The 57,329-nt window shown below is 53.0% G+C and carries 56 protein-coding genes, 1 tRNA gene and 1 other RNA gene (2 of these 58 running past the window's edge); 38 read left to right on the top strand and 20 right to left on the bottom strand.

From position 1 onward, the window contains the following. The 5 genes from KDC22_RS11095 to KDC22_RS11115 all read right to left on the bottom strand — a co-directional run. Positions 1-461: the 5' portion of a M42 family metallopeptidase gene (locus KDC22_RS11095; protein WP_211723056.1), read on the bottom strand. 583 nt of this gene lie to the left of the window's left edge; 461 of the gene's 1,044 nt are visible here — the first part of the coding sequence; its start codon is at positions 459-461; its stop codon lies off the left edge, out of view. A gap of 28 nt (positions 462-489) precedes the next feature. After that, entirely contained in the window at positions 490-810 is a 321-nt protein-coding gene (locus KDC22_RS11100; protein ID WP_173137803.1) for a LapA family protein, read from the bottom strand. An 85-nt stretch (positions 811-895) separates the two neighbouring features. Further along, positions 896-2,686 (bottom strand): oligoendopeptidase F, encoded by a 1,791-nt coding sequence (pepF, locus tag KDC22_RS11105; protein WP_211723057.1) that lies wholly within the window; start codon positions 2,684-2,686, stop codon positions 896-898. A 212-nt stretch (positions 2,687-2,898) separates the two neighbouring features. Beyond that, positions 2,899-3,069, bottom strand: coding sequence for a hypothetical protein (locus KDC22_RS11110; RefSeq protein ID WP_173137798.1), 171 nt, complete (start codon positions 3,067-3,069; stop codon positions 2,899-2,901). A gap of 6 nt (positions 3,070-3,075) precedes the next feature. Further along, a complete protein-coding gene (locus KDC22_RS11115) occupies positions 3,076-3,309 on the bottom strand; it encodes a hypothetical protein (protein ID WP_036702226.1) in 234 nt (77 codons plus the stop codon). A 172-nt stretch (positions 3,310-3,481) separates the two neighbouring features. Between KDC22_RS11115 and KDC22_RS11120 the strand changes: the two genes are divergently transcribed. Continuing rightward, the gene (locus KDC22_RS11120; protein ID WP_036725228.1) at positions 3,482-3,679 is read left to right on the top strand and encodes a cold shock domain-containing protein; all 198 of its coding nucleotides are present in this window, start codon (positions 3,482-3,484) and stop codon (positions 3,677-3,679) included. A 201-nt stretch (positions 3,680-3,880) separates the two neighbouring features. On the opposite strand, the gene KDC22_RS11125 is transcribed toward KDC22_RS11120, so the two are convergent. Next, complete coding sequence (locus KDC22_RS11125; RefSeq protein ID WP_211723058.1) at positions 3,881-5,125, bottom strand: MFS transporter; 1,245 nt, start codon at positions 5,123-5,125, stop codon at positions 3,881-3,883. Between the two features lie 225 nt (positions 5,126-5,350). Here KDC22_RS11125 and KDC22_RS11130 point away from each other — a divergent pair, with 225 nt between their 5' ends. The 4 genes from KDC22_RS11130 (at position 5,351) to KDC22_RS11145 (ending at position 10,455) form a co-directional block, all read left to right on the top strand. Further along, the gene (locus tag KDC22_RS11130; RefSeq protein WP_211723059.1) at positions 5,351-6,433 is read left to right on the top strand and encodes a tetraprenyl-beta-curcumene synthase family protein; all 1,083 of its coding nucleotides are present in this window, start codon (positions 5,351-5,353) and stop codon (positions 6,431-6,433) included. 69 nt (positions 6,434-6,502) lie between these two features. Continuing rightward, the gene (pfkA, locus tag KDC22_RS11135) at positions 6,503-7,474 is read left to right on the top strand and encodes a 6-phosphofructokinase (protein ID WP_173137795.1); all 972 of its coding nucleotides are present in this window, start codon (positions 6,503-6,505) and stop codon (positions 7,472-7,474) included. Between the two features lie 226 nt (positions 7,475-7,700). Next, entirely contained in the window at positions 7,701-10,178 is a 2,478-nt protein-coding gene (locus tag KDC22_RS11140) for a CoA-disulfide reductase (RefSeq protein WP_211723060.1), read from the top strand. Positions 10,179-10,194: 16 nt separating this feature from the next. Continuing rightward, positions 10,195-10,455: a metal-sensitive transcriptional regulator gene (locus KDC22_RS11145; protein ID WP_173137790.1), complete on the top strand. Its 261-nt coding sequence runs from the start codon at positions 10,195-10,197 to the stop codon at positions 10,453-10,455. A 276-nt stretch (positions 10,456-10,731) separates the two neighbouring features. On the opposite strand, the gene KDC22_RS11150 is transcribed toward KDC22_RS11145, so the two are convergent. From KDC22_RS11150 to KDC22_RS11165, 4 genes are all read right to left on the bottom strand, one after another. Then, on the bottom strand, positions 10,732-12,087 hold the full coding sequence (locus KDC22_RS11150; RefSeq protein WP_173137788.1) for an MATE family efflux transporter: 1,356 nt from the start codon (positions 12,085-12,087) through the stop codon (positions 10,732-10,734). Between the two features lie 144 nt (positions 12,088-12,231). Beyond that, positions 12,232-13,461 (bottom strand): putative glycoside hydrolase, encoded by a 1,230-nt coding sequence (locus tag KDC22_RS11155; RefSeq protein ID WP_173137786.1) that lies wholly within the window; start codon positions 13,459-13,461, stop codon positions 12,232-12,234. Between the two features lie 244 nt (positions 13,462-13,705). Beyond that, on the bottom strand, positions 13,706-13,894 hold the full coding sequence (locus tag KDC22_RS11160; protein WP_171718441.1) for a hypothetical protein: 189 nt from the start codon (positions 13,892-13,894) through the stop codon (positions 13,706-13,708). 176 nt (positions 13,895-14,070) lie between these two features. Next, on the bottom strand, positions 14,071-14,898 hold the full coding sequence (locus KDC22_RS11165) for a YitT family protein (RefSeq protein ID WP_301953208.1): 828 nt from the start codon (positions 14,896-14,898) through the stop codon (positions 14,071-14,073). 316 nt (positions 14,899-15,214) lie between these two features. Between KDC22_RS11165 and cshA the strand changes: the two genes are divergently transcribed. Then, positions 15,215-16,879: a degradosome RNA helicase CshA gene (gene cshA, locus KDC22_RS11170; RefSeq protein ID WP_173137784.1), complete on the top strand. Its 1,665-nt coding sequence runs from the start codon at positions 15,215-15,217 to the stop codon at positions 16,877-16,879. A gap of 71 nt (positions 16,880-16,950) precedes the next feature. Here cshA and KDC22_RS11175 read toward each other — a convergent pair whose 3' ends face one another. Continuing rightward, entirely contained in the window at positions 16,951-17,046 is a 96-nt protein-coding gene (locus tag KDC22_RS11175) for a dihydroorotate dehydrogenase (protein WP_173137782.1), read from the bottom strand. Positions 17,047-17,225: 179 nt separating this feature from the next. On the opposite strand from KDC22_RS11175, the gene KDC22_RS11180 reads away from it, so the two are divergent. The 3 genes from KDC22_RS11180 (at position 17,226) to KDC22_RS11190 (ending at position 18,975) form a co-directional block, all read left to right on the top strand. Continuing rightward, the gene (locus tag KDC22_RS11180) at positions 17,226-18,068 is read left to right on the top strand and encodes a YesL family protein (RefSeq protein WP_211723061.1); all 843 of its coding nucleotides are present in this window, start codon (positions 17,226-17,228) and stop codon (positions 18,066-18,068) included. 103 nt (positions 18,069-18,171) lie between these two features. Continuing rightward, positions 18,172-18,363, top strand: a non-coding RNA gene (gene ssrS, locus KDC22_RS11185) — 6S RNA. A 222-nt stretch (positions 18,364-18,585) separates the two neighbouring features. Further along, on the top strand, positions 18,586-18,975 hold the full coding sequence (locus tag KDC22_RS11190; protein WP_173137778.1) for a DUF1499 domain-containing protein: 390 nt from the start codon (positions 18,586-18,588) through the stop codon (positions 18,973-18,975). A gap of 115 nt (positions 18,976-19,090) precedes the next feature. On the opposite strand, the gene tpx is transcribed toward KDC22_RS11190, so the two are convergent. Next, positions 19,091-19,609 (bottom strand): thiol peroxidase, encoded by a 519-nt coding sequence (gene tpx, locus KDC22_RS11195; RefSeq protein ID WP_173137776.1) that lies wholly within the window; start codon positions 19,607-19,609, stop codon positions 19,091-19,093. Between the two features lie 112 nt (positions 19,610-19,721). Here tpx and KDC22_RS11200 point away from each other — a divergent pair, with 112 nt between their 5' ends. Both KDC22_RS11200 and gltC read left to right on the top strand, forming a co-directional pair. Then, positions 19,722-20,348, top strand: coding sequence for a rhomboid family intramembrane serine protease (locus KDC22_RS11200; protein ID WP_173137774.1), 627 nt, complete (start codon positions 19,722-19,724; stop codon positions 20,346-20,348). 12 nt (positions 20,349-20,360) lie between these two features. Then, positions 20,361-21,278, top strand: a complete 918-nt coding sequence (gltC, locus tag KDC22_RS11205) for a glutamate biosynthesis transcriptional regulator GltC (RefSeq protein WP_173137772.1) — start codon at positions 20,361-20,363, stop codon at positions 21,276-21,278. 37 nt (positions 21,279-21,315) lie between these two features. Here gltC and KDC22_RS11210 read toward each other — a convergent pair whose 3' ends face one another. Then, positions 21,316-21,993 (bottom strand): zinc metallopeptidase, encoded by a 678-nt coding sequence (locus tag KDC22_RS11210; RefSeq protein WP_425517025.1) that lies wholly within the window; start codon positions 21,991-21,993, stop codon positions 21,316-21,318. Positions 21,994-22,026: 33 nt separating this feature from the next. Next, positions 22,027-22,458: a MerR family transcriptional regulator gene (locus KDC22_RS11215; protein WP_211723062.1), complete on the bottom strand. Its 432-nt coding sequence runs from the start codon at positions 22,456-22,458 to the stop codon at positions 22,027-22,029. Positions 22,459-22,914: 456 nt separating this feature from the next. On the opposite strand from KDC22_RS11215, the gene KDC22_RS11220 reads away from it, so the two are divergent. The 5 genes from KDC22_RS11220 (at position 22,915) to KDC22_RS11240 (ending at position 27,606) form a co-directional block, all read left to right on the top strand. Next, the gene (locus KDC22_RS11220; RefSeq protein WP_173137768.1) at positions 22,915-24,309 is read left to right on the top strand and encodes an ammonium transporter; all 1,395 of its coding nucleotides are present in this window, start codon (positions 22,915-22,917) and stop codon (positions 24,307-24,309) included. 40 nt (positions 24,310-24,349) lie between these two features. Then, the gene (locus KDC22_RS11225) at positions 24,350-25,423 is read left to right on the top strand and encodes a DUF294 nucleotidyltransferase-like domain-containing protein (protein WP_246553704.1); all 1,074 of its coding nucleotides are present in this window, start codon (positions 24,350-24,352) and stop codon (positions 25,421-25,423) included. Further along, entirely contained in the window at positions 25,420-26,169 is a 750-nt protein-coding gene (locus tag KDC22_RS11230; RefSeq protein WP_173137764.1) for an exonuclease domain-containing protein, read from the top strand. The genes KDC22_RS11225 and KDC22_RS11230 overlap by 4 nt, the downstream gene beginning before the upstream one ends. Positions 26,170-26,211: 42 nt before the next feature. Next, positions 26,212-26,619 (top strand): hypothetical protein, encoded by a 408-nt coding sequence (locus KDC22_RS11235; protein WP_211723064.1) that lies wholly within the window; start codon positions 26,212-26,214, stop codon positions 26,617-26,619. A 426-nt stretch (positions 26,620-27,045) separates the two neighbouring features. Beyond that, complete coding sequence (locus KDC22_RS11240; protein WP_173137762.1) at positions 27,046-27,606, top strand: TlpA family protein disulfide reductase; 561 nt, start codon at positions 27,046-27,048, stop codon at positions 27,604-27,606. Positions 27,607-27,704: 98 nt separating this feature from the next. On the opposite strand, the gene cimA is transcribed toward KDC22_RS11240, so the two are convergent. Then, positions 27,705-29,324 (bottom strand): citramalate synthase, encoded by a 1,620-nt coding sequence (gene cimA / locus KDC22_RS11245; protein ID WP_211723065.1) that lies wholly within the window; start codon positions 29,322-29,324, stop codon positions 27,705-27,707. A 252-nt stretch (positions 29,325-29,576) separates the two neighbouring features. On the opposite strand from cimA, the gene KDC22_RS11250 reads away from it, so the two are divergent. From KDC22_RS11250 to KDC22_RS11260, 3 genes are all read left to right on the top strand, one after another. Continuing rightward, on the top strand, positions 29,577-30,812 hold the full coding sequence (locus KDC22_RS11250) for a DNA polymerase IV (protein ID WP_425517055.1): 1,236 nt from the start codon (positions 29,577-29,579) through the stop codon (positions 30,810-30,812). 160 nt (positions 30,813-30,972) lie between these two features. After that, positions 30,973-31,215, top strand: a complete 243-nt coding sequence (locus KDC22_RS11255) for a ferredoxin (RefSeq protein WP_036702186.1) — start codon at positions 30,973-30,975, stop codon at positions 31,213-31,215. A 196-nt stretch (positions 31,216-31,411) separates the two neighbouring features. Continuing rightward, complete coding sequence (locus tag KDC22_RS11260; protein WP_211723067.1) at positions 31,412-32,851, top strand: L,D-transpeptidase family protein; 1,440 nt, start codon at positions 31,412-31,414, stop codon at positions 32,849-32,851. On the opposite strand, the gene KDC22_RS11265 is transcribed toward KDC22_RS11260, so the two are convergent. Then, entirely contained in the window at positions 32,848-32,985 is a 138-nt protein-coding gene (locus KDC22_RS11265) for a hypothetical protein (RefSeq protein ID WP_173137754.1), read from the bottom strand. The two genes, KDC22_RS11260 and KDC22_RS11265, sit on opposite strands and share 4 nt — an antisense overlap. Before the next feature lie 276 nt (positions 32,986-33,261). On the opposite strand from KDC22_RS11265, the gene KDC22_RS11270 reads away from it, so the two are divergent. From KDC22_RS11270 to KDC22_RS11295, 6 genes are all read left to right on the top strand, one after another. Then, a complete protein-coding gene (locus tag KDC22_RS11270; protein ID WP_173137752.1) occupies positions 33,262-34,356 on the top strand; it encodes a quinone-dependent dihydroorotate dehydrogenase in 1,095 nt (364 codons plus the stop codon). 27 nt (positions 34,357-34,383) lie between these two features. Next, positions 34,384-35,196 carry a GTP diphosphokinase gene (yjbM, locus tag KDC22_RS11275; RefSeq protein ID WP_036725183.1) on the top strand — a complete coding sequence of 271 codons (813 nt, stop codon included), beginning with the start codon at positions 34,384-34,386 and terminating at the stop codon, positions 35,194-35,196. Beyond that, positions 35,162-35,635 (top strand): DUF309 domain-containing protein, encoded by a 474-nt coding sequence (locus KDC22_RS11280; protein WP_343221975.1) that lies wholly within the window; start codon positions 35,162-35,164, stop codon positions 35,633-35,635. Before yjbM ends, KDC22_RS11280 begins: the two co-directional genes overlap by 35 nt. A 123-nt stretch (positions 35,636-35,758) precedes the next feature. Next, the gene (locus KDC22_RS11285) at positions 35,759-37,378 is read left to right on the top strand and encodes an RsmB/NOP family class I SAM-dependent RNA methyltransferase (protein WP_211723068.1); all 1,620 of its coding nucleotides are present in this window, start codon (positions 35,759-35,761) and stop codon (positions 37,376-37,378) included. A 3-nt stretch (positions 37,379-37,381) separates the two neighbouring features. After that, entirely contained in the window at positions 37,382-38,146 is a 765-nt protein-coding gene (locus KDC22_RS11290) for a pseudouridine synthase (protein ID WP_211723069.1), read from the top strand. A gap of 34 nt (positions 38,147-38,180) precedes the next feature. Next, entirely contained in the window at positions 38,181-38,984 is an 804-nt protein-coding gene (locus KDC22_RS11295; protein ID WP_211723070.1) for a Cof-type HAD-IIB family hydrolase, read from the top strand. An 87-nt stretch (positions 38,985-39,071) separates the two neighbouring features. On the opposite strand, the gene KDC22_RS33390 is transcribed toward KDC22_RS11295, so the two are convergent. Both KDC22_RS33390 and KDC22_RS11300 read right to left on the bottom strand, forming a co-directional pair. Further along, entirely contained in the window at positions 39,072-39,161 is a 90-nt protein-coding gene (locus KDC22_RS33390) for a sporulation protein YjcZ (RefSeq protein ID WP_173137744.1), read from the bottom strand. A gap of 114 nt (positions 39,162-39,275) precedes the next feature. After that, positions 39,276-40,682, bottom strand: a complete 1,407-nt coding sequence (locus tag KDC22_RS11300; protein WP_211723071.1) for an RsmB/NOP family class I SAM-dependent RNA methyltransferase — start codon at positions 40,680-40,682, stop codon at positions 39,276-39,278. A gap of 196 nt (positions 40,683-40,878) precedes the next feature. On the opposite strand from KDC22_RS11300, the gene KDC22_RS11305 reads away from it, so the two are divergent. Genes KDC22_RS11305 through KDC22_RS11315 form a run of 3 tightly spaced genes read left to right on the top strand, consistent with a single transcriptional unit; the run spans position 40,879 to position 46,773 of the window. Continuing rightward, complete coding sequence (locus KDC22_RS11305) at positions 40,879-42,015, top strand: glycosyltransferase family 4 protein (RefSeq protein WP_173137740.1); 1,137 nt, start codon at positions 40,879-40,881, stop codon at positions 42,013-42,015. Between the two features lie 4 nt (positions 42,016-42,019). Then, positions 42,020-43,615, top strand: coding sequence for a metallophosphoesterase family protein (locus tag KDC22_RS11310; protein WP_246553468.1), 1,596 nt, complete (start codon positions 42,020-42,022; stop codon positions 43,613-43,615). Next, entirely contained in the window at positions 43,612-46,773 is a 3,162-nt protein-coding gene (locus KDC22_RS11315; RefSeq protein ID WP_211723072.1) for an AAA family ATPase, read from the top strand. Before KDC22_RS11310 ends, KDC22_RS11315 begins: the two co-directional genes overlap by 4 nt. Here the strand turns inward: KDC22_RS11315 and KDC22_RS11320 are convergent. Beyond that, positions 46,760-47,893: a YkvI family membrane protein gene (locus tag KDC22_RS11320; RefSeq protein ID WP_211723073.1), complete on the bottom strand. Its 1,134-nt coding sequence runs from the start codon at positions 47,891-47,893 to the stop codon at positions 46,760-46,762. The genes KDC22_RS11315 and KDC22_RS11320 overlap by 14 nt on opposite strands. 283 nt (positions 47,894-48,176) lie before the next feature. Here KDC22_RS11320 and KDC22_RS11325 point away from each other — a divergent pair, with 283 nt between their 5' ends. From KDC22_RS11325 to KDC22_RS11345, 5 genes are all read left to right on the top strand, one after another. After that, positions 48,177-48,752: a xanthine phosphoribosyltransferase gene (locus KDC22_RS11325; protein ID WP_211723074.1), complete on the top strand. Its 576-nt coding sequence runs from the start codon at positions 48,177-48,179 to the stop codon at positions 48,750-48,752. A gap of 102 nt (positions 48,753-48,854) precedes the next feature. Continuing rightward, positions 48,855-49,172, top strand: coding sequence for a hypothetical protein (locus tag KDC22_RS11330; protein ID WP_173137732.1), 318 nt, complete (start codon positions 48,855-48,857; stop codon positions 49,170-49,172). Between the two features lie 128 nt (positions 49,173-49,300). Further along, positions 49,301-49,522, top strand: a complete 222-nt coding sequence (locus KDC22_RS11335) for a hypothetical protein (RefSeq protein WP_211723075.1) — start codon at positions 49,301-49,303, stop codon at positions 49,520-49,522. An 18-nt stretch (positions 49,523-49,540) separates the two neighbouring features. Continuing rightward, positions 49,541-50,332 carry an SDR family oxidoreductase gene (locus KDC22_RS11340; RefSeq protein ID WP_211723076.1) on the top strand — a complete coding sequence of 264 codons (792 nt, stop codon included), beginning with the start codon at positions 49,541-49,543 and terminating at the stop codon, positions 50,330-50,332. After that, complete coding sequence (locus tag KDC22_RS11345) at positions 50,329-51,006, top strand: AlkZ-related protein (protein WP_211723077.1); 678 nt, start codon at positions 50,329-50,331, stop codon at positions 51,004-51,006. The genes KDC22_RS11340 and KDC22_RS11345 overlap by 4 nt, the downstream gene beginning before the upstream one ends. 205 nt (positions 51,007-51,211) lie before the next feature. Here the strand turns inward: KDC22_RS11345 and KDC22_RS11350 are convergent, their stop codons facing one another. Continuing rightward, complete coding sequence (locus KDC22_RS11350; protein ID WP_209990913.1) at positions 51,212-51,670, bottom strand: YhjD family protein; 459 nt, start codon at positions 51,668-51,670, stop codon at positions 51,212-51,214. Between the two features lie 180 nt (positions 51,671-51,850). Here KDC22_RS11350 and KDC22_RS11355 point away from each other — a divergent pair. The 5 genes from KDC22_RS11355 to KDC22_RS11375 all read left to right on the top strand — a co-directional run. Beyond that, positions 51,851-51,934 (top strand) — tRNA-Leu (locus KDC22_RS11355). 473 nt (positions 51,935-52,407) lie between these two features. Next, a complete protein-coding gene (locus tag KDC22_RS11360; protein WP_211723078.1) occupies positions 52,408-53,310 on the top strand; it encodes a ketopantoate reductase family protein in 903 nt (300 codons plus the stop codon). Between the two features lie 326 nt (positions 53,311-53,636). Next, complete coding sequence (locus tag KDC22_RS11365) at positions 53,637-54,044, top strand: hypothetical protein (protein WP_211723079.1); 408 nt, start codon at positions 53,637-53,639, stop codon at positions 54,042-54,044. A gap of 208 nt (positions 54,045-54,252) precedes the next feature. Continuing rightward, the gene (locus tag KDC22_RS11370; protein WP_211723080.1) at positions 54,253-55,599 is read left to right on the top strand and encodes a citrate transporter; all 1,347 of its coding nucleotides are present in this window, start codon (positions 54,253-54,255) and stop codon (positions 55,597-55,599) included. Positions 55,600-55,651: 52 nt separating this feature from the next. Continuing rightward, on the top strand, positions 55,652-57,329 hold the 5' portion of the coding sequence (locus KDC22_RS11375) for a hydantoinase/oxoprolinase family protein (RefSeq protein ID WP_246553470.1). It continues 437 nt past the right edge of the window; the window shows 1,678 of its 2,115 coding nt (coding positions 1-1,678); its start codon is at positions 55,652-55,654; the stop codon falls past the right edge of the window.

Consider the following 57,329-nt stretch of genomic DNA (forward strand, 5'->3'; position numbering starts at 1 on the left):
GTCGAGACGGGCTCATCAATACGGATCTCCATGTTTTCTTCGGAGCGTTTGAAATCACGCGCATCGGCATAGACATGCACGGAAGGATGGCTTGTAAGAATGGTGCCGGTGTAAGTTAACCCGCTGCGTGTATGGATGATACAGTATTCATTCTCAATGCTATTCATGGTGAAGCCGCCAACCGAAGTTAAGCGGAGGGTACCATTAGGTTTAATGGAGCGGACCATGGCGCCGAGCGTATCCACATGGGCACTGATGCCAATGGTGCGGGAAGGGTCCAGGCCGGGCACGGTAAGCATGGCGCCGCCTTTCTCATTCCAGCTGAGCGGGATGTTGAGCGCCGCGGCTTCTTCGGCTACAAGAGCCATTACCTGGGCGGTGAAGCCACTGGGGCTGGGAGTGTCCAGCAGTTTTTTGAGCAGGGTCAGGATATATTCTTCATTGGGCTGGATGTTAAGCAAGGGATGTTCCTCCTATTCGGTAGATGGGTTATAACTGAGAGGTTCCTTCTGTAGGGACAGAATCGTTAGGGATGTTCAGGGAATCCATAGCACTGCCCGCATCACGGAGCTTGGCAAGCTCGGCGTTCAGGTTCTTGATCTGCTTCTGCAGCTTATACTGGCGAAAAATCCCATAAGAACCCACCACAAGACCCCCGATCAGCGCACAGCCAAGGATCACGAGAATAAGCGGGATGCTTACAACGTCAAAGCCGAAATTAACCGGAACCGTATCTACATTCATGACTGCGAATACTGCGGTCAGCAGGGCAAAAAACAAGCCTAATATAAGTGACCATTGAAATTTCATGTTTCTTCCTCCTCGGTTCGGTGTGACAATATAAATCCCCTGCCCGCAGAGGGCAAGGGATTACTGTTATACTAAGCTTTCTGTGTTACTTGGTCAACTGTTCCATCTGCTCGATCACGCTTTCGAATACGCTCATTGCTTCGCGGATCGGCTCAGGGGAGGACATGTCAACCCCGGCCTTGGAGAGAATGTTGATGGAATAATCACTGCCGCCGCTCTTCAGGAAGCCGAGGTAACGGTCTACCGCCGGTTGGCCTTCCTCCAGAATCTGTTTGGCGAAGCTCGTCGCCGCCGAGAAGCCGGTAGCATATTTGTAGACATAGAAGCTGTTGTAGAAATGCGGAATCCGCGCCCATTCCATCTCAATGTCCTGATCAATCACCATATCCTTGCCGTAGTACTTGACATTCAGGTCATAGTAGATGGCCGAGAGATCCTGAGGAGTAAGCGATTCGCCTTCTTCCGCACGCTGGTGAATGATCTTCTCGAATTCAGCGAACATCGTCTGCCGGAATACTGTGGTGCGGAACTGGTCGGCATAATAGGTGAGCAGGTACATTTTTTCCTTAGGGTCCGTGGACTTGTTCAGCAGATAATCCATCAGCAGGGCCTCATTGGTAGTAGAAGCGACTTCAGCCAGGAAAATAGTGTATTGTGCATCCCGGTACTTCAGCGTCGTATCTGAATAGTAGGAATGCAGGGCATGACCCATCTCATGCGCCAGCGTAAACATACTGTTCAGGTTGTCGTTGTGGTTCAGCAGCACATAAGGATGGGTGCCGTAAGCCCCCCAGCTGTATGCGCCGGTGCGTTTGTTCTCGTTCTCGTATACATCAATCCAGCCTTTGTCATAGCCCTCCTGCAGGACACCCAAGTAGTCTTCGCCAAGCGGCTTCAGGCCTTCCTTGGTAATCTTCTTGGCCTCGTCAAAGGTGATATCCAGCTTATATTCGTCCACGAGCGGAGCGAATAGGTCATACATATGTAACTCATCTACTCCAAGCAGCTTCTGGCGCAGCTTCATATAACGGTGCATTAGCGGCAGGCTCTCATGGATAGTGTCGATCAGATTCGTGTAGACTTCCTTCGGAATATTGTCGCCGTACAGGGACATTTCCAGGACAGAAGGATATTTGCGCACACGGGAGTAAAATACATTCTTATTCACATTCGCGCTCAGCGTGGCCGCAATGGTGTTCTTCTGTTTGCCGTAAGTTTCATAGACCGCTTTGAAAGCATTCTTGCGCACTTCACGGTCCGGGCTTTCCAGGAATTGAATGTAGCTGCCATGAGTCAGCTCGACTTCCTTGCCTTCTTCATTCTTAACCTTCGGGAACTTGAGATCCGCATTGTTCAGCATGCCGAATACCGTTTGCGGGGCCTGGGCAAGTGTGCCGACCTGGGCGAGCAGGGCTTCTTCCGCTTTGGACAATACATGGGCTTTCTCACGCTTCATTTCAGTCAAAGTGAAGGTGTAGTCGGACAGCGAAGGGTCAGAGATGAACTGATCGAGGGTTGCGTCGGGCAGAGCCAGAATCTCCGGTGTGACAAAAGAAAGTGCTTCTCCTGCTTCAACGCCAAGCTTCTTGGCCTTGGAGGAGAGGGCCTGATACTTCGGTGCAGCCGTATCCTCATCCTGGCGCATATGCGCATAGACATAGAGGCGTTCGGTCAGCAGGGACAGCTTGTCGTCCAGCTCGAAGCATTTTTTGAGGGAATCTGGAGAATCCAGCTTGCCCTGGAAGGAAGCGGCACTTGCAATCAGCTCCTTCACTTCCTTATATTCGGCATCCCATTGATTCTCTGAAGCAAACATATCTTCAAGCTTCCAGCGGTTCTCAGCGGGCACTTCACTTCTCTTAGGTAATTGTTCCATAGATATCCTCCTCGGTTGATGGGATGCGGCAGAGCCGGTCTTCACTTGCGGGACTGCTGAGGACAGATTTCCCTGCAGCAGGGTGAGCGCAAGCAGGAGCGGGAGTGATTTGGCGGTAACGGACATGACGGCAGCCTCCTGAGTCTCAAAGTCTGCTTAGTATGCCCTGCCAATTCATGTTTATTAAACCAGATGTGTGCTGTAAGATGAAGTTATGTGAGCAGGCTATAAATAATGAAAACAAAAGCCAGCGCAATCATAACGACTGCGGTTAACGCCATCCCGCGCTTGAGGCGCGGGGGCATCTTATCCTTGCTCATGATCAGAACGGCACCGAGACACAGAACGACGATTACATAGATTACAAGACTCTCATTGTTCATGCCGGATTATACCTGCTTGAAGGCAGCGATAATATTCTTGTACTCTTCTTCATTGTCCTTGTAGGATTCTTTATTGAAGCGGTTGTTCACCCACTGCATCATAGCCGGCCGGCTCATGAAGGTGTGGGTTTCTTCCCCCCACTGATCGGATATTTCGCGGAGGATAATATAACGTCCCTGAACCTCCACGGTCATCATGTTCCATTTGTCTGTTTTGTATATTTCATGTTTTTTGATCATTATCATTACCACCCTGGCGATTTTTGGCTTTTGGCTCAATGATAACGCACCGGAGAAGGGAAAAGCAAATTAATTCACGAAATCAGGGAAATGATGGATTGCTTTACAAGTAAAGAAAGAGTATAATGTAAGCATACGCCATATATGGCGGTATTTTTAGGAGGTTGTTCATTTGAAAGGTACAGTTAAGTGGTTTAACGCAGAAAAGGGTTATGGTTTCCTTCAAGTAGAAGGCGGCGAAGATGTATTCGTTCACTTCTCAGCCATTCAAGGCGACGGTTTCAAGACTTTGGACGAAGGTCAAGCGGTTGAATTCGATGTTACTGACGGTAACCGTGGACCACAGGCAGCAAACGTAGTTAAATTATAAAATACGGCCAAGGCAGAGCTTCTGCCAGCCGCAATATATATATTTGATGCAGCACGCACTGGCATGAGTAGCATAAGGCAACTTAAGCAGCACACAGTTCTTTCGGGAACTGTGTTTTTTTGCGCCTCAGGAAGCTGATTTAAGCCGGAAGCGGCAACAAGCCATGCCGATCCCGGACAGGAACGGCATGGCTTGCTCCGCTTAGAGCGGAGTCTTGGAGTTGCTGCGCAGCGGGCGGTCCGTACCGCCTCCGAGGTCCATCAGATGCTTGGACAGGAAGCCGATTAGGGCTAGGATGGAGAAGCCTGTAGCTACCATATAGAATACAATCCGTCCGGCATCCTGGTAGATCAGTCCGCCGAAGGTGCCGCTGAGCAGACCTGCACCGCTGGACCATACGACAGTGAACAGCGCCATCCCGGTTGCCCGGAGATGATCGGGGATAATCCGGGTGATGTAGCGGACGGCCGTTACATAATAGATACCGAATGAGACGCTGTGCATAGCCTGAATGGCTACCACAGTTCCCGGCTCCTGGGCCAGCGCCATGAACAGAAAGCGCAGCGTGAACATCAGGCTGGCAAAGGCCAGCAGCGGCAGCTCCTTGAACCTGTCGCCGTACCTGCTCAGCAGGAAGAAGATCGGGATCTCACTGAGTGCAGAGGCCAGCAGCGCCCAGCCGACAATCTCATCACCTGCATTCATGCTCTTGAGGCTTATGGTCAGGAAGGCCTCGTTCATCCGGTAACCTATGGCAAGCAGGAAGACGGAGCCGAAGAACCACAGCACTTCCTTTTGGAGCAGAATTTCCCGGAGTCCGGCGCCTTTAAGGGGTTTGTCCGGTGATTCTCCGCCTGCCAGTGCGGGAGCGGCTTCGCTGCGCTTCACATCCTTCAGTCCAAATGTAATCAGCAGCGCAGTCACGACAATGACAATACAAATAGCTACGCTGTACTGAGGTCCCATCGCTCTTAATACATATCCGATCGTAAGGGCGAAGAAAGAATACCCGAGGGAGCCGAACACGCGAATGGCGATGAAATTCCGCCCGTGCCGCTGGGCGATTTTGATGGCCATCGTATCTGCAAGCGGAAATACAGGGTAATAGAAGAAATAGAAAAAGGACAAAATAAGCATAACACTTGAAAAATCGGTAGCTCTGGCGAGAATAATGGCGGTGACCAGCTGGCCGCCAAGCAGAAGCGCCATGATCTTCCGTACCGTACCCAGCCTGTCACTCATCATACTCCAGAATAGATTGGAGAGAATCGAAATCAGCGGGCCCACAGAGTACAGCAGGCCCATTTGCGGACTGCTGAACCCTAAGTGTGCATAGAACAAAGGGAAATAAGAAACAACCAGCACACTTGTGCCGTATAACGTAAACATAAAGGATCGCAGCCAGTTCTGATCACTGTATTGGCCGCCGCTCCGTCTCGCATTCATGGTTGTGCACTCCTTCGGATAGGACAAAAACTTAGAATAGTAACCTTTTTTGGCTGAACGGGTAATAGTATAGCATAAAGCGGAGAGGCCGGGGTTACGTAAAATATCGTTTTTCTGAATCTTTCAAGCTTTTGCGAAAGTGATTTTGTTGTTTGTACAAATACGCTCTGCATATTATAATAATGATGATTTGGATAAGGAGACAACAATGTGGAGGCACTGTCATTGAATGAATTTGAGCAAGGCCGTTACCTAAGTCCGCGCGGTCCTATTGGAATGATGAACAGGGTCTATAAGTACGTGCTGCCGGAAGTGCGATCATGTCTCGATTTCTGGCGCCAGGATGCAGAAGGAATTCCCGATCCCGAGCTCCGTAAGCAAGCGCTTGCCAGCATTGAAACGAAGCAGTTTCATTGCCAAGGCGGTGGTATCTATGCCGCCGGTAATTTGTCGATGAGACATATACTGATTCCGCTAATTGTTGCTTATCAGACAATCAGTGATTATTTGGACAACCTATGTGATCGCAGTACTTCGCTTGACCCTGACGATTTTCGGCTGCTGCACCAGTCGATGCTTGATGCGGTTATCCCCGGCGCAGAGCCAGTGAACTATTATGCGCTGCGTACCGAACAGAATGATGGCGGATATTTGAACAGGCTGGTCCGCAAATGCCAGGAGATGACCTCCCGGCTTCCGGGATACGGTGCTGCCGCTGAAGAGATTTATCAGTTGGCCGTATTGTACACCGATCTTCAGGTCTACAAGCACATTCATCCTGATCTCAGGGAAGCTGCCCTGAAGGAGTGGTGGGAGAAGGAGGGGCATCGTGCACCTCATCTCCAGTGGAATGAGTTTGCAGCCGCAACCGGTTCAACTCTGGGTGTGTTTATGCTTTTTCTGGCTTCCTGTGATCCCAAGCTGAGCACCGCTGCATCGGCTTCCATTCGTGCTGCGTACTTTCCGCATGTGTGCGGGCTGCACATTATGCTGGATTATCTGATTGACCAGGACGAAGACCGGGCCGGCGGTGATCTCAATTTCTGCAATTATTATGAGAATACGGATACTATGCTGGATCGGATCGCTTCGATCGTAGAGTGGGCCCGCAGGGATGTCCAGAATCTACCCGAGACCTCCATGCATCGTATGGTCATCGAAGGACTTCTGGCACTTTATTTGTCCGATCCCAAAGTCAGCGAACAGCGGGAGGTTCGCCTGGTATCCAAACGGCTGATGAGAAAAAGTCCGCTGACCCGGCTTTTCTTCTTCGTCAACAGCCGCTGGATACGCAAACGTATGTATTAATGCATCAGATGCTGCCGGGCCTTCGTCCGATTAGGAGATCCGGCGCAATTTTAAGGAGGAACTAACAGAATGTCAAACGTAAAAAAAATCGCAGTATTAACCAGTGGTGGAGACTCCCAGGGCATGAATGCCGCTGTACGTGCGGTCGTCCGCAGCGCAATCTACTTCGGAATTGAGGTATTTGGCATTCAGCGCGGATATCAGGGTCTGCTGAACCGTGACATTTTCCCGATGGATCTGCGGAGTGTAGGCGATATTATCCAGCGCGGAGGTACCGTTCTGCAATCTGCACGCTGCCTGGAGTTCATGAAGCCGGAAGGACAGCAGAAGGGTGCGGACATTCTCAATGAGTTCGGTATCGACGGTCTGGTTGTCATCGGCGGAGACGGCTCCTACCACGGTGCCAACAAACTCAGTAAGCTGGGCATTAAAACCATGGCGTTGCCGGGAACGATTGATAATGATATCTCATTCACGGACTATACCATTGGATTCGATACAGCCGTTGGCGTTGTAGTAGATGCGATCAATAAATTGCGCGACACTATGTCTTCCCATGAACGTTCCTCTATCGTAGAAGTTATGGGACGTCACTGCGGGGACATCGCTCTGCATGCTGGCCTTGCTTCGGGAGCGGAGACTATTCTGGTGCCGGAAATGCCATATGATCTTAATGAAGTAGCTGACCGGATGAAGGATAACTTCGCCCGCGGCAAACGTCATAGTATTGTCATCGTAGCCGAAGGCGTAGGCAAGGGTGAAGATGTTGCCCAGGCGCTCAAAGACCGCCATGCTTCCCTGGATGCCCGTGTAACGGTGCTGGGACATATTCAGCGCGGTGGTACGCCAACCCCGGCAGACCGTAACCTGGCCAGCCGTTTGGCCGATTTCGCCGTCCGCAAGCTGATTGAAGGCGAATCGGACAAGGCCTGCGGACTTATTAAAGGAGAATTGACGCTTACGGATATTGATAAGGTTGTGAACACTAAGAAAGATTTCGATATCGAGCTGTATGAGCTGGCTTCCCGGTTGTCCCAATAAGAGTAACGGGAACGAATTAAGTAGTAATGATCAACATAGCAGCGATTCTGGCGATCCTCCATTGGAGGATCGTTTTTTTTGAAATATGAGAATTTATATGTTGCACACGATAACTTATCCTTCTAGTTCTCGCTGAAACGAATACCGTCTATTTCAGCTTGACATATACCCCCACCCGTATATAATAATACCCATAGGGGTATATAACCCGAAGGAGGAAATACAGATGAGCAGAACTATAGTCATTATTGGCGGAGTTGCCGGAGGGGCATCGGCGGCCGCGCGTTTAAGAAGATTAAATGAAGAAGACCGGATCATTATGATAGAGCGGGGAGAGCATGTCTCTTTTGCCAATTGCGGGCTGCCGTACTATATCGGTGAGACGATTGATTCCAGAGACAAGCTCTTTCTGCAGACACCCGCGGGTATACAGGCCCGCTTCAATATTGAGGTGAAGGTCTTCACCGAGGTGACGGAGATCGACCGCGAACGCAAGGAGGTCCACTGCCGCAATGTCGCGACAGGAGAGGTCTTCCAGATTCCGTATGATATCGTTGTGCTGTCTCCCGGGGCCAAGCCGATAGTTCCGCCTATTCCGGGAATCGCTGATGCCAAGAACCTGTTCACCTTAAGAAATATTCCCGATACGGACCGTATCAAGGATTATGTGGATACCAATTCGCTCAGACATGCCACAGTGATCGGTGCGGGCTTCATCGGACTTGAAATGGCGGAGAACCTGCGGGAGCGCGGTCTTGCAGTCACCGTAATCGACCGGGGACAGCAGATCCTGAACCCGCTCGATCTTGAAATGGTCCGCCCGCTGGAAGCGCATATGCGCCTTCATGGTGTAGAGCTGCGGCTGAACGAGGGAGTGGAAGCTTTTGAAGAGCAGGGCCGGCTGCTTCGCCTCTCTTCTGGTAATCAGCTGAAGACAGATATAGTAATTATGGCCATCGGAGTCAGTCCTGAGAATGATCTGGCACGCAGCAGCGGCCTTGCGCTTGGAGTCCGGGGGGCCGTTAAAGTGAATGCCTCGCTGCAGACCAGTGATCCGGCGATTTATGCAGTCGGGGATGTCATTGAAGTGAAGGACCGGGTGCAGGGGTTCGATACCATGGTCTCCCTGGCCTGGGGGGCGAATCGTCAGGGTCGTCTGGCCGCCGATCATATCAACGGGCGCGAAGCTTCCTATACGGGAGCACTGGGAACTGCAATTATCAAGATTTTTGACTTGACTGCTGCGCTTACCGGCAATAATGAGAAGACGCTCAAGTCACTGGGGGTACCCTACGAGGCTGTGCATATCCATCCCAATTCGCATGCCGGGTACTACCCTGGTGCGGCTCCGATAGCGTTGAAGCTGCTCTTCAATCCGCAGACCGGAGTGATATATGGAGCACAGGCAGTGGGCAGCAGTGGTGCTGACAAAAGAATTGATGTCATTGCGACCGCCATCCGCAGCAAGCTGAGGGCCGATGAGCTGGCCGATCTGGAGCTTGCCTATGCACCGCCGTATTCCTCGGCCAAAGACCCAGTAAATATGGCCGGATATGTTGCCTCTAATGTAATGGAGGGGCTTGTCCGTAATCTGCAGTGGCATGAAGTCGATGAATTCACGCGCGGCGGCGGACTTATTATTGATGTCAGGGACAAGGCCGAGAGATTGGCAGGCTATATTCCCGGTTCTGTTAATATTCCGCTATCCGAGCTGCGGGACAGGCTGACAGAAATTCCGGGGGGGAAGGAAATTGCGGTATCCTGCCAGGTAGGGTTACGCGGCTATATTGCTGCCAGAATGCTCAGTCAATATGGGTATCCGGTGAGGAACGTGGATGGAGGCTATAAAACTTATGCCGCAATGGCAGAAGAGAATTCCGGCGGGAGTGGAGAGCCGGAGGCTCCGGCTTTGGCGGACCTCCCTCCGGACGGTACAGTGAATAGTCAGGAGCAGCTTAATGCCAAGCCGCGCCTTGTGCTGGATGCTTGCGGTTTACAGTGCCCAGGCCCTATACTCAAAGTATATGAGACCGTAAAGTCGATGGAGGAAGGCCAGCAGGTGGAGATCAGCGCAACAGATTTCGGTTTTGCCGCTGATATCAGACAATGGTGCAGCAAGACTCATAACACGCTCGAATCTGTGGATGTGTCCGGAGGCAGAGTGAAAGCATTGGTACGCAAAGGGCAAAGCCCGGCAGACGTAAGCGGGCTTCAGACAGAGCAGGCCCTGCCTTCAGAAGGGACCACTATGATTGTATTCAGCGGCGACCTCGACAAATCCATTGCCTCCTTCATTATTGCCACAGGTGCCGCAGCTATGGGCAAGCAGGTAACCATGTTCTTCACCTTCTGGGGGCTGAATGTACTACGCCGCGGGCAGCCGCCGAAGGTGAGTAAATCCGGTCTTGACCGGATGTTCGGTAAGATGATGCCGCAAGGGACCCGTAAGCTTCCTTTATCCAGAATGAATATGGGCGGGCTGGGCGCTAAGCTGATCCGTTATACCATGGGCCGCAAGAATGTGGATTCCCTGGAGAAGCTGATGCAGGGAGCGCTGGATGCTGGCGTGAAGCTGATGGCCTGCACGATGAGCATGGACATTATGGGCATCAAGCAGGAAGAGTTGATTGAAGGCGTGGACTTTGGCGGTGTTGCCAGTTATCTTGGAGCCGCAGAGGATTCGGGTGTTAATCTGTTCATCTAGAGGAGGTCAAGGAACCGTGGAGTATGATAAAGCCATTACCAACCGGTTGAAGCGCATTGAAGGTCAGGTGCGGGGAGTACTGGGTATGCTGGAGGAAGGCAAGGATTGCCGCGAGATCGTGACGCAGCTGACAGCGATCAGAACCGCCGTAGACCGCACTGTAGGTGCAGTTATCGGAGATAATCTGGAGCACTGCATTCAGGAAGAGCTGGCACAAGGGAATTCTCCCGATCAAGTGATTAAGGAAGCAGTCGGACTGCTTGTGAAGAGCCGGTAGTTGAAAAGGGGCTGTCCCAAAAGCCATAAAATGGCTTGGACAGCCCCTTTGCGTTTTTGAAGAATGTATTCGTATCCCGCTTAAACAGCGGAGAGGACGGAACGAATGTGGAAAAGCGAATGGGGTCGCCTTTGTCCCCGGATTTTCACCGCTAAGGGGAATCCAAAAAATCTGGGGACAAGAGCGATTGGAACATCGGTCCGTTCGCGCAGCGTTCATTCAAATGCGCAAAGTTGATCCTACTCCAATACAAAGGGGCTTGTCCTTGGCTCGTTATCATGCTCCCTTTACGGAGAATCTTCTCTGCACCCGGACAAGCCTGGCTAGCAGCAGAATTGCACCTATAGCCAGACCGGTAATCAGTCCGATCCAGTATCCGTATGCACCGAGGCTGCTGTAAGTGGCAAGCAGATAGCCGACGGGAAGCCCGATTACCCAGTAGGCAATGAAGCAAATAATGAATGCAGGATTCACATCCTTATAGCCTCGCAGTACACCTTGGGTAGGAGTTGCAATGGCATCGGAGATTTGGAAGAAGATCGCATAGATCAGGAAATGCTGGATCAGCGAGATCACTTCAGGTTCATCCGAGTACAGTCCGGCCACATGATTCCCTGCGAACAGCAGGACAAGCGCTGTAAGCAGGGAGAGCACTGCCGCGCTGCCGATACCCATGATGCCATACTGCCGCGCATCCTTAAGCCGGCCGGAGCCGCTCTCGAAGCCGACGAGAATCGTCAGGCTCATACAGATGCTCAGCGGAATCATGTACAGGGTGGAGGCGAAATTGATTGCGGCCTGATGGGCAGCGATAGTTACAGTATCGAAGCGGCTCATCAGCAGGGTTACGGCTGAGAATACCGCAGTCTCAAAAAAGATGGAAAAGCCGATCGGCACGCCAATCTTCAGCAGCTCCTTGAAGCTTGTTAACGACATGGCATAGAATTTGCGGAAGATCCGCAGGTTACGGAAAGTCTCAGCGCGGTAGATGAAGACCAGAGCAATCAGGAAGATGACCCAATAGGTGATGGCAGAAGCGACACCTGCGCCTACTCCGCCAAGACGGGGAAATCCGAAGTTGCCGAAGATCAGCAGATAGTTAAGCCCCACATTGACCGGCAGTGCAATCAGGGTGATGAACATAGAGACCCGGGTCTGCCCGAGTGCGTCAATACAGCTGCGGACAACAGTATAGCCGAACAGCGGGATAATGCCGAAGGAGATAGCGCCCAGGAACCGGAAGGCGATATCACGTACGGCAGGCTCCAGATTCATGAAGTTCAATATCGGCGAAAGGGCAAGGCCGCCCAGAATAAGGACCAGCACTGATATAATCAGTGAGAGCCAAATGCCCTGCATCACCTGGCCTGCGACCTCCTTGTCACGTTTGCTGCCGAGGAGATGAGAGACAATGGGGGTAATCCCCATTAGAATACCGCTGAGGCCGGTCTGGATGGGAATCCACAGGCTCGTGCCAATGGCCACGCCAGCGAGATCATTCGTGCCGAATTTGCCGGACATATTGGTATCGAAGAAGGTGATCGCAGACAGCGCAATCTGAGTAATCAGGATCGGAAGTAAGATGTGCAGGAATTGTCCGGCTTTTTGTTTAATGGAAGTAGTCTGTTTCATAATAATCAATGCTCCGTTATCTTTAAAATATAAGAATGTATACGTATATGTATCTATTCATATTAATGAAATTTTCCAGTAAAAAGCCCGGCGGCTGCCGGGCTAGAGTGTAGCTAATGGATGCACCTTATAATTGCAGAAAGCCTATTGTACGTATTTCACATCAGAGGTATAGCGGTTATTGGCATTCCAAAGCAGGAATTCCTCGATGTTCTCGTCCTTCAGGGCACGGATCTGATCTTCAACCTGCTTCTTGCCGTATTTGACATAATGTCCGCTGCCCAGCCAGCTGGCGGTGAAGTCCTGAATCCACGGACGGATGACCGGTTTGTAGCTGCCTAGCGGATTAAGCTTCTTATGTGTATCGACCATCGAACCCTTGATCGTCGCATAAGGGTCTTTGTCAGGGTCTTTCACATCAAACCAGCCGGTGGAGTAATGGCTCGGATAGACCATGGGGCTGATAACATCAACATTTTTGGATATTTTGACGAAATCCTGGCCAATACCTTCAGCAGCAGGTACCGAGGCAGCGTAGCCGAAGATATCCACGGATGTCCGCACTCCGAGCGGCGCCAGCTCTGCTTTGGCATATTTGACAAAGTCGGCGATGATCTCCACGCGCGGTCTGTCGCTCTTCGTGTACTTCAGTGTGTCCGCACGTTTCTCGAAGCCTTCAGGGAAACGCACATAGTCAAACTGAATCTCCTTGAAGCCAAGCTTCACGGCTTCCTTGGCAATATCCACATTATATTTCCACACCGCTTCATTATAAGGATTCACGAAGCTGTCTCCGCCTTTGTTGGCCCAGACAGAGCCGTCTTTATTCACAAAGGACAATTCCTTGTTCTTTTTGGCGAGGACAGAATCCTTGAATACCACGATCCGGGCAATCGGATAGACATCATGCTCCTTCAGCCGGGTCATCAGCTTGTTGATATCACCGATGAACGGCTGGGGATGTCCCATCTGCTGAAGCTCAGCATTATCCGTCTTATATGTGATATATCCGGCATCATCCTTGATGTCAATGACCATAGAGTTCAGCTCTGTCTTGTCCAGAAGGGCAAGCAGAGTTTCCATCCGTGCACCCCCGGCGCTGTACGCAGTTACGTAGATCCCTTTGACTTTGGGAGCATCCGGCTGCGGGTCGGTATGAAGTGCTGCCTCTGCGGTGGCACTTGGTGAAGGTGAAGGAGCGGTAGTGCCGCCTCCGTTCGGTGAAGTCGCTGCATCAGGATTAGTGGTTTGTTGTGCGACGATGGGGGGGTTCATGGCGCCTTGCAGTGCTGCTGCCACATCAGCTTCATGTCCCTGATTCGGGACACCAACGCCTCCCAGGGCCATCATCAGTAAAGCCCAGGTGATGTTCATTTTCTTAATCGCTCCCTTTATGTACATTCCTTATAAAGTATAAAGTAACGGATGCACCCAAAAAGAACAGACTTGTAACAATACCCGTAATTTTTGAGGTCATGACTCCGCTCTTGTTGTTAATAAACGGGATGTACAGATTTTGAATCGCTGATCTAAAAAGTAAATGCCGCTCCGGACTGGCACGAACGCCAAAGTCCGGAGCGGCAACTATTATAACTTGCTTGCTGGTAAGGCAGCTTACTTAATGAAGATACGCAGAATTCTGATGCTCGCAAATGCTGTAATGGATGATATCCATGGCATCTGCCGGTTCCAGAATACTAAGACCGTCACGCAGAACGATTACAGAATTGAGTTCGTCCTGCTTCAGAAACGGTATCATATCCGGATACCACCTCATGACGATTGCTGACAATTTTACCGTTTCCATTTCCACAAAAATCACCCTTTCCTTTTTCGAATCGAACTGAATCAGAATTCAGGGTCCACCCGGAAAAACGAAGTGCCTGGAAAAAAGAGGGGTAAATCACAATCTTCATGAAATTGTTAAGGTCCTGCGTAGTAATAATATAACACAATTTGAACGATTAAGCATTTCTTCTGGCTCTACCTTTTGCGGAAAGAGCCCATGACTCCGACGGTTTCAACAATATTTACAAAAGCCTGCGGGTCGCTGGTTTTGATAATGCGCTTCAGCTCTGCAAGTTCATAGCGAGTGGTTACTGTCATTAGCATGTCCCGTTCTACATGAGAATAAGCGCCTTCTGTCTTAAATTTTGTAACTCCGCGCTGAAGTCCCAGTAATTGCTGCAAAAGCTCGTCGGTCCGGTTGGTTATGATATACACGGTGACTTTGATGTGGCTGACATGAATCAGGTCCACCACCTTGCCGGTTACATAAATGGAGACCATGGAGGCCAGGGCGAGGTTCCAGTTGTCGTCAAAGTAGGCCGCAGCAAGAATCACGAGCCCGTTGAGGCCGACCAGCACACTGCCGATCGGGAAATCCCGGTATCGCGTAATGATGGAGCCCAGAATATCGAAACCGCCCGACGAGCCCCCTACACGGAAGGAGATGCCTGCACCGGCACCCACAAGCACCCCGCCGAAGACAGAGGCCAGCAGCATATCCGAGGATACTTGAAAGACCGGTACCACCGTCATCAGCCAGGTGGTAGCCCCTACAGAGACCATGCTGAGAATAATAAACCGGCGGCCCAGCTGGAACCATCCGGCGACAAGCAGCGGAATATTGAAGAGTAAATACAACAGGCTGATATTGAACGGGGTGAAATACCCGGCCAGCATGGCCAGACCGGATACGCCTCCGCTGAGCAGCCTGTGGGGGATCAGGAACAGATTAAAGCCGCTTGCGATCATTGCTGAACCGAAGAGAACGGCAAGAAAGCTCCCGAAAAGTCTAAGTTTTACCAAGCAAATTCACCTCTGAGTGTAATGTAAGTAATGAAAGTAAGGAATACACTGGTATTCCTCATTGAGTTTGTGATATAATGTATAGGATATTCTTGAGTAGGACGTTACAATGGTATTTTTGCATTGCTTAGAATGCGAAGTTACAGTTGTCAGGTGTATGTAGTGGCCTGATCATAGGACATTTTTTTTGTCCCAATACGCGCTAAACCATGCAGGAAATACGGCATGATTGGACAGCCTATAAATGTGTTTACCGCTACTTAAGAATACAGACAAGCATGTGGAATGTCCACTGTATAGAAGGAGCATGAATAATTTGAAAACATTCGCAGAATTCGGCTTGGAGCCAAAAGTACTTCAAGCAATCACAGAGCTAGGATTTGAGGAAGCAACCCCCATTCAGGAGCAGGCAATTCCGCTTGCTATGGCCGGATCGGACTTGATCGGCCAGGCACAGACGGGTACAGGTAAGACTGCTGCATTCGGGATTCCCCTCATTTCCAAGATCGCCCGGGAAGAAGAGAAGATTGTTGCACTGATTATGACCCCGACTCGTGAGCTTGCCATTCAGGTTGCTGAAGAGATCGGCAAATTGACCCGCTTCAAAGGACTTCGTTCACTGGCGATTTACGGCGGGCAGGATATCGGCCGTCAGATCCGCGGACTTAAGAAGAAACCACAGATTATTATTGGTACACCAGGACGTCTCCTGGACCATATCAACCGCAAAACCATCCGCCTGGATGATGTTCAGACCATCGTACTGGACGAAGCCGATGAAATGCTCGACATGGGCTTCATGGAGGATATCCAAACGATCCTCAAGCTCGTTCCAGAAGAACGTCAGACCATGCTCTTCTCGGCTACTATGCCTCCTAACATCCAACGCCTTGCCCAGCAGTTCCTGAAGAACCCGCAGCATGTATCCGTAATTCCTAAGCAGATCAGCGCTCCGCTTATTGACCAGGCTTATGTTGAAGTGCCGGAACGCCAGAAATTCGAAGCGCTCAGCCGCTTGATTGACATGGAATCCCCTGATCTGGCTATCGTATTCGGCCGCACCAAACGCCGGGTAGACGAGCTTGCTGAAGGATTGCAGAAACGCGGATATTCCGCTGACGGCCTGCACGGTGACTTGTCGCAGAATCAGCGCGATGCTGTAATGCGCAAATTCCGCGACGGCAGCATTGATGTACTGGTAGCTACAGACGTTGCTGCACGCGGTCTGGACGTATCCGGCGTAACGCATGTAATCAACTTCGACCTTCCGCAGGACCCGGAAAGCTATGTACACCGTATCGGCCGTACTGGCCGTGCCGGTAAAGAAGGTACTGCATGGTCCTTCGTGACTCCGCGTGAGATGGATCATCTGCACCTGATCGAGCGCGTTACCCGTCACCGCATTACCCGCAAACCGCTTCCAACGATGGCTGAGGCTATTGAAGGCAAACAACGCATTACAGCAGAACGTCTGCTTGCAATGGTTGAGGATGGCGAATTGAACGAATACAAAGGCATTGCCATTCAATTGCTGGAACAGTATGATTCTGTACAGCTGCTGTCCGCAGCTATGAAGCTTCTTACCGGCGATAACAAGGATGCGCAGATTGAATTGACTCCGGAAGATCCGATCCGTGCGAAACGCCGCGGCGGCAAGAACGATATCCGCAGCGGACGCAAGCCTAACAGCGGCTATGGCGGCAACCGTACGGGTTCAAGTTCCGGCGGCGGCTACAAAGGCAACCGTGACAACGCAAGCGGCGGCGGCTATCGCGGCAACCGTGACAATGCAAGCAGCGGCGGAAGCACACGTGGCGGCTACAGCAGCGGCTATGGCGGCAACAGTGGCAGCGGCGGAAGCAGCTACGGCGGCGGCTACAAAGGCAACCGTGATGGAGCAACCCGTAGCACAGATGCAAGACCGTCATCGCGTCCGAGCAGCACAAGCACGCGCCCGGCCAAGCAGGATTATGACGCTTAAGGAATAGAAGACATTCTGAAGAAGACGAGCAACCGTTAGCGGCTCTCGTCTTCTTTTTGTGCTGAATTGTTTTAGATGAAGGTGCGGGAGATGATGACCAGCAGGATAAAGAGAACCAGAATAGTGCCTGTGGAAGTCCAAGGACTGCAGCATCCAGGTGCGGACATGAGGTTAACCTCCTTTGAACATAAGAGATTTGTTGTGGTTACAATGTAATATATGGAAGGCTGGCAGAGCTTGCTTAGACACTTACCTAGAACTTGTAAACTTGGGCGCTGGAAAAGTCCTGTCCAAAAAGGTATAGTTAAGATATGCAGTATGCACAAGATAGACAGGAGGAAGGGAATTGGAGTTTAAAGGAGCAATGGGCGGTTTATACCGCATCACGGAATGGATCACACGGATCGCCTTCAGCAATATTTTATGGGCGTTGTGTTCGATTCCGTTCCTGTTCGCAGGAATTATGAAGATTCTCATGCTGGGTTCTGGAGCAGGCGGACCGAATGAGCAGATCATGCTGAACTGGGTACTTGGTGTATTCGCACCATTCACCGTATTTCCGGCTACGTCGGCGTTATTTACGGTGGTACGCAAATGGGTTATGGGCAACACTGATGTAAGTACATTCCGCACTTTTTTTCAAGGGTACAAAGAGAATTACCTGAAAAGTATGCTTGGAGGGCTGATCTACACCCTGCTGTTTGTCGTCATGTACGTTGATGTGACCGTATACATGACCCAGATGGCCAATTTCAAAATCGTCGGTATCCTGATGCTTGTGCTGATGATTATCTTGTTCGTATCCATGTTTAATTTCTTCTCCATCGTGGTTCATTACCAGATGACTTTCAAAGAAGTGGTAACCAATTCCATTCTGCTCACGATCGCCCGGCCGATCCGTGTATTCTCGACGCTGATTGGGGCAGGGGTTCTTCTCTATATAGGTCTGAGGTATCCGGTGCTATACGTGCTGTGTATTCCTACACTGATTGCGATGCTTGCCTTCTTCAATTTCTTCGCTACATATAACAAGCTGCAGCTGCAGGTGGAGAAGAAGAAGCTGGCAGAGGAACAGGCAGCGCTTGAAGCGGCTGAGAATGAAGGCCTGCCGTCCGATGAAGATGACGAAGACGAGGAAGACGAGGATGAAGAGGACAACAAAGCCGATAGGCTGTCCAAACGGACTTAACATTCCCGTAATAAACAGGCGGTTAAGGTAACGGAAAATGATGCCGGTGTTAAATAAAGCGCATACAGGTTTACTTTTTTGTTAAAACGCAATATAATGATTATAAATCCTGCGATGTTCGTTATGGTTGCTCGTTGTTTTGAACCAATGATAATGTCTTGGGAGATCTACATGAAGCGCGGCTGAACAGCCCTGTCTATATGACCTGGGGAATTCAAAAACGACTTCTGCGGTCACCCACCTGCTCTAGCAGGTTCAGAAGACACTGCAGCCGGACGGCATAGGCGGGTTTTCTACTGTTAATGACAAGGCACCCTGTTACCTGCTTAACTGCGGGTACAGGGTGCCTTTTTATTAGTGCAGTCTGAATTTTTGAAATACCCTGGTGGTAAGCTCCGATTATTGTTCTCCAGACAGGGGATTTTACCCGGGGAAAGTGAGCAATGCCCTTTTGTTCCGCGGACAAGAGTGTTACACTTAAGGTAATGAACTTGGGATTTGAAGAGGGGGAAGAATTTTGTCGTTGAAAAGAACCTTGGTCGGTTTATTTCGCAGTCATGACGGAACAAGCGACCGTGCCAAAGATCCGGCATTGAAAACGCGTTATTACAATCTTTCAAGAGACAAGGCGTGGGAAGAAGTATCTGCAACGCTGAAGAAAATTCCTGGATATAAGGTCTTGCATGAAGTGCAGTCTGTAGGGGAGATTACCCTGGAGAAGAGAACGGCGCTCGGCCGCTCGCTTGATATTACAGTATCTGTGCTGAGCACTACACCCGTGCGCTGTGCCGTAGATATATATTCAGCATCCAGAGGGTCGCTTGGCGATTTGGGTGCCAATTACCGTGTCATTCAACGTTTGTACCAGTCCATGGATAAGAAGCTGGGTAAATTCAAGGTCGATTGAGCACAAGACGGCCATGATATACTTAAAGATCATCATACGCAAAAAGCGGGAGAGGGATGACCTTCTGCCGCTTTTTTTCAAAAATATAAGTATTTATATACCTGTTCGTTCCGTCTTAGAGCAGTGCTTTAACGGCGGAGATCGCCGCTTCATAATCAGGGTGCTCAGCCATTTCGCCAAGATACTCGACATAAGCCAAAGTATCATTCTTGTCTACCACGAAGATGGAGCGCATGTCGAGGCGGAATTCCTTGATGAGTACCCCGTAGGCTTGTCCGAAAGAGACCTCTTTGTGATCGGACAGTGTAATAACACTGTCAATGCCTGCGGCACCGCACCAGCGGGCCTGGGCGAAGGGAAGGTCAGTGCTGATGGTGAGGATGACCACATCATCGCCAAGTCCGGCAGCTTCGCTGTTGAAGCGGCGGGTCTGCGCATCGCACACGCCGGTATCCAGGGAAGGCACAACGCTGATCAGCTTGATTTTGCCAGCGTAATCTGTAAGTGATGCGTCTTCCAGCAGATTCTTGCTCACCGTGAATGGTGGAGCGGAATCTCCGGCCTTCAGTTCTGGCCCTACCAGAGTAATGGGATTACCCTTAAAAGTAGCTACGCCTGTTCGTTCTTGCGTCATGTCCTTGTTTCCTCCTTGAATTACATTATTGGATTGTTAGTGCCAGAATAAATTATAATCTTTTTAGAAGCTTTATGTCGAGCTGGACAACATACATAGAAGGATGGGTGCTATGATTTTTATACGATATGAGAAGTGGAGGAGCTATCTCCGGTATTATCCTGTGACCTGTGCTCTGATTCTGGCCAATGTGATTATGTTTATCGTGCTGTCGCTTAATGGCGGCTCGACCAATCTATATACGCTCGTCAAATATGGGGCAACGGTCAATGTGGGTCCGGAGAAGGATGAGCTGTGGCGCTACGCTTCGGCGATGTTCCTGCACAACGGCTTCGCCCATTTGTTCTTTAACAGCTTCTCCCTGCTGGTGTTCGCCCCTCCCCTGGAGCGGCTGATGGGCTGGTGGAGGTATGCGCTGCTGTACCTGGGCGGAGGATTCCTGGCTAATCTGATCGGGGTCGCCGTCAGCAGCCGCGGGAACGTTGAGATCGGGATTGTCTCTGTAGGGGCCTCAGGAGCGATCTACGCCATATATGGCGCCTTCCTCTATATTGCAGTGCTGCAGAGAGGAATGATGGATGAGGGCTCGCGCAAGACGCTCTACGGGCTGTTGGTCGTGGGGATCGTTATGTCCTTTGCTACACCACACATAGATTACATGGCACATATCGGGGGTCTGATCGCCGGATTCTTCATTTATGGCCTAATGATTCGTATATTCAAAAGAAAACGACGATAAGGAAGTGTAGTTTTGGAGCTTAGACAGCTGCAGTATTTTCTGAAGGTTGCCCAGAAGGAGCATGTCACCAGAGCGGCGGAGGAGCTGCATGTCGCACAATCTGCGGTAAGCCGCCAGATTCATCAGCTGGAGCAGGAGCTGGGGGTGGATCTGTTCATGCAGAAGGGGAGGAATCTGCAGCTTACCCCGGTAGGACAGCTCTTTTGCAAAAGAGTGGAGTCGGTGCTGAATGAACTGGACCGGTCAGTGGCAGAAGTTCACGAATTTCTTGATCCGGAGCGCGGGGAGATCCGCATCGGCTTCCCGCACAGTCTGGGGACCCATCTCATTCCTTCGATTGTGGCGGAATTCCGCAGCCATTTCCCTCATGTCAAATTCCGCTTTAAGCAGGGGGCGTATCCATCCTTAATCAAGGATGTAATCTCCGGGGAAGTGGATCTGGCATTCATCTCTCCGTTTCCCGAGAATGTAGGGCATGTGGCCGGAGATATTGTAATGACCGAGGAGTTGTTCGCTATCCTGCCGGAGAATCATCCGTTAGCTAGTAGGGAAGTGATCCGGCTGGAACAGCTTCGGGACGAGAAGTTCGTATTATTCAGCCAAGGCTACTCGCTGCGGCCGATTGTCTGGCAGGCTTGCCTTGCGGCGGGCTTCAAGCCGCAGATTGCTTTTGAGGGCGGAGAGACGGATACCATTCGTGGCCTGGTTGCCGCCGGAATGGGGGTAAGCCTGCTGCCGGAGATGGCGCTCTACCAGACCAATCCGATGCAGCCGGCGCAGGTCCGGGTGGTGGAGCCAACCATTACCAGAACCGTAGGGCTCATTCACCGGGCGGAGGGTAAGCTCCCGCTGGTAGCCCAGTCCTTCCGTAACTTCCTGCTTACCTATTTCAAAGATAGACAAACAGACAATACCCCGGTCGGCTCTTAGCCTACCGGGGTATTGTCTGTTTGTCTATAGAGATCGGTTAATCGCGGTTGCCCAGGAACATCAGGATCAGACGGATCAGTTCGATCAGAGATACCAGAGCGGCTGCAACATACGTAAGTGCTGCGGCATTCAGAACCTTGGCAACTCCCCGCTCTTCATCATTGCGGATGAAACCTTGCTGCACCATAATCCGGCGTGCACGGCTGCTGGCATTGAATTCGACAGGCAGCGTGACCAGCTGGAAGGCTACTGCGGCGGAGAAGAAAATAATACCAAGACCGATCAGTTGAAATGAGCTGAATATGAAGCCCGCCAGCAGCATGAAGGGAGCGACACCGGAGGCAAAGTTAACGACCGGGAACATCCGGTGGCGGAGCGACAGCATAGGATAATGTTCCTTATGCTGGATCGCATGGCCGATCTCGTGACACGCCACAGAGACTGCTGCGATAGAACTTTCATAATATACAGGCTCGGATAACCGTACAACACGGTGGATCGGATCATAGTGGTCGGTGAGTGTTCCCTGCACCGGCTCGATGGGAACATCGTGGAGGCCGTTGGCATCAAGCATGCGCCGGGCAGCTTCATAACCGGTTAAGCCGTTCATGTTCGGCACCTGGGCCCATTTCTTGAAATTGCCTTTGACCCTGAACTGAGCCCATAGCGAAAAGATAAAAGCGACAGCTAACAACAGATACATTAGTGGCATCATATGCGTTCATTCCTCCATTTGAAATACAAGCTGTTACATTGGCGGTCCCTGGGTCAGCAGAAGGCGGATCGCTTCCATACAAGCCACGCCTTGGGGAATCAGTGCTGCGAGCGCCCGATTGGCCTGTCCCGGCTTCAGGCCGCTAATTACGGGCTCCAGCGCCCGGACTTCCCGCTCAAGCTGCTGCATCTGAAGCTCAAGCTGGACCAGCTTGCCGGAGACTTCAGCTTCCGGTGTGGCTGCGTTCCATTTGCTGATCAGAGATTTGATTTCTTCCAATGTATATTTCTCTTGCTTAAGCTGATTAATACGTTGAAGAACGACTAAGGTTTCATGGCTGTACAACCGGTAATTCTTCAAGCTTCTGGATTCCGGTGTGATCAGTCCAAGCTTCGTATAATAATCAATGGTACGTTCACTGATACCGGCCGCTTTGGCCAGCTCTCCGATCCGGTAAAGGGTCATATCTCCAAGTTATCTCACCTCGCTAAGCTGCTTACTATTGTTAAGGACATAACTAATCATATCAAATGGGAAACCGTACAGTCAAACGTACCGCTTACTTAAAGTATATGCGGATTCTTCATAATAATGCTTGGGTTTAAAATAACTATATATAACATGATGTGTTATATATTTGAGTGTTGAAGTATGCGGAAATCATCTAGATAGCTAAAATTGGCGGGAGAAAGGCATTTTTACTAACGAGTGTTAATAAAAATACAGTATAAGGCACACGGGAAATGTATATGTAGTGTATGCGTTTGCATTAGCGGTGCACAAGGGAACTTCAGGAAGATGCAAGTTTTAATTAGAATATTCAAAAAAATAGTCTTGTCAATTTACCTGACTTCTGATTATAATGACATTAAGAGTTTCACGACTTGTTAGGAAATATAACATTGGGGAGTGGGGTACAATATGAAAAAGAAGTTGTTGATGATGTTCCTGGCTATGATTACACTGATGATCTATCCGGTCAGCGCGTTTGCGGCTGAGGGTCCGGCAGCACCGGATCTGCAGATCGGACTGGATACTGCATTTACCTTCCTGGCATTTATCCTTGTATTCTTCATGCAATCGGGGTTCGCATTACTTGAGGCCGGTTCGGTCCGGATGAAGAATGCCGGCCACGTTGCCGGTAAGACAGTACTGACACTGGCAATTGCCAGCTTATGTTTCTGGGCACTGGGCTTCGGTCTTGGCTTCGGAAACGGCAACAGCTTCTTCGGAACTACGGGCTTCTTCTACGGTGGAGATTCAACAGCCTCCGCGTTCGAATCCCTGGCGTTCTCCGATGTAACGCTGAATACTAAATTCCTGTTCCAAATGGCATTTGCTGCAGTCTCCCTGGCGATTGTATCCGGCGGTATGGCTGAACGTGCTAAACTTAGTGTATACATTATCTTCGGAATTCTCTTCTCGGTCGTTATCTACCCTGTGGTAGCTCACTGGGTATGGGGCGGCGGCTGGCTGGCTGAACTGAGCATGCAGGATTATGCAGGTTCTACTGTAGTCCATCTTACAGGGGCAACGGCGGCTGTAGTGGCAACCATTCTGCTCAAACCTCGTCTTGGCAAGTTCAACAAAGAAGGCAAGCCTGTTATTATTCCGGGTCATAACCAGGTATTCACGGTACTGGGTGTTATCATTCTCTGGTTCGGCTGGTTCGGATTCAACCCGGGCAGTGCGTTGTCTCCAATGGGCGGATTCTTTGGACACGTAGCGCTTACCACCAACATTGCAGCAGCAGCAGGCGGTCTGGCTGCACTGGCGGCTTCCTGGCTGTACTTCGGCAAATCCGATATCCCGGCCATGCTTAACGGCGTACTGGCAGCCCTCGTTGCCATCACCGGTGCTTGTGCCTTCGTAGAACCATGGGCAGCAATCATTATCGGTCTTGTGGCCGGTGCCTTCACTTTCATGACTTCACAGTGGCTGGAGCGTGCCGGACTTGATGATCCGATCTATGCCTTCTCTGTACATGGTATCGCCGGAATATGGGGTGCATTGTCTACAGGCCTCTTCGCAGCACCGGATCTGATTGAACAAGGTGCACTGGTAGGTAAAGCGGGTCTGTTCTATGGCGGCGGCTTCCATCAGCTTGGCGTACAGGCGCTGGGTGTAGTCGGAACCTTTGTCTTCGTAGCGGTAATGTCCTTCGTAATCCTGTATGTAATGAAGATGGTAATTGGTATCCGTGTAACGGAAGAAGAAGAATTAATGGGTCTGGATATCAGTGAGCATGGTACGTACGGCTATCCTGAACAAATGAAGCTGATCGCTGAATCGGATTCCAAAACCCTGAAGCATTAATAGATTTCTACTCGATAGGGAGGCGGACCGAGTGGCTTCGATGGAGACTGCAGATTGGAACGAAGAAGAAAGTTACTTGTCCATCGTAACAGCCGGTTCGCCGCAGGAGCTTAAGGCGAGGCGTACCGCTTGCCAACAGGTACTTCTGGAGCAGTTAAACGTTATTCCGGTTGAGGAATGGATGTACCGGGTCAATGCAATGCATGATCAGCTTGCCAGAACGGCGGTACACCTATGTGAGGCGCAGATGAAGGAGGCGGGCTACGGCCTGCCTCCTTGTGCCTATTCCTTCATTGTATTCGGCAGTGCAGGCCGGCAGGAAGCCACGCTGTGGAGCGATCAGGATAACGGTTTGATTGTTGAGGGAGAGCTGGAGGGCGACAGGGGAAGTTATTTTGAAGCTTTTGGCGGCATGCTGTCGGATGTGCTTGAAGCTATAGGTTATGAGAAATGCGACGGCAGAGTCATGTGCTCCGAGCCGCTCTGGCGGAAGTCGCTTGCTGAATGGAAGCATCAGCTGTCAGACTGGATGGAGCAGCTCGAATGGGAGCCTGTCCGCTACCTGATTATAGCCTCAGACATGCGCCATGTAGCCGGGAGTGAGGAGTTGTCTGCCGCTTGGCGGGAAGCTCTTCATGCCGGATTCGTAGACAACAGCAAATTAACGACGGCAGTGCTGCGCAATACAGTACGTCATAAAGCTACGCTAAATCTGCTTGGACAGGTACTCACGGAGCGGTTCGGCGATAATGCAGGCGGCTTCGATGTGAAGTATGGCCTCTACATTCCGCTCGTGAATATCGTCCGGCATTTGTCGCTGCTGCACGGCATTGAGGAATCTTCGACACTGAAGAGGCTTGAGGACCTGGCGGAGCTGAACCAGTATCAGCATCTTGAAGAGATCCGGCGGGCTGTCCTGACGGCGCTGAGGATGCGTGTGAACACGCCGTATACGGTGGAGGACGGTCTGCTGGCAAGCAGTGATTATTATCCCGGGGATGATCTGAAGAATAAGCGGCTCAGAGCGGAGCTGCGGGAAAGCCTGCTGCTGATCAGACGTCTGCATAAGGCGCTGCAGCGTCAGCTCCGGTCAGCGGAAAGGAGACAGCTATGAAGGAGCCGAACAAAGGCGGGGGATTCTGGAATAACCTGCGGCAGGGCGGAATGCCGTCCGCCATCGCTTCCATGAGAGGCGGGGAGTCGGCGCAGCAGACCGCCCAGCAGATGGCCTTCATCCGTTCTCTGATGCGTGAGAAGCGGCGTCCGGAGGTACTGCACACTCCGCTGTCTGAACTGGAGACGGTTATATTTGATCTGGAGACGACGGGCTTCTCCCATCAGGGCGGGGATGAGATTATGTCCTTCGGGGCGATCCGGGTTGTCGGGGAAGAGATTAAGGAAGAGGAGTGCTTCTATACACTTGTGAACTGCGGGGCAGCCATTCCTGATCACATCACCCGGCTTACGGGAATTTCAGCAGAGATGACATCAGCTGCACCGCCGCTCATGGACGGGCTGCATAATTTCATGTCTTTTGTCGGCCAGCGGGTGCTGGTGGCGCACGGAAGTGCCCATGACAAGTCATTTCTGAATGCGGCCTTATGGAAGACCTCCAAGGTCCAGTTAACCCACCGGGTGCTCGATACGATGATGCTGGCCCGCTGGCTGGAGCCGCACCGCAGCAATTACACGCTGGATGAGCTGCTGGCCATCCATGAGATTCCCATTGAGGGCCGTCACCATGCGCTGGAGGATGCCAAGATGACGGCAAAGTTATGGGTGAAGTATATCCGCCAGATTTCCCAAAAGAACCAGGTGGACACGCTTGGTGATCTGTACGCGTATCTGAGCAGAACATAACGGCTATGCTGGGAAGACGAAGACAAACAGAATTTGCATAAGGTGAGCAGGCTGGAGTGCGGAGCTAGGAAGGCAGCGAGTCTGCTGCGCAGGAGGGCGGTCAGTCGGCGGGTCTGCTGCGCGGAAGGCGATAAGGCGGCGGACCAGGCAACACTTGGAGGCGACAAGTCGGCGTCTGCTGTGCAGGAAGGCGATAAGGCGAGGAGTCTGCTGTGCAGGAAGGCGGACAGGCGGCGGGTCAGGCGCTACGTTGAGTACGGGCTGTTGTGGTCCGTACAATGCCGCCCGCTGCGGCAGCACCAGCAGTATTCCGCAGGCTTCCTGAGGATAACAGGTCAGCAGAAGCTTCCCCAGCCTCTGCTGCATGGAGGAGCCCGGTCTGATCGACTGGGGGAATCCCTGGACCGCTGTCAGCTTTACCCCTCTCTCTTCATGGGATTTCGTCTTTGACGGAATCCTCTTTTTTCGTTCATTCCCCTGGGGCTTTATTCGAATCCACCAACTCGACCCCGTCGTATGCTGTTTGGGAGGGGGGCGCCGGAAATAGATGGATTTTGTCCACTTACTGCTGAAGGAATAGTCGATGATAAACCAATAGTTGGAAAAACAACACTTAATTTAGCTCATTTCTCCCAGTGTACTTAAAACTAATCAGATTAGATGTTGTTTTTCCACTTGCTTACGCACATTCAGCAGAAATGGGAGGATTAAGATACGTTTTTCCACTTACTTACTTGCTTGTTACAGGAAGGGTGGCGGTCTCCGTTCCATACCCTGGAGCTTGCTCCTGGGCTTTTGTTCGGTAAATTACGTTTGAAACTGGAGCAAGTGGGGGTACAATAGAGAAAAATCCTCCATGCAAAGGAATTGAGTCCTATGAAGGCAGTCCATAAACGGAATTTGACGATTCTGGCCTTGATTATTTTTCTGGCCGTGCTTGCCATAGAACATAAAGTGAAGTCTGAGCCAAGCGCGGTTGCGGTTATGCAGCCGGCAGCGGAACCGGAGACTGGTGCGTACGCAGGCATGAAGGCCCCTTCTTTTACCCTGCAGGAGGGAGATAAGCAATATGTGGTCGATGGAGCAAGGGACAAGGCGGTCATTTTGAACTTCTGGGCCTCCTGGTGCGACCCTTGCAAGCAGGAAGCTCCTGAGCTGAATAAGCTGGCTATGAAATACAGCAACGTGCTGGATGTATACGGAATCAACGTTACCAGCCAGGATTACAAGCCTAATGCGGAACGGTTCGTCAAGAAGTATATGCTGACTTTTCCGGTAATGTATGATCTGAAGGGGCAGATCTTTGATAAGTACAACGGAGCGGTGTTCCCGACCAACGTGTTGATTGACAAGAATGGTGTGATTAGTGAGATCATTCTGGGTGTCCTGTCCGCTGAGGAATTGGAAAAGAAAATTATCGCCCTGACAGGCTCCTAGCCCAATCGGCGGCCGTCGCACACTGCAAAAAGCCCTCCAGGGCGGATACATGTCCGCACTGGAGGGCTTTTGTCTAATATAGGAGGGGGTTTCAGCGGTCAGTGATTGACCAAACCTCTGGGTTCACTGCTGGTCTGGATACCCTGATCCAGTGAGATTTGCCCCAGAAGGGCATACCGCATGGAATCGACCAACGCCTCCCAACTCGCTTCTATCACATTGCTGGATACGCCTACCGTACTCCAGGTGTCGCTATAATCTTTGGATTCAATCAGCACGCGAACCTTCGCTGCCGTCTGGTCCTGCTCGTCCAGTACACGGACCTTATAGTCGGAGAGGTGCATATCCTTAAGCTGCGGGAAGTAGGTCTGCAGCGCCTTGCGCAGTGCGTTGTCCAGCGCGTTGACCGGACCGTTGCCCTCTGCCGCATTGTACAGGCTCTCGCCGCCCACCTTCAGCTTGACGAAGGCTTCAGAGACTACGGAGCGGCCGGCGGTCTTCTCGACCAGCATTTTGAAGGATTCGAAGGTAAACAGCTCATTCATCTCGCCGGTAGCTTCCCGGAGCAGCAATTCAAGTGAGGCGTCTGCACCTTCGAATTGATACCCCTGATGTTCAAGATCCTTGATCTTGTCGATAACCTTGCGGGCCTGCTCGCTGCTTGGATCAAGGCTAAGCCCCATCTCCTGTGCCTTGGACAGCACATTGCTCTGTCCGGCCAGCTCGGAGACCAGTACACGCTGCTTATTGCCGACCAGCTCGGGAGCGATATGCTCATAGGTCCGTGAATCACGCAGGATCGCCGAGACATGAATCCCGCCCTTATGGGCAAAGGCTGCTGCCCCCACATAAGGCTGGTTCACCGGCATGTTCACGTTGGCGACCTCACTGATATACCGGGCCGTGTTGGTGAGCTGCGGCAGGGAATCTCCGGGGATGCAGTGGTAGCCCATTTTGAGCTGCAGCGTTGGGATAATGGAGCATAGATTGGCATTGCCGCAGCGTTCGCCGTAGCCGTTGATGGTTCCCTGAACCTGACGGGCACCGGCGCCGATTGCGCTTAGGGTATTGGCTACCGCAAGCTCGCAATCGTTGTGCGTGTGAATGCCAAGAGCCGCTCCCGGAAGGATAACGCCCATCCCTGACACAATGTCATGGATCTCATTTGGCAGGGTGCCGCCGTTCGTGTCACACATGACCAGCCAGTCTGCTCCGGCCTCACGGGCACGGGTAAGAACGGCAGAAGCATATTCAGGGTTGTTCTTGAAGCCATCGAAGAAATGCTCCGCATCGAAAATAACCTCAAGTCCTTTACGCTTCAAATAGGAGATGGAATCGCCGATCATGGCCAGATTCTCTTCGAGTGTAGTCTGCAGCGCAGTATGAACATGGAAGTCCCAGGACTTCCCCACCAGAGTAGCTGCCGGAACGCCTGCATCAATCATTCGTTGCAGCCCCTCATCCTGCTCGGTCACCGTGTTCTTACGCCGGGTGCTGCCGAATGCGGTGATCTTGGCATGCAGATGCAGCTCCTGGACTCTTTTGAAAAATTCGATGTCTTTGTTATTGCTTCCCGGATTGCCGCCTTCAATATAATGGACACCCAGATCGTCGAGTTTTCTGGCGATCTTCAGCTTGTCATCCGCCGACAGACTGATCCCTTCACCCTGAGTGCCGTCGCGCAGGGTAGTATCGAAGATGGAGATAGACTTAGACATGAGTGTCCTCCTAAAAGTTTTGTGAGTATACGTATATGAAATTAATTTTTATATTATATCATTTTTACGCGGGAAAGTAACAAAGAACTTTTCACTTGGTTGTCACTTGGATGCTGTGCTGCAAAGTTGACCTCCCGCCAGGGGAGAGGTATGCTGAAATAACATAGGGAACCCCGAAGATAAGAAGGTGACACCGTGCAGAATGTGGATCAATATTATCCGGCGAGCGGCAGGGTTATTCTGCATGTGGACATGAATGCTTTTTACTGCTCTGTGCACGAGGCGGAAGACCCGGAGCAGTACAAAGGCAAGGCGACGGCTGTTGCCGGGAGCGTGGAGTCCAGACGGGGCATTATCGTCACCTGCTCCTATGCCGCGCGCAGGCTTGGCATCTCCACCGGGATGCAAGTACAGAAGGCGCTGCGCATCTGTCCCTCCCTGATCCTGATTAAGCCGAATTTTCATCTGTACCGCAAGTACTCGAATGCATTTATGCAAATCGCCTACAGCTATACGCCGCTGCTGGAAGCAGTCTCGATAGATGAATGTTATCTGGATATCACCGGTTCCCGCCAATTCGGAACGCCGCTTGAGATTGCGGGGAATCTCCAGCGCAGGATTATGGAGGAGCTTGGCCTGCCTTGTTCCATCGGGATCGCCCCCAATAAGCTGCTGGCGAAGATTGCTTCAGATCTGAAGAAGCCAAGCGGGATCTCAGTGCTGCGCCTGCGTGATGTGCCGTCCATTCTGTGGGACAAGCCCTGCAATGAGATGTTCGGCATAGGCAGCAAGACGGCAGAGAAGCTGCGGAAGCTGGGGATCTACAGCATCGGACAGCTGGCGGCAGCGGATGAGGCGATGCTGGTCGGGCATTTTGGCGTCATGGGCTCCTGGCTGAAGCGGGCAGGGAACGGGATCGATCATGGAATCGTCAATCCTGAGCGGGAACAGAGCAAGTCCATCGGACATACGACTACGCTGCCGCATGATGTGGTGGGTCTGGCGGAAGCGCGCCCGATCCTGCTGAATCTCAGCGATCAGGTAGCCCGGAGGTTAAGGAAGCAGGGGCTGGTTGCGGCGGGCGTGCAGCTGACTATCCGTACACCGGATATGAAGACGATTACCCGCTCCCGCCAGCTGGAGGCCCCTACGGAGAGCTCTGAGGACATCTATAAGGCAGTCTGTGACCAGTTCGCGCGCCACTGGAAAGGCGACAAGCCGGTGCGGCTGCTGGGTGTAACTCTTCAGGGGCTGACGCTCAAAGAGGAGGCCGCCATTCAGCTGGATCTGTTCGATTATGAGCGGCAGCCGAAGAAGGAATCACTCAATAAGGCGATGGACATGCTGCGCAACAAATTCGGCGAGAATGCCGTGCTGACCGCAGGTATGCTTAGTGACAGCCACTCGGCGCGGCTGCGCAACCACAAGGAACGGGGCACCTCATTGCAGAAGGATAATCTGAACAGAGCAGAGCGGGATGCGGACTGAAATACCTTGCCGGAACAGCCGTTATGCGGATGCCGGAGAATGAGGCAATAATGTCAACACATTGAAAATGCATTGAAATTGTAGTCTATTTATATTAATATGAGAAAAATAACAGGCTGCGACTGCAGGCTGTATTGTTTAAGCGGGAGGCAGAGATAAAATGGCTAAGTACACTTGGGTCGAGAAGGACACATGCATCGCTTGTGGTGCTTGTGGCGCGACGGCCCCTGATATTTTTGATTACGATGACGAAGGTTTGGCAGAAGTGATCTATGAGAACGACGGCAACCACGGTAATGTAGTGATTCCGGACGACTTGTTCGATGACCTGCAGGATTCAGCTGACGGATGCCCTACAGATTCCATCAAGATCGCGGATGCGCCTTTTAACAAAGAAGGCTAAGTGCGGCTTCAATTCATCAGTACTGGAACGTTAGGAACGGATATATGGTGAAGCTTATATTTGGTTCCTAACATCTACATAAAGGCATCTCCTGACCGTGATAAATGCGGCTTGAGATGTCTTTTTTTGCGGCTTATGCCGATATAAAATAGAAGTTAACTAAAAATACATATGAATCTAAGTCCTGGAGGCCAATGTGAAAAATTCTCAGCATCTAAAAGCGTATGTACAGATGCATCCGGATAATAAGATGGCATGGTACTTGCTTGGTAAGGAATACTATAAGAACGGACAGTTCGGAAAAGCGAATTACTGCTATAACCAGGCCGGGGAAGTCTATGAGGCTTTTGAGCACAGTAAGGTGCCTGCGGATATGCTTCAGCAGTATGAAGAAGGGCTGCTGCAATCGGCCCGGGAACGGCAGACGTCAAGGCTCAGGAAACGGCGTGTATTGCTGGCTCTAATGCTGCTGCTGTTGCTGCTTATTCCGGCTGCCGTAGCTCCGGGAGTCCCGCAGGAGAATGCCGAGACACCTGCAGGCGAGAGGGTAAATGATCCCCCGGCAGCGCTGGCGGCAGTAACCGGAGAGAAGCAAGAGAGTCCGCGAGATCCGGAAAGTCTGGATTTCACCGCGGTTGCGGCGGACGCGGCGGCCGGGGGACAAGGGCTGGCAAGCCTTCTGCAACAGACGAAGACTCCTTCTGTCACCGCACTGCTTAGTATGAGACGCTCCGGCCAATGGCTGCTGTGGCACAAAGGGCTTCCTCTGGCAGCTACGCTTGCCAAGACTGGAGAGGGGCGTGTAGTGTACCAGTCCTATGACCCGGCAGCGTGTGAATGTCAGCCGCCGGATGCGGCGGACATCAAGCAGCAGGCGGGGAAATGGCAGAAGCGGCAGGAGGAACTGGCTGTACTCTGGAGTGCAATGCGCGCCTATAAGAGCAGCAAGGGGGCTCTTCCCGGATCGGTGCAGGATCTGGTGAAGCCGTTCCCGGCGAATGTGCTTGGCGGCGTAACACCGCTGATGAAGGAGGCGTTCACACCGCTTCGTGAAGCCGCCGCTGGAGCAGAGGCTTCACCGCAGCCCACGCCATCTCCGCAGCCTCCCTCCGGCCCGGATACCAGCTCTCAGGGGCAAGGGCAGACCAGCGGGGGCCATGCGGCAACAGGCGGGGAAGCGAAGCCTTTTTTTGCAGCACCGCTTAAGATTATTGTGGATAAACAAAAACACCGTCTGGCAGTGACCAGCGGCAGGATTATTCTGCGGAACTATGCGGTAGGGCTCGGCGGCGACAAGACACCTGAAGGGGAATTTGTGATTAAGGACAAAGTGGTTAACCCGAATGGGCGGGATAACGGGGAATTTGGCAGCCGCGGGATGCAGCTCTCGGACAGCAATTATGCAATCCACGGGACGAATGAACCGGATAGTATCGGCAAGGATGAGTCGCTGGGATGTATACGGATGAGCCGCAAGGATGTGGAGGAGCTGTTCGCCATGGTGCCGATGGGGACGGCGGTGCAGATCGGCACAGGGGTTCTGCCTGAGGAGCTAGTCGTACCGGAGGAACGTTTCCCTTCGGATTCGCCCCGGGATCAGACCAACCCCCATAAAGTGTACCATTGGCTTCATTAATTCCCTGCTACGATGAATAGAACAACAATGAGTGCAATCAGCAGTACCAGGCTGGCACCGATCCACAGGATTGCTTTGCGGTTGACTTCTTCCTTCTTCTGCTGGAGTGTTGGAGGTTTGCGTTTTGTTGACATCTTGTCACCCTTCTTTCTCTCATCATCTGTGGTACCCCTTACATGAAGCCGTTAGCGGCAGTGGAGCGGATTGAAACCCGCCTCTCTATTTTAGTCTGTATGAAAAGACAAGTCTAGCCGCAATCTCTCAGCCGTTCCATATCTCTACATTCCAACGGTTTGAACTGTGATCGGCAAAAAACTTTTCTTTTCACCCGGAAACGGATAAAATTAAGAAGAAACTTATAGATACGGGAGTCGTTATGCGAATGGGGTTCCCTTGAAGGAGCGAGAACGGTGCTGTATCGACATTTTGGCAAACCAATTTTCTTTAAAATGGACCCGGAGACGGCGCACCATCTCGTCGTAGGCGGACTAAACAAAGCGGATTTAGTTCCCGGCGGAAGTGCGGCTATGCGCCTGATGTACGGTGTCCCTGAGACGGCTGACCTTGCAGTGGACCTGTTCGGGGTACATTTTCCTACACCCGTAGGCTTAGCTGCAGGCCTGGATAAGAATGCTGAAGCGGTAGGAGGCTTCTCTTCGATCGGCTTCGGATTTATGGAAGTGGGTACGGTGACACCTGTGGGCCAGCCCGGTAATGACAGCCCCCGGCTGTTCCGCCTGCTGCCGGACAAGGCACTCATTAACCGGATGGGCTTCAATAATGAAGGCGCCGAAGCGATGGCATTACGCCTGAAGGGGCTTAAGAAACGGAGAATTCCGGTTGCGGTCAATATTGGACGCAACAAGGCTACCCCGAATGAATTGGCGCATGAGGATTACCGTAAGTGTATCCGTACGCTGTATCCTTACGGTGATTTTTTTGTGGTCAATATCAGCTCGCCGAATACCCCGGATCTCCGGAGTCTCCAGCACGGCAGCGAGCTCTCGAATCTGCTCAGCCAGGTGAAGGAAGAGATGAAGCTGCAAGGTGAGAAGTATGGCCTCACCAAAGGGCTGCTGGTGAAGATCGCGCCCGATGTCAGCGACGCCGAGCTGGAATATATGGTACATACCATCACGGAAGCCGGAATGGACGGTGTGATTGCCACCAATACGACACTCGCCCGTGAAGGGCTGAAGAGCGATAAAGCCGGGGAGACGGGAGGCCTCAGCGGTCAGCCGCTGCGCGAGCGTTCCACGGAGATTATCCGCAGAATATACAGCCAGACCGGCGGCAAGCTGCCGATTATCGGATCGGGCGGTATTTTTACAGCCCAGGATGCTTACGACAAGATCCGGGCGGGCGCCAGCCTGGTCGAAATTTATACAGCACTCATCTATGAAGGCCCGGAGGTTAACCGCAAAGTGCATGCCGGATTACGGCAGCTGCTGCGGAAGGACGGATTCCGGGGACTCCTGGAAGCGGTGGGCGCTGATCATCACTGAAGGATGAATGGACAGGAGGACAAGGCGATGGACGTCAGGGACTGGGGAACTTTTCTGCTTCCTTATGAACAAACGGTGGAGGAATTGAAGGTTAAATTCAAGACGATGCGCTCCGAGCTTAAGAAAAGGGAAGAATATACTCCGATTGAGTTCGTGACCGGCCGTGTCAAGCGGCTGTCAAGCATTCTTGAAAAGGCCAAGCGGTTAAACGTGAAGATGGAGGATCTGGAAACGGGCATTGAGGATATCGCCGGGATTCGCATTATGTGCCAGTTCGTCGAGGATATCCGCAGAGTGGCGGAATACATCCGCGCCCGCAAGGACCTTGAAGTGTTATATGAGAAAGACTACATTACCAATTATAAGGAAAGCGGCTACCGCAGCTTCCATATGATTATCAGATATCCGGTACAAACTGCGCTCGGTCAAAAAATTGTACTGGCTGAAATTCAAATCCGTACACTGGCGATGAACTTCTGGGCAACCATTGAGCATTCGCTGAATTATAAATACCGCGAGAGCCTGCCCGATGAAATGCGGGTCCGCCTGAAGACGGCAGCGGAAGCAGCCTCCATACTGGACAGCGAGATGTCGAGCATCCGGGAAGAGATTCTGGAAGCCCAGAAGACCTTCGAGGAGAACTCGAACATGACGACCCAGCTGCTGAAGGCCATCCACCAGCTATATTTCTATCACCTTGTGAATGAGGCGATTGAGAGCCAGGAACGGTTCAATGCCATCTGGCAGGCACAGGATATGGATGCAATGAAGGAACTGCTGGATCATGTGCGGGAGCTGCTCTCGAATGCCAAGAAAGGCAGCGAGCCGGATGGCTTATGAGCCGCTGTATCTGGCCTACCTCATCTACTTCAACCGGGACAGGGATTATTTCGAATGTCATGAGGTGCTTGAGGAATTATGGCTGGAGAAGCAGCGTGATCCGCTCTACAAAGCTCTGCTGCAGGTCGCAGTCGGGCTGTATCATTTCCGGAATAACAATGTGCGCGGCGGCCTGATTCTGCTGAAGCAGTCCCATGAAGTACTGGGCAGATATCCGGCGGTGACGCTGGGCATTGATCTGGCGAAGCTGGTTCAGGAAGTGGGCGAGTATGCTGCCCGTCTTGAAGCCTTCGAGGAGCAGCCCTTTGCTTATTACGATCTGACCATCCGCATGGTGGACCCCGTGCTGGAAGAAGAGGTGAGGGTGGCTGCGCAGTCCATTCAGCCGGTTCTTCCCCAGCGGCGCGGTCCGCAGCGGCCGGACAGAATGAAGCACTAGAAGAGAATGGCATAGGCCAGAGGAACAACAGGAGCACCCGCAGGGTGTTCTCTTAAAACGGATGCCGTCCTTACAAGGACGGCATAGTCGTTTCTACTTGATATTTGAGCAGGGGGACCCATCATGACAGCACAACTGCCCGGAACTTTCATGGAACGTATGAAAGAGCTGCTGGGAACGGAATATGAAGAATTTATTAATACATATAAGCAGCCGCCTTACGGAGGAATCCGCGCCAATACGCTGAAGATTACAGTGGACGAGCTGCGGGAGCGTTCACCTTTTGCGCTGGAGCCGATTCCCTGGTGTCCATCAGGCTTCTACACCGGGGAGGGGGCCAGACCCGGCAAACATCCGTATTATCATGCCGGTCTGTACTATATCCAGGAGCCGAGTGCCATGGCCCCGGTGGAACTGCTGGGTGTTCAGCCGGGAGACCGGGTGCTGGATCTCTGCGCAGCACCGGGCGGCAAGTCTACACAGATTGCGGCCAAGCTGCAGGGTGAAGGCATGCTGGTCACGAATGATCTGCATCCTGAACGGACGAAGGCGCTCGCCAAGAATCTGGAGCTGTATGGAGTGCGTAACGGCATTGTACTGAATGAGAGCCCGGAGCGGATCGCGGCAGCCTTCCCCGGCTTCTTCGACCGGATTCTGATCGACGCGCCCTGTTCGGGGGAAGGCATGTTCCGCAAGGACGAGGATATGGTCCGGCAGTGGGAGCCGGGAACTCCGGCCAAGTATGCGAATATGCAGCAGGAGATTCTGAAGGCGGCAGCGGCAGCGCTGAAGCCGGGAGGAACGGTTGTATACTCCACTTGCACCTTCGCGCTGGAAGAGGATGAGGAGATGATTGACGAATTCCTGTCAGGCCATCCACAGTTCTCGCTGGTTCCCGTTGGCGGGACCGGTCCGTTCGCCGCCGGACTTGGCCCGCTGCCGGGTGCAGCTCGGCTGTGGCCGCATAAGGTTAAGGGGGAAGGGCATTTCATGGCGGTACTGCGCCATGGCGGAAGTGAAGGCCTGGATAGAGAAGGGCCGGCAGCTATAGAAGAAGCTGTAGGGGCCGGAGCTGTAGAAGCGGAAGCTGTGAAAGCAGAGGCCGGATTGCCAAAAGCTTTAAAGGGACAAGCAGATCTGAGAGAAGCAACCCTATCCGTATCTTCGCGGAAGGTTGCCAAATCTGCTTTTCCTTTTAAAGCTGCTGCTGGCAGGACGGATCACGGACGCGGCAAGGGCGGACACGGCTCCGGCAAGACCGGAGCTGCCGGCGGACGGCAGGCACCCGGAAACGGGGAAGAGGCATCGTTTAAGATCTATGCTGATTTTATCCAAGAGCTGCTGGGGAATGTGCCTGCTGGACATCCGATATGGTTCGGGGATCATCTGTATATCTCCCCGCTGCCGCGTGAAGCGCTGAACGGGCTGAAGACGATCCGACCCGGCTGGTATGCCGGACAGATTAACAAGAGCGGCAGATTCGTTCCCGGTCATCCTCTGGCTACAGCGTTGCGTCCAACTGAATGCAGCCGCTCTGTCTCTCTATCCAGCGCCAGTGGCGAAGCGGTCTCCTACCTGAAGGGCGAGACATTGTCAATTCCGCGGGAGCGTCTGTCCATTAAGGAAGGACATGTCTCCAAGGGTTATACTCTCGTCTGCATTGACGGCTTCAGCGCAGGCTGGGGCAAATGGCAGGATGGTATACTTAAGAACGAATATCCCCCAGGCTGGAGGTGGACCTAGATTATGGCTACAGCAGGAAATACGAATAAGAAGCAACGGATCGACAAGGTGCTGTCCCACATGGGAATTGGCTCACGCAGCGATATCCGCAAGCAGGCCAAGCAGGGTCTGATCACTGTGAATGGAGCTGTCGTCAAAGACAGCGGGTTCCATGTAGACCCCGGACAGGATCAGATAGAGGTTGGAGGTGAGCGGGTCCTCTACCGGGAATATATCTATCTGATGATGAACAAGCCACCGGGTGTGTTGTCTGCTACGGAGGATAAACGGGACCGTACCGTCCTGGATCTGCTGAAGCAGGAGTATGCCTTGTTCGAGCCGTTCCCGGTCGGGCGGCTGGATAAGGATACGGTGGGACTCCTGCTGCTCACGAATGACGGCAAGCTGGCTCATGAGCTGCTGTCCCCGCGCAAGCATGTGCCCAAGACTTACGAGGCAACCGTCGAGGGTGAGGTGGATGCAGCGGATGTGGCTGCTTTTGCCGCGGGTGTGGAGCTGGAGGATGGTTATGTGACGCTGCCCGCACAGCTTAGCATTCAGAGCAGAGAAAGAGGCAGCAAGGTGCTGTCGTATATCTCGCTCACGATCACGGAAGGCAAATTCCATCAGGTGAAGCGGATGTTCGTGGCTGTCGGGAAGAAGGTGGTCTTCCTCAAGCGGGTGTCGATGGGCGAGCTGAAGCTGGATGAGACTCTGCCGCCCGGTGCCTGCCGGGAGCTGACTGCGGGGGAGCTGGAGCTGCTGCAAGGACACACCAGACTCACCTGACAGTATACTATACAGAGAGATAGGATGATGGGGTATGAAATACAAGCTGATAGCACTGGATGTAGACGGGACATTACTGAATGACGATCATCAGTTAAGCGAAGAGAATAAAGCGGCGGTTGCCGAGGTTACGCGCCAGGGCGGGCAGATTGTATTGTGTACAGGGCGAAGCCCGCAGAATTCAATTCCTTTTATGGAAGAGATGGGCCTGTCGGGGTATGTGCTGGGTCATAACGGAGCGGTAACGGTGAGGGTGGAAGACCGAAAGGTGCTGCATCAGTACGGGCTGGATGCCAGAGGGCTGGACCCGTATATCGCCTATTGCCGCGAGCGTGATATCCATTTCGACGTTAATACCGCGTTCGATATGTATGTGGACAATGTGGAGAATCTGACGAAGGAAGCCAACTTCATGTATGAGCATTTCCGGATTATGCCTGCATCGCTTCCAGCCTGGGAGGACTTCCGCGAACCGATTGTGAAATTCACTGTGTTCACGCAGTCGGGCATTCTGGATGAAGCACAGCGGGAGTGGGCTACCTGGGGAGAAGCGTACAATATTCTGCGCAGCGGAGAGTTCTTCGTGGACTTCATGCACCCCGAAGCCTCCAAAGGCAACGCGCTGAAGAAGCTGGCGGCTGAGCTTGGCATCCCGCAAGAGCAGGTATTGTCCATTGGGAACTATTATAATGATATCTCTATGCTGACTTACGCTGGCTTGGGTGTGGCTATGGATAACTCTCCGCTTGAGGTCAAAGCGGCGGCGGATGTTATTACCGGCACCAACAATGAGAACGGTGTGCGTGATGCGCTGGTGAAATACTGTCTGTCTTCCTGACTGCTGTCCGCAGCAAGAAAAAGCAGCCCGCCCCCATATTGGGGAGCGGGCTGCTTGAGGTTCCTGTGCTGTGCTGCTTAAATGGAATTATACGAACAACGAACGGGAAATGATAACGAGCAATATGAAGAGCACCAAAATCGCACCGGTCGATGTGAAGCCTGCACCTACACCCATGTCTGATTCCTCCCTTGACTCATGTCTGTTCCCATTGCCGCAGTGTAGTCCGGCGGTCTTTCATGGGATAATGACATCATATGCGTATGGAGGCCGGGTGAACTGGTCAGCAGCCTAACTCTCGTCAATATGGGCTTTTAGAATCCGCAGACCTTTGGGCAGATGATTCTTGAGCTGGCCGGAGCTGGCTTTGCCCCAGCCAATGGGCAAGCCGTCTACACTTACCAGTGTCCAGCCATGCAGACTTGGCGGAACCGGCAGGCTCTCTCCACGCAGCCAGGCTTCAACTTCCGGTCCATCGGCAGGCATATCATAGCTGCGCGCAGCCTGATCCGGCCTAAGTGCCATGGCCAGGGCATGGGCAGGCTCGATCCGGTTCTTCTTCAGGTGGGCAATATGCAGACCGGCCCGCGGAACCTTGAGGCCGTCCAGCAGACCGGTGTGCAGCCGCCCATTGAACGTCTCGGGTAGCAGGTACAGGGATTCGCCGAAGAGAAGCGGTACTCCATGTCCGGTGAATCCGGGCAGCTCTGCCGCCGACCAGTCCATGAACTGCTGATAGGCAGCTCTGAGTGAGGCGCTTGCCTTCTGGCCGTTATTGCCGCGGTCCCCGCGTTTCCCCCGGTTCTTGCGCTGGGCAGAATCAGCCTGATCCCCGTTAGCTGCCTTACGCAGCTTGGCTACGAAATGCCCTTCGCCTTTGTCCAAATGCGGCCACAGCCGCTTCGTCACGATCAGCTCCATATCAGGATAGGCCTGTACGAAGCGCTCCATGGTTTCCTCGTTCTCTTGGCGGTTGAAGGTACAGGTCGAATAGACCATACTGCCCCCCGGCTTCAGCATCAGATAAGCATCCTGCAGAATATCCCACTGCCTGGCTACGCACATCTCTACATGCTTCGGCGACCATTCGTTCAGCGCCGCAGGGTCCTTGCGGAACATCCCTTCCCCGGAGCAAGGTGCATCAAGCATAATCCGGTCAAACACTTCCGGGAATCGCCTGGAAAGATCCCCCGGAGCTGCGGAGGTGACCAGAGCGTTGGATATTCCGAGCCGCTCCACATTTTCTGCCAGTATTTTGGCCCGTTCCGGGTGGATTTCATTCGAGACAAGAAGTCCTTGTCCTTGCATTAGCGCAGCAATGTGGGTGGTTTTGCCGCCGGGAGCGGCCGCCAGGTCGAGCACGGTCTCACCGGGAAGCGGCTGAAGCAGCTCAGCTGCGGACATTGCGGAGGGCTCCTGAATATAATATAGTCCGGCGGTGTGATAAGGATGTCTCCCCGGCCGGGCAGGGTCTTCATAATAGAATCCGGCCGGGCACCAGGGGACTTGTGACAGGTTAAATTGTGAGAGGGCATGTTCTGCTGCGGCGCGGCCTGGATCTGAACTGCTTTTTAGCGTATTGAACCTCAGACCCTGGGTCCGCCGTGCCAGATAGCTCTCCAGAAAAGCATCCGCCGTATCCCCCAGCATCTCTCGGATGTTAGCGGTGTAAGCGGCAGGCAATCGTTCTTCATTCATAAATCACTCTCCTTGGTCCAAGTTCAAGATAAGTAAAGCTGTCATCTTAGTTGCTGTTTCGGGTGGATACCGATAAAATTAAGGCAGGGAACCTTAGCGTACCTGTAACAGTACCCGTAATTGTACATATATACAACTATATCATAATTGCCGGGCTTCACCGTAAATAGGGCAATTGTAAAGGGAGATGTACCTAATGAACTTGCTGCAAGCGCTATTCTTCCCGCCGGAGCAACCCGGTGGTGTGTCTTCTATGATCCCTTATCTGCAGGAACGCTTCCGGTCCAGCCGCTGGGAGATGGATTTGTTCTGGCTGCCCAAGCGCATCCGGGGCAAGGGACGCGAAGACATCGTCTTTGAGACCTTTGACTGGACACTATACGGCGAAAGTCCGGTTGTGCAAAAATATATACAAACCTACCGTGATTACATTTGGTGGACCAAGCTGCGGATGAGCAAAAGTTATGATCTGATCCATGCCCATCATCCGATTGCCGGACTGGCGATGAAGCGGATATATCCTGATCTTCCTCTGATCCAGACCCTGCACTCCAGCTATGAACGCGAGCTGATTCTGAATGGAGTGATCCGGGAGGGGGGGCTGGAGCATCAGTTCCTGGTCTCCATTTACCGGGAGCTGGAGCATGTGAGCGACCGGCTGATGACGGTTTCGCGTGCTTTTGCCGACTATTTGATTCCTTATGTTGAGCAGCCTGCCGACATTGGTATCATTCCCAACGGATTCGACGAAAAGAGATTCAAGCCTGTGCCGCATGAGAATGATGTTCCGCAGCTGGTTACCGTTACCCGTCTGGTGCCGGCCAAAGGCATAGATATTCTGTTCAAGGCCTGCGCCGAGCTGAAGCAGCGGGGACATGAGTACGTGCTGCACATTATAGGCGACGGGCCGAGCCGGGCAGAGCTGGAGCAGCTGGCGCAGCAGCTTGGTATTTATAATGAGACGATTTTTTACGGGTATACGCTGCATCCTGAGGAGTTCATGCCGTTCTTCGATATCTTCGTTCTGCCATCGCGGGCGGAGGCGTTTGGGTCGGTATTTGCCGAGGCGGCGCTTAGCTGTCTGGCACTGGTCGGGACCAATGTCGGCGGAATCCCCGAGCAGATTGAAGACGGGGTCAACGGGCTGCTGGTGAACCCGGATGATGCGCTGGGACTGGCAGATGCGCTGGAAAAAGTAATCAGTGATCCCGGCTACCGTTATGAGCTGTCGCGCTCGGCTTGGGACAAAGCCAAAAGCCGCTACTCTCTGACCCGTGTAGCGAATGAGCTGAAGAAAACCTACCTGCAGTTCCAGCCGGGAGTGAAGGGGTGAGCCTATGATTCCATTTCGTTTCCTCCATGCGGCGGATCTGCATCTGGACAGCCGGTTCGCAGGGCTGTCCCATCTTCCGCAGGAGATACGCTCCTATCTCCGGGAGTCCACCTTCGCCGCCCTCGGGCGGCTTGTTGGCGTAGCCATAGCGCAAAAGGTAGATTTCGTGGTCATCAGCGGCGATGTCTATGATGTCACCGATGCTTCTCTCCAGGGCCAGCTCCGCTTCCGGGAGGCTCTGGATGAACTCGGGCGCCACGGGATTCAGGTGTTCCTGATCCACGGCAATCATGATCCGCTGGACGGGCCGCGTCTGGCATCAGCGCCGCCTGAACATGTTACGGTATTCGGCGGGAGTGAGCCGGGGCGCGTTGTCGCCCGCCGCAGACAAGACGGGAGAGAGGTTGCCGTGGTCAGCGGAATCTCTTATCCGACCGCCAAAGTGACAGAGAATACAGCGCTGCGCTTCAGCCGTGAGCCGGGAAGCAGCCTGTTCCATATTGCCCTGCTGCATGGCAATGTGGATGGGGATCTTCAGCATGAGACGTACGCTCCATGCACCCGCAAGGATCTGATTAGCAGGGGATATGACTATTGGGCGCTCGGACATATTCATAAGCGGAGTATTCTGCATGAGCATCCGCCAATCGTCTATCCGGGCAATATTCAAGGCAGAAGCATTAAGGAAACCGGGCCTAAGGGCTGTTATACCGTTGATGTAGATGCAGAAGGTGCGGCTGTATTAGAATTCCATGAGCTGGACAGTGTGCGCTGGCAGGTGCGGGAGTTATCCATTGAAGGCCTGGCGGATGAAGCCGAGTGGACCCGGGCCGTGGAGAATGCGGTTGAAGAGCTTAGGGAGGAAACCCCGCAGATGATGTCGGTGGTCCGCTTCCGGCTGACCGGACGGGGGGCTGTACATAAGATACTGGCGGAGAAAGGGGCAGCCGATGATCTGCTTACCGAGCTGCAGCGGCGGGAAGCCGTCCGTGCGGCACGCAGGGAATATGCGGGTCTGGTATGGACGGAAGGCTTCTCTATAGAATCAGGACTGGCTATTGACCGTGAACGCCTGCTTCTGGAGGACAGCTTCTTGGGTGAAATGCTGCGTCTTACCGGGCGGACTAGCGTGAATGCCGGGGAGCTGGACGAGCTGGTCGCTGCTGCGCTCAAGCCGCTGATGGAGAATCAGGAGCTGCGCAGGCTGCTGATGTCGGTTGGGAGCGAGGAGAAGCTGGACTGGCTGAGAGGGGCGGCGGAGCTTGGAATAACACTGCTGAGCGGATTGGCGGAGCCTGCCGGGGCGCAGAGTCCTGCGGAGGGAGGTATGGAGCTGTCTGCCGGAAGCAGCGAACTGTCCATGGAAGAGGCTGGACTGGAGACGGGAAGTGCTAGGGTGGCAGGTAATTTTGTGGCAGGAGATGGACCTGCGATGAGCGGGAAGCTGGATCATGACGGTTCAGCGAAGCATGGGGAATGGGACGATGCCAGATCGGCGGGGAATAAGGCAATGGATAATGACGGATCGTTGAGGAGCGGGGCCGGTGCTGAGGAACCGGGAGACTGTGCTGGCCGGCAAGAGCGGAGGGATGCGGAGTGAAGATTGATTCCTTACGGATAAGCGGCTACGGCCGTCTGGCCCAGCGGGAGATCGGATTGAACGAAGGGGTTACGGTTCTGTTCGGGCGTAATGAAGCTGGTAAAAGCACCACCCTGCAGTTCATCCGTGCCATGCTGTATGGCATCCCCGGCAGGGCGAACCCTGCCGAGCGGTACGAGCCGCTCCAGGGGGGAACGCATGGCGGGGTACTGGAAGCGCGGGACGATTCCGGGTCAGCGTGGACGATCCGCCGGTATGCTTCCGGCGGCGAGGGACCGGGGAGAGCGGAGAAGCTGAATGTTGTGGTCACCCATTCCGATGGAAGCACGGAGGAGCTGAATCAGGCGGAGCTGGAACGCCGTCTGCTTGGAGGCATCTCACGGAGCATGTTCCGCCAGCTGTTCGCTGTCTCGCTCGACGAGCTGCAGGAGCTGGGTGCGCTGCAATCCGGTGAGATGAGCAGCTACCTGTTCCATGCCGGTATGGGCGGCGGCGGTGAGATTATGCGGGCGGAGAAGCGCCTAATCCAGGAGTCCGAGAAGCTCTATAAGCCGCGCGGCCGGGTCCAGGAGGCTGCAAAGATCCTGCAGTCCATTGAGAAGCTGGAAGGGGAGGTTGCGGAGAGCCGCTCCTATCTGCCCAGGTATAACGAGAATACTCTGGCTCTGGAAGCAGCGGAGCAGAAGCTGGCGCAGATGAAGGAGCGCCGGGAACGGGCCGGAGCGAAGCTGGTGAAGCTGCGCAAGGCGCAGGACATCCGGGAGCTGTGGCTGAAATGGTGTGAAGGCCGGCTGGAGCTGGCGGAGCTTCCTGTGATCCATACGTTCCCTGAGGCCGGTGCGGAGCGGTGGAGGTCGCTTGAGGCCGACCTGCGGAGTCTGCAGGGTGCGGCGTTCCGGCTGGAACGGTTGCAGGCGGAGCTTACGGAGGAGCTTGCGGCGAACCCGCCCGATCCTCTGCTTGCGCAGCAGGGTCCGGCCCTCGAAGCGCTGGACCGCAAGCGGAGCAGCTATGAGGACAAGCGCTCCGAGCAGCTGCGGGTGCAGGCGGAGCTGACTTCTCTGCGCGAGCAGCTGGAGCGCCTGCTGCGCAGCATTGGCGCAGGCTGGGACACCGCTGCGCTTGCGGGCTTCACTGCCGCCGCGGCGGACCGGGAGGCCGCGCGGCGTTATGCCGCGTCCTTTGCCGGGTATGACCGGCAAATGGAGACCCGGGGCGCGGAGCTGCTGAGCCTCCGCGCCCGCATTGCTGCCGCAGACGCTGCGCTTGCGGCGGCTGAGCGCCAGCTTGCGCAGGGTCACGCAAGCGGCGCCGCGGACTTCGCGGGCCTCGCTGCGCGCAGCCCGCGTGAACTGCTGCAGCTGTGGGACGAGCTGCAGCAGGCAGCCGAGCGCTGGCGCGAAGCCCAGCTCGGCCCTGTTGAAGCCGCCGGGCGCAGCCGCTCCGGCGGGAACGGGCGCCGGGCGGCACGCTACCGGCGCTTCCTGCAGGCGGGCGCAGCGCTTACGCTGCTGCTGCCGCCTGCGCTGTGGCTGACCGGCGCACCGCCGGTCAGCGCGTGGTCCGCGCTAGGCCTGCTGGCCGCCGCGGACCTGTGGCTCTGGGCCGCCATGCGCGCAGCGGCGGCTGATTCTTCCCCGCCGGAGCCCGGCGGTGGGGAGGCCGGCAAGGCCGCAGCGGAGATGCTGCGGCTGCGCGGGCAATTGCTCTCCGGTGCGGAGCAGGAGAGCAGCACTAAGGACGCCAGCGGGCTGGAGGCCGGGATGAAGGAGCTGCGCCGGCGGATGGAGGCCTGGAGTGCCTGGCGCCAGCATATAGACCGGCTTACGGCTGAGGCGGAGACCTGCCGGACGGAGCTTGCCGTGCTGACCGGCCAGGAACGGGTGCTGACCGGGGAGCTCGATCAGGCGGAAGCCAGCTTCACGAAGCTGGCCGCAAGCTACGAAGATTGGCTGCGTCAGCGGAGACTCCCGGAGGGGCTGTCACCGGACAGCCTGCCGGATCTCTTCGCCCTGGCAGAGCAGGGCAATGAGCTGTTGCGCCAGGAGGGCAAAGGGACGCTGCGGCTTAGTACACTGGAGGCGGAATGTACAGTCTACGAGCAGGAGGGAATGAAGCTGCTCGCAGCTGCCCATTCTGATCCACAGCCTACACTTTCCGCCGCCCATCCCGCCTCCCTCCTAACCTGGCTGGACCAGAGGAAGCAGGAGTGGGAGCAGCTGAAGGCCGAGCTGCTGCGCAGAGAGAGTATGGAGGTGCGGCTGGCAGAAGTCCGGGAGGAGCTGGCGGCGAACCACGCAGAACAAGCGGAATTGAACGGGCGTTGCTCCAGGCTGCTGCAGGAAGGCGGCGCTGAGGATGGCGAACACTTCCAGCGCCGTTCCTCCGCCTGGCTGAGACGTACAGAGGTGACACGGTCCGTGCGCCAATGGGAGCTGGCGATGTTTGGCGGATGGGATGAAGGGGGCAAGGCGGAGCTGCTGAGTCTGCTGGAGCAGCGGGATGCCGTGCAGCTGGAACAGGAGAGCAGCGCTGCGGAAGAGGCGGCGGCCGAACTTGAAGAAGATCGTAGCAGCCTGCTGGAGCAGCGCGGCAAGCTGCTGCGCGAACGGGAAGAGCTGACGGGACGCTGCAAGGAAGACACGGCGCTCCAGCAGCTGGAGGAGCAGCGGGCGGCGCTGCGCCAGCTGGCCGGGCAATATGCGGTAACGGCGCTGGCAGCCGAGCTGATGGGACGGACGCGCCGGATCTACGAGCAGGAGAAGCAGCCGCAGGTGCTTCAGCTTGCCTCTGTATATTTCTCGAAGCTGACGCACGGGGAATACCGCCGGATTGTAATGACCCTGGGCCACAAGGAGCTGAAGGCCGAACACAAGGAAGCCGGTCTGCTGGATAGCGGACTGCTAAGCCGGGGAACGGCGGAGCAGCTGTATCTGGCAATCCGGCTGGCACTGGCAGAAACGATGAGCAGCAAGGTACATTTGCCCCTGTTCTTCGATGATCTGTTCGTGAATTTCGACGAACACCGGCTTCGCGCCGCCCTGGCCTTGTTAGGGGAGCTGTCGGTATCCCGGCAGATTGTAATGATGACCTGCCACCGGCATGTAGCGGAGGCAGCCGCGAATATCATACCTTCGGCTGCCATTATTTCCGTGTAGGCCGGATGGCGGGTTTGACGGCAACGATTGTGATCCCCTTCTTCCCCGTGCCTGATCCGCCTGCCGGCGGCTTCCCCTGTCCCGGCGGCGGAGATAGGGGGCTGCGCAGCAGCATGACTACCCATATCAGGCAGAGTCCGCCGAAGATCGGGTAGAATATACCAAGTAATGAGCTGAACCCGAATTGGCTGAACACATAGCAGATCAGCATCAGCAGCGGGGCAACGAGAGCAGGGGCGACCGGAAGGCGCTGCTGGAGCTGGACGCTCACCCCGTAGATGCCTGCAACGAAGGTGCTGAAGATCTCCATGAAGATCAGCAGCAGGAAAATCATCTGCACCACAGGACCCAGCCGGATCGCGATGCTGCCCATCGGGATCTCGAACTGCAGGATGCCCGGCATTTGTGAGCTCATGGCGAAGTGTGCCGCCAGCAGCATGAAGCCGATCCCGGCTCCGCCCAGAATACCGCCGCGGATAAGCGCACGCTCATCATCCGTATGCCGGGCCAATGGAACAAGCACGGCTTGGGCCATTCCAAGGTTGAAGGAAGTGTAGAGGAGCGGCGCTATCCAGGCGTTGATGGCCCCGTGATCCGTCGGCAGGAAGAGGAATCTTTCGGCTCCGGGTACACCCAGCGTATTGAAGACAAGGATTAATGACAGCGTAAGCATCAGAGGTACGACCAGACTGTTAATCTGCAAGATGCCAGAGATGCCGCGCTTTAACAGGAAATAAGAGCCCAGTATCGTCAAAAGCAGCCCTGCCTGATAGGGAAGGGCGAGATGCTCCTTGAAGATCGCCCCGGCGCCTGCGAGCATAATACTGTTGACCCCGATCAGGATAATCATGGTGAACAGGCTGATGCTGCCCCCGGCCCTTGCACCGAACAGGTGGCGGTTGAAATCCTCATAGGAGTCCGCAGCGATCCTGCGTGCGATTATCATCATTTTGGTTCCGAGCCAGATAAACAGTGCGGTGGAGAGCAGAATCGTCAGCAGGGCCCAATGCCCGTATCTGGTGAAAAAACGGAGGATTTCCTGGCCGGTGGCGAATCCGGCGCCTACAACAGTGCCAATATAGGTGAAAGCGATCTGCAATGTGCGGATATGTGACTTCATGCTTACCCTCCTCTGAATGCTGCGAAGATTAAAATGGCGGGGTCCGCTAGGATATAGCCTTGTGCAGTCCGCATAGTACAGGTTATGATGAGGGACAGAGGGACATGACTTCCGCCTATAGGAACAAATGCTTTTTTCAGTGGAACGTCTGCAACAAGTGGAAACGGCTTTGCCGGTCCTTTTAAAGGACGGCATTCGTTTCAGCGAGAAATCGAAGGATAAGTTATCGTGTGAAACAAATAAATTCTTATATTTTTATTAAGGGTAATGGAGGTTCGAAATCATGGAATTATTGAAACAGCGGATTTTGGAGGAAGGGGTTGTCGTCTCGGATCAGGTGCTGAAGCTGGACGGTCTGCTCAACCACCAGGTCGATCCGATGCTGACGATGGAAATGGGACGGGAATTTGCCCGCAGATTCGCTGAGGCTGGAGTGTCGCGCGTCGTGACCGTGGAATCCTCGGGTATTGCCGTGGCATTTGCCACCGCTTATGAGATGAAGGTGCCGCTGGTATTTGCCCGCCGCAAAAAAACGCTGCTGGCTGATCCCGACGCTCTATGCGAACGGGTGCCCTCTTTTACCAAAGGGATTGTGACGGACATCATGCTGTCCCGCCAATACATCTCGGAGAATGACAAAATCCTGTTCATTGATGATATTATCGCCAACGGCGATGCGGCCCGCGGCCTGATCAAGATCATTCAGCGTTCGGGCGCTGAGCTTGTAGGTCTGGGTGTAGTGGTCGAAAAAAGCTTCCAGGCCGGTGCGCGTACGATCCGGGAACAGGGAATCCGGCTGGAATCGCTTGTTGATATTACCTCCCTTAGTGAGGGAAAGATTACTTTCGGGTTAAATTGAAGTGTCAATAACAGGAACTTAGCCTATTTTTGAAACATCTTCTTTTCACCCTATAAGTTTTCCTTTATAATAAAAATTAGACATGAGAGGGGAGGCGTCACAATGGGGAAAGAACCGGTGACTGAGCAATTTTTTATTGATAAACTAACCGAGGCTAAGGATCACTTCGAACGTGCGCTGGATTGCAAACACACGGAGTTCGACGATTTGTATCCCTATATGATTGAACATCCTCAATTTTTCTGGTACAAACGTTATGTAGCTTGGTCGGAGCTGTTGACAATCACAAGTTTGTGTGAAGAGCTGTCGTATGGCTGGAGACAGTTATTCACGGACCATCAGGTAGAGTATCTTGAAGAACGTGTGATGTCCGCTAAAGTTCTTGACTTCTGGTTTGAGAAGAATGAAGCGCTGATATAGGAACTTCATAAGACATACAGATTGCCTAGTTCGTAACTAGACCCGGATGATTCTCATTTGGGTCTTTTTCATGACCTTAACCGGGTAAATATTGGACAAGCTAAAGACAGAGAGGGGAATAGAGAATTATGATCAGTGATGAACAACTGGACGCCTACCGGATCTCCGGTGAAAAGATACGTGTCGTGCGGGATGGACTGGTAAGCAATGATGTGAAGGGGATCGTACTGGCCTGGGATGAGTCCCAGGTGATGATCCGGCGCCCCAATAAGCGTGTGGTGAAGCTGGACCGGAATTATCTGTATCAGCCGTTCAGCGAACCCAGACCAGAGACGGATACTGCGGAGTAAGCGGATTAGGAGGGGACAATGAGCCATCATCATAAAATATCGGTCGTCACCGGAGGCGCGGGCGGAATCGGGCGCTGTCTCACCGAGGCATTACTGAAGGCCGGGGCAGTGGTTGCCTGCATCGATACGGATTCAGCAGCCGGACGCTGGCTGGAGGAGCAGTATGGCACAGAGCAGCTGTTCTTCTATACAGGCGATATTGCGCAGCAGTCCGTGCTGGATGACTTCACCGCACATGTAATCAGCCGCTACGGACAGGTGGATTACCTGATTAACAATGCCTGTATCAGCCGTAAAGGGCTGCAGTCCGAGTGCAGCTATGAGGATTTCGAATATGTGCAGCGAATCGGGGTGATTGCGCCATATTATTTGACACTGCGGCTTAAGGAATATTTCGCTCCGGGAGCGTCCATCGTTAATATCTCCTCCAGCCGGGAGCGGATGTCGCAGCCGGATACCGAGAGCTATACTGCGGCCAAAGGCGGAATCGGTGCATTGACCCACGCCCTTAGTGTAAGTCTGGCCGGTAAAGTGCGGGTGAATGCGATCAGCCCGGGCTGGATTGATACCACCGCTTATCACGGTACAGGGGAATCGGCGGAACCGGTTCATACAGAGCCGGACCGGCTGCAGCATCCTGCGGGACGGGTCGGAACTCCAGCGGATATCGCAGTCATGGTGCTGTTCCTGTGCAGCGAAGCTGCGGGATTCATTACGGGCGAGAATATTACAATCGATGGCGGGATGAGCAAGCAGATGATCTACCACGGAGACGAGGGCTGGACCTACCACCCTGGAGGGCAATCATGAAGCTGCCGGTTATAAAGAATGCCGGGGAACTGGCCGAACTGGTGCGGGAGATCGGGTATCTGCCCTTGTTCCGTTGTGAAATCGCAGGCTTCTCTCTGGAGGAATGTACGCCTGCGAGCTACTGGTTCGTGAAGGATGTAGTGGGGCCGTGGGAATGGCGCGAGGAGATTGCGGCCGGGGGCGAGATCGCTTATGCGAAGCTTTTTAACAAGAAGGCCGGGTTCATCAGCAGAGAATGGTATCCGGACTTCGCCAATTACCGCCGGGACGGCTATGATTTCGATGCCAGATATGATGACGGGCTGGCCTCCATGGCCAGCAAACGAATCATGGATGTGCTGCTGGAGCATGAGGCAGGGCTGCTTTCCAGTGATCTCAAAGGCCTGTCCGGCTTCGCGGCCAAAGGTGCCAAGGGCTTCGACACAGCCATGACGCTGCTCCAGATGCAGACCTACATTACAGCCAGCAAATTTGAGTATAAGCAGGACAAGCATGGCCGTCCCTACGGCTGGGGAATCGGGCGTTATGCCGTGAGCGAGCATGTATTTGGAGCAGACTATGTGACTTCACGTTACAGTGATCAGCCTGAGGCATCCAGAGCGCGGATCATGGAGCATACGGCCAAGCTGTTCCCGGAGGCAGGATCGAAGCAGCTGGAGAAGGTTCTAAAGTAAGGACGGGCGTCGAACTGGTGAACGGCAGGAAGGGACCGGGTTGCCATTTGGGCCAAATGCATGCCGCCTGTACTCCAGACGACAAAGTCTAATCAAACCACTCCCCGTCAACGTATCATATATTGATCTGCACCCGCACCAAGAGCCTCGTCCAGAATAGGACGAGGCTCTTATGTCAGCAGTACAATCCATTACAAGGTGCGGCTTAGATGGTCATGGCCAACTGTTCAACCTGTTCTTCTCGGGGAAGGACGGAGGCAAGCTCTGCACCCAGTCCGAGGTAGGCGCGCATACGCTGCATCATCTCATTGCGGAAGCCGGGCCAGAGAATATGGATCTCACCAACATAGCCCCGGCAGTTATACTCGGCGGTAACTCCGCGCTGATCCTGGCGCACAGTGCTGATCTTGAGCTGGCTCAGGGTAAGCTCCCGGGTAACCTCCTGCAGCATCAGGGATGTCTTCTTGGTAGCGCTGGATACCAGCTCCATGTAGAGCTGGGGAGTCTTGAACAGACCGCTCTTGCCGATGGCACGGCAGTCCCGTTCAAATACTTTATGAATAAACGTTAGCAGCAGATAGCTTCTGACCAGGGACAATTCATCTTTGGTTATATTCTCAGGGATTGTTGGTGTATTTAGGGGGTGTCTCTTGGTAATCGCCATTATAAATCACCTCATTTATATTATGCGAACCTTTGTTCTCATTATACACCGAATACGCAAATAAAAGCAATATTTTACTTGCAATTTATGGATAGCAATTTACAATAAAATAAACTTGACTCCATAATTCTGACATGGTAAGATCTATCTTGTGACTGCGAAAGCAAGTCAACCGAATATGCGGTCATGGCGGAATTGGCAGACGCGCTGGCTTCAGGTGCCAGTGATAGCAATATCGTGGAGGTTCGAGTCCTCTTGACCGCATCGCAGATTATAAAGGCCCGTTCATTACCCTAGTGGGAATGGACGGGCCTTTATTGCGTTTATTTTCCTTCCCGTCTTCGCTGGTGCGGCATCTTCATTCTTTAGTATAAGTCGTAATCCCTCTTGAATATAAATTCTCCGCTAACTTGATGAATTCCTCTGGGGGTACATCCTTATCTCTTTGGAGCCAAAGACGAAATAAAGAAAGGGTCGTCGTCAGATAGAACTCAATGAAGTACGGCGTTAAGGAGTGGTCTGTATAGCTCACAAAAAACTTCTATAAACCGTTGTCTTGTTTTCTCCGTAACCTGGGACTGCTTGTTCATGTTTCCCTCCTGCTTGTGTATAAGGTATCATCCGACAGATATAAAAAAATTGATGATTGATCAAGGAATCCTAAAGCTTTATGATCACATCATACAACATGTTGTTGGATAATCAAGAGGGAATATTAATAGGCAGGAGTGATTGTAATGTCAGTACAACAAAACAGAATTTTAATTTTCGGTGCGGGTGTCATCGGGAGCATATACGCAATGAAGTTTATGGAAGCCGGGTTTGATGTGAGCGTGTTTGCACGTTCAGACAGATTCAGACTTTTAAAAGAAAAAGGCCTGCAATATAATGACAAAGGTACAGTCAGATCGATTCCGGTGAAGGTCATTGATACACTCGAAAATGACGATATATACGATTTTATTTTCGTTACCGTCCGTTATGACCGGGCCGAATCCGCGTTGTTAGCGCTAAAGGATAATCAAAGCCCGAATATTGTTACGATGACCAATAGCCCGATTGGGTTTTCTTCGTGGCGGGAGATTGTAGGGGATAGACTGTTACCGGCTTTTCCGGGCTTCGGCGGACAGATTAAAGATGGAGTTCTGTATGCCCGGTTTGCACCAAAGTTCCTCATGGCTACCGCATTTGGAGAAATGAATGGTGCAGTGACGCAGCGGATCGAAAGTCTCGCAAGGGTATTCCAAGCAGCAAAGCTTCCTTACGCCATAAAAAAGGATATGAAGGCGTATCTAATCACTCATTCTGTATCAGACATTGCTCTGCTGGGCGGTTTGTATTCCGGCATTCGGGAGATTGACCCTATAACACCGGGAACCAGAAAGACGGCACGCAAAATAACAGTTACTTTAAAAGCGTATCTAAGGGCAATACAAAAAGCTGGTGTTGCTGTTGATCCGCCCGTTTTTAAAATAGTCCCCAAACTCCCAAGCTTCATGCTGGATGTTCTCTTCATTGCATGGCTGCGTACGAAAATGGTTAAGGATATGCTGCTGCCGGATTATGCGAATGCTGCGAATCAGGAGGTTGTGCAGCTACAGAATGATCTAACGAAATTTCTATCTATGCAGAACGGCTGATGAATCGTTTGTTCCGGTATTGTAACCCGTCTGTTTAATATTCGCTTCCAGCGGATGGTAAGGTGCCCTAACGGTATAACCAACCCCGGCGAAGCTTCAGTTATCCTGTGGATCGAAGCTGCAGCGTTTGAGTTGACAAGAGTAGGCGAATAGAGTTCTAGTGCATCAGTACCCTTGTTGACTGACTTGGAGAAGCCCTTGCGACCGGCCGATACCGGATCATTGTAATCTGAGCAATTAAAACCTGCAAAAAAGGGTTAAGTGTATAACATAACTGCTGTCTGTACAACTAACTCTGTCTCAATCAAACCAAGGAGTGAGCAACTATGAGCTGGGATGTATTTGTCATGAAAGAGAAGTACGATTTTGAAGCGACGGAGGAAGAACAGCCCCCGGTGCCTCCCCTGGGGCAACGTGATGAAATCATTGAGAAGCTGACCCGCCGCCTTCCGAACCTGGATTACCGGGATAAGGCTTGGGGCTTCCTTGAAGGCGAGGGGTATTCGATTGAGTTCAACACAGGTGATGAGGAGCTTGTACATTCCATCATGCTGCATGTCCGGGGCGGGGGAGCGGTGATGGAGACGATCCGGTTGATCTGTGAGACACTGGAGGCTTATGCGCTGGATACATCGGATTCCGGCTATATCGACTTTGAGCAGCCTGAAGCAGCGGAGCAATCATGGAAGGGATTTCAGCGGTATCGTGACCAAGTGATTAACCAGGATAACTGAAGAGTATGGAGGTGAACAGAGGCGCAGGATGGATCACATCTGCAGCCTCTGTTTGCGTTTTGAAGGGTTTGGAAATAACATGCAGAAGGGTATTGACGCCTAATGAAGTCGCATGTTAATATTTTCACGAGACAAACTAACATGTCAGTACACCTATATAGCATGTTAGCATGTTATTTTATTTGATCCTATTACAGGAGGTTATTTTGTGGATGTGGCTAATGTTGTAATCGGTTTCATTATGGTTTTATCATTTTTTGGATTGGTGTGGTATTGCGTTAAGGGGTATAACCTCATGGTGGGCTTCTTCGTCATGTCGGTGCTGTGGACCTCGATTGCCCTGATCGGTAATTCCATTCATCCCACCTCCGTGATGGAGGGCAAGACGTTCATTGATGTCCTGACGAATGTGTTCCAGACGGGGCCGGAGAACTACGGGAAGGCGATCCTGGTTAATATCTTCTTCGGTGCATTCTTCGGCAGAGTTCTGATCGACACCGGAATTGCCGCGACCTTAATCCGTAAGGTAGTAGAGCTGGGGGGAGACAAACCAAGAGTCACCATGTCACTGCTGTGTATAGTTACCGCTGTAATCTTCACATCCATGACCGGCATCGGTCCGGTAATCTCCATTGCTGTAATCGTGTTGCCAATCATGTTGTCGCTCGGAATTCCTTCACCGATTGCCTTGTTCTCCTTCATGGGCTCCATTATGGCGGGGATCTTCGGGAACATCGTGAATTTCAAGCAATATCAGGCTATCTTTGCCACAGCCAATGAAAGTTATGCCAGCTACGACTATAATACATATTTCAAATTCGGCATGATTGCGATGGCTGTATCCCTGATTGTTGTACTGGTTGTATCGAACGTGATGATGAACAAAAAGATCTCAAGAGCCTGGGCTGCCACGCCGGATACCGGCGCTACGAAGGATGCGCCTGCCATCTCCTGGATTTCCATCATCCTGCCGGTCATCGGCGTGGTGGTGCTCAAGGTACCGATTATATTTGGCTTCATCTTCGCCGCATTGTTCGCCTTGCTGACCTGCAGCAAGTTAAAGGGTGGTTTTGCAAACGTTTGCAGAATGCTGTCGAAGCAATTCTCGGACGGAGCCATTGATGTGGCGCCGATGATCGGTTTCTTGCTCACCCTGTCGATGTTCAACAATGCAGCCACCTATGCTTCGCCCTATTTCAAAGAACTGCTGGATGGTGCGATGCCGCAGACAGCGTTATTGCTCTGTATCGTATTCGCCATCCTGACACCGCTCGGCTTCTTCCGCGGCCCGATGAACCTGGTCGGCTCCGGTTCGGCGATTCTGGCCGTAGTCGTTGCAACGGCAGCCTGGCCGGTGCAATTCCTGTATCCGTTGTTCGCCATTACTACAGTAGCACCGCAGCACTTGGACGTAACCCAGTCCTGGGTCGCCTGGGGCTTCGGCTATACGAAGGTTCCGGCCAAGGAATACATGAAGATGTCGATTCCTACAGGCTGGATCATCGGTATTATCCTATGCGCGGTCGTATTCTTCATGTACGGCAATCTGGTGTAGCATATTTTATAATGAAGAGAAACGGAACAATCATATGGGCAAAATGGTTAGGATGGGTATCGACGTAGGAGGAACACATACCAAAGCAGTGGCCATCGACAATGCGACACATGAGATTATCGGAAAATCATCGGTCAAGACGACACATGATCATGCCACAGGCGTAGCCGCAGGTGTGGTGAAATGTTTCCAGAATTGTCTGGAGGAGAACAATATCCGGCCGGAGGATGTAGTGTTCGTGGCACACAGTACAACACAGGCGACCAATGCGCTGATCGAAGGCGATATTGCCCAGGTTGGCATCATTGGCCTGGCGAAGGGCGGTCTTGAAGGCTGGCTCGCCAAACGGCAGACCAAGCTTCAGAATATAGATCTGGGCAACAGCAAGGAGATCAAGATTTATAACAGCTTCCTTAATGTTAAAAAAATGTCTGAAGCCTCCGTGCTGGCGGTCATTGATGAGCTTAAGCGTCAGGGGGCACAGGTGATTGTGCCTTCCATGGCTTTTGGCGTAGATAACGGGCGGCCCGAGGAACTGGTCTATATAGAAGCGGAGAAAAAAGGGATGCCGACCACCATGGCCTCCGACATTACGAAGCTGTACGGGCTGACCCGGAGAACCAGAACGGCCGCGATTAATGCAAGCATTCTGCCGAAGATGCTGGATACGGCCAATTCAACAGAGCGGTCTGTCCGGGAAGCCGGTGTCCATGTGCCGCTGATGATCATGAGAGGCGACGGCGGCGTGATGGAGATCAGTGAGATGAAGAAGCGGCCTGTGCTGACCATGCTGTCGGGTCCGGCTGCCTCGGTTATGGGATCGCTGATGTATCTTAGAGCCTCTAACGGAGTGTACTTCGAGGTTGGCGGAACGACGACCAATATCGGTGTCATCAAAAATGGCCGCCCGGCCATTGACTATTCCATCGTCGGCGGCCATCCGACTTATGTCAATTCACTGGATGTGCGGGTACTCGGCGTTGCCGGCGGTTCGATGATCCGGGCCAATAAGAGCGGTGTGGTGGATGTCGGTCCGAGATCGGCGCATATCGGCGGTCTGGATTATTCGGTCTTTACGGACCCGGAGAAGATCAAGGGAGCGCAGGTCGAGTTTTTCTCGCCGAAGCCTGGTGATCCTGCAGATTATGTAGCGATCCGTCTGGAGAACGGGGAGCGGGTGACGATAACGAACTCCTGCGCGGCGAACGTGCTGGGCCTGGTGAAGCCGGAGCATTTCTCCTACGGGAATGTGGAAGCTGCGAGAAGGGCGATGCAGGCGCTGGCCGATTACTGCGGAACGACAGCCGAGGATATTGCCAAGCAGATCATGGAGAAGGCCTATGCCAAGATCGAGCCGATCATCCTAGCGCTGGCTGAGAAGTACAAACTGGAGAAGGATCAGATCTCCCTGGTGGGTGTCGGCGGCGGGGCAGCTTCACTGATTGTCTATTTCTCGGAGAAAATGGGCCTCAAATACAGCATCCCGGAGAATGCAGAGGTCATCTCCTCCATAGGCGTGGCCTTGTCGATGGTCCGGGATGTAGTCGAGCGGATTATTCCTTCCCCTTCCAAGGAAGTGATTGCCGCCCTCAAAATGGAAGCCATGAACAAGGCGATACAGAGCGGAGCGACACCGGAGAGCATCGAGATTCATATTGATATTGATCCGCAGACCTCCAAGGTTACAGCGATTGCTACCGGCTCTACGGAAGTCAAGACGACCGAGCTGC

The sequence above is a fragment of the Paenibacillus tritici genome (genome assembly GCF_018207515.1).
Taxonomy (GTDB): domain Bacteria; phylum Bacillota; class Bacilli; order Paenibacillales; family Paenibacillaceae; genus Paenibacillus_AQ; species Paenibacillus_AQ tritici.

Coding starts and splice junctions, on each gene's coding strand:
- KDC22_RS11100 (WP_173137803.1), bottom strand. CDS start 810: ATGAAATTTCAATGGTCACTTATATTAGGCTTGTTTTTTGCCCTGCTG.
- pepF (WP_211723057.1), bottom strand. CDS start 2,686: ATGGAACAATTACCTAAGAGAAGTGAAGTGCCCGCTGAGAACCGCTGG.
- KDC22_RS11110 (WP_173137798.1), bottom strand. CDS start 3,069: ATGAACAATGAGAGTCTTGTAATCTATGTAATCGTCGTTCTGTGTCTC.
- KDC22_RS11115 (WP_036702226.1), bottom strand. CDS start 3,309: ATGATCAAAAAACATGAAATATACAAAACAGACAAATGGAACATGATG.
- KDC22_RS11125 (WP_211723058.1), bottom strand. CDS start 5,125: ATGAATGCGAGACGGAGCGGCGGCCAATACAGTGATCAGAACTGGCTG.
- pfkA (WP_173137795.1), top strand. CDS start 6,503: ATGTCAAACGTAAAAAAAATCGCAGTATTAACCAGTGGTGGAGACTCC.
- KDC22_RS11140 (WP_211723060.1), top strand. CDS start 7,701: ATGAGCAGAACTATAGTCATTATTGGCGGAGTTGCCGGAGGGGCATCG.
- KDC22_RS11150 (WP_173137788.1), bottom strand. CDS start 12,087: ATGAAACAGACTACTTCCATTAAACAAAAAGCCGGACAATTCCTGCAC.
- KDC22_RS11155 (WP_173137786.1), bottom strand. CDS start 13,461: ATGAACATCACCTGGGCTTTACTGATGATGGCCCTGGGAGGCGTTGGT.
- KDC22_RS11160 (WP_171718441.1), bottom strand. CDS start 13,894: ATGGAAACGGTAAAATTGTCAGCAATCGTCATGAGGTGGTATCCGGAT.
- KDC22_RS11175 (WP_173137782.1), bottom strand. CDS start 17,046: ATGTCCGCACCTGGATGCTGCAGTCCTTGGACTTCCACAGGCACTATT.
- tpx (WP_173137776.1), bottom strand. CDS start 19,609: ATGACGCAAGAACGAACAGGCGTAGCTACTTTTAAGGGTAATCCCATT.
- KDC22_RS11200 (WP_173137774.1), top strand. CDS start 19,722: ATGATTTTTATACGATATGAGAAGTGGAGGAGCTATCTCCGGTATTAT.
- KDC22_RS11210 (WP_425517025.1), bottom strand. CDS start 21,993: ATGATGCCACTAATGTATCTGTTGTTAGCTGTCGCTTTTATCTTTTCG.
- KDC22_RS11215 (WP_211723062.1), bottom strand. CDS start 22,458: ATGACCCTTTACCGGATCGGAGAGCTGGCCAAAGCGGCCGGTATCAGT.
- KDC22_RS11220 (WP_173137768.1), top strand. CDS start 22,915: ATGAAAAAGAAGTTGTTGATGATGTTCCTGGCTATGATTACACTGATG.
- KDC22_RS11225 (WP_246553704.1), top strand. CDS start 24,350: ATGGAGACTGCAGATTGGAACGAAGAAGAAAGTTACTTGTCCATCGTA.
- KDC22_RS11230 (WP_173137764.1), top strand. CDS start 25,420: ATGAAGGAGCCGAACAAAGGCGGGGGATTCTGGAATAACCTGCGGCAG.
- KDC22_RS11240 (WP_173137762.1), top strand. CDS start 27,046: ATGAAGGCAGTCCATAAACGGAATTTGACGATTCTGGCCTTGATTATT.
- cimA (WP_211723065.1), bottom strand. CDS start 29,324: ATGTCTAAGTCTATCTCCATCTTCGATACTACCCTGCGCGACGGCACT.
- KDC22_RS11250 (WP_425517055.1), top strand. CDS start 29,577: ATGAATGCTTTTTACTGCTCTGTGCACGAGGCGGAAGACCCGGAGCAG.
- KDC22_RS11255 (WP_036702186.1), top strand. CDS start 30,973: ATGGCTAAGTACACTTGGGTCGAGAAGGACACATGCATCGCTTGTGGT.
- KDC22_RS11265 (WP_173137754.1), bottom strand. CDS start 32,985: ATGTCAACAAAACGCAAACCTCCAACACTCCAGCAGAAGAAGGAAGAA.
- yjbM (WP_036725183.1), top strand. CDS start 34,384: ATGGACGTCAGGGACTGGGGAACTTTTCTGCTTCCTTATGAACAAACG.
- KDC22_RS11280 (WP_343221975.1), top strand. CDS start 35,162: ATGCCAAGAAAGGCAGCGAGCCGGATGGCTTATGAGCCGCTGTATCTG.
- KDC22_RS11285 (WP_211723068.1), top strand. CDS start 35,759: ATGACAGCACAACTGCCCGGAACTTTCATGGAACGTATGAAAGAGCTG.
- KDC22_RS11290 (WP_211723069.1), top strand. CDS start 37,382: ATGGCTACAGCAGGAAATACGAATAAGAAGCAACGGATCGACAAGGTG.
- KDC22_RS11295 (WP_211723070.1), top strand. CDS start 38,181: ATGAAATACAAGCTGATAGCACTGGATGTAGACGGGACATTACTGAAT.
- KDC22_RS33390 (WP_173137744.1), bottom strand. CDS start 39,161: ATGGGTGTAGGTGCAGGCTTCACATCGACCGGTGCGATTTTGGTGCTC.
- KDC22_RS11300 (WP_211723071.1), bottom strand. CDS start 40,682: ATGAATGAAGAACGATTGCCTGCCGCTTACACCGCTAACATCCGAGAG.
- KDC22_RS11305 (WP_173137740.1), top strand. CDS start 40,879: ATGAACTTGCTGCAAGCGCTATTCTTCCCGCCGGAGCAACCCGGTGGT.
- KDC22_RS11310 (WP_246553468.1), top strand. CDS start 42,020: ATGATTCCATTTCGTTTCCTCCATGCGGCGGATCTGCATCTGGACAGC.
- KDC22_RS11320 (WP_211723073.1), bottom strand. CDS start 47,893: ATGAAGTCACATATCCGCACATTGCAGATCGCTTTCACCTATATTGGC.
- KDC22_RS11325 (WP_211723074.1), top strand. CDS start 48,177: ATGGAATTATTGAAACAGCGGATTTTGGAGGAAGGGGTTGTCGTCTCG.
- KDC22_RS11330 (WP_173137732.1), top strand. CDS start 48,855: ATGGGGAAAGAACCGGTGACTGAGCAATTTTTTATTGATAAACTAACC.
- KDC22_RS11335 (WP_211723075.1), top strand. CDS start 49,301: ATGATCAGTGATGAACAACTGGACGCCTACCGGATCTCCGGTGAAAAG.
- KDC22_RS11340 (WP_211723076.1), top strand. CDS start 49,541: ATGAGCCATCATCATAAAATATCGGTCGTCACCGGAGGCGCGGGCGGA.
- KDC22_RS11345 (WP_211723077.1), top strand. CDS start 50,329: ATGAAGCTGCCGGTTATAAAGAATGCCGGGGAACTGGCCGAACTGGTG.
- KDC22_RS11350 (WP_209990913.1), bottom strand. CDS start 51,670: ATGGCGATTACCAAGAGACACCCCCTAAATACACCAACAATCCCTGAG.
- KDC22_RS11360 (WP_211723078.1), top strand. CDS start 52,408: ATGTCAGTACAACAAAACAGAATTTTAATTTTCGGTGCGGGTGTCATC.
- KDC22_RS11365 (WP_211723079.1), top strand. CDS start 53,637: ATGAGCTGGGATGTATTTGTCATGAAAGAGAAGTACGATTTTGAAGCG.